Annotated in this window: 63 protein-coding genes and 1 riboswitch (2 of these 64 running past the window's edge); of the genes, 10 read left to right on the top strand and 53 right to left on the bottom strand. The window is 58.3% G+C overall.

All coding sequences use genetic code 11. The features are described from left to right. The 11 genes from fusA to ACZM22_RS02340 all read right to left on the bottom strand — a co-directional run. Positions 1–1,458: the 5' portion of an elongation factor G gene (gene fusA / locus ACZM22_RS02390; protein WP_483267778.1), read on the bottom strand. It extends 651 nt beyond the left edge of the window; the window shows 1,458 of its 2,109 coding nt (coding positions 1–1,458); the start codon lies at positions 1,456–1,458; its stop codon lies beyond the left edge, outside the window. A gap of 30 nt (positions 1,459–1,488) precedes the next feature. Further along, positions 1,489–1,959 (bottom strand): 30S ribosomal protein S7, encoded by a 471-nt coding sequence (gene rpsG, locus ACZM22_RS02385; RefSeq protein ID WP_483267779.1) that lies wholly within the window; start codon positions 1,957–1,959, stop codon positions 1,489–1,491. A gap of 134 nt (positions 1,960–2,093) precedes the next feature. Then, complete coding sequence (rpsL, locus tag ACZM22_RS02380) at positions 2,094–2,510, bottom strand: 30S ribosomal protein S12 (RefSeq protein ID WP_022135056.1); 417 nt, start codon at positions 2,508–2,510, stop codon at positions 2,094–2,096. Positions 2,511–2,593: 83 nt separating this feature from the next. Beyond that, the gene (locus ACZM22_RS02375; RefSeq protein ID WP_483267780.1) at positions 2,594–2,839 is read right to left on the bottom strand and encodes a L7Ae/L30e/S12e/Gadd45 family ribosomal protein; all 246 of its coding nucleotides are present in this window, start codon (positions 2,837–2,839) and stop codon (positions 2,594–2,596) included. Between the two features lie 207 nt (positions 2,840–3,046). Further along, complete coding sequence (rpoC, locus tag ACZM22_RS02370; RefSeq protein WP_484424801.1) at positions 3,047–6,811, bottom strand: DNA-directed RNA polymerase subunit beta'; 3,765 nt, start codon at positions 6,809–6,811, stop codon at positions 3,047–3,049. 20 nt (positions 6,812–6,831) lie between these two features. Then, a complete protein-coding gene (gene rpoB, locus ACZM22_RS02365; RefSeq protein WP_489542966.1) occupies positions 6,832–10,512 on the bottom strand; it encodes a DNA-directed RNA polymerase subunit beta in 3,681 nt (1,226 codons plus the stop codon). Between the two features lie 576 nt (positions 10,513–11,088). Beyond that, a riboswitch (cyclic di-GMP riboswitch) is annotated at positions 11,089–11,175 on the bottom strand. 290 nt (positions 11,176–11,465) lie between these two features. After that, complete coding sequence (locus ACZM22_RS02360; protein WP_489542965.1) at positions 11,466–13,151, bottom strand: recombinase family protein; 1,686 nt, start codon at positions 13,149–13,151, stop codon at positions 11,466–11,468. 286 nt (positions 13,152–13,437) lie between these two features. Continuing rightward, positions 13,438–14,418 (bottom strand): MobV family relaxase, encoded by a 981-nt coding sequence (mobV, locus tag ACZM22_RS02355; RefSeq protein ID WP_117470671.1) that lies wholly within the window; start codon positions 14,416–14,418, stop codon positions 13,438–13,440. Then, positions 14,418–14,639, bottom strand: a complete 222-nt coding sequence (locus ACZM22_RS02350) for an LLM class flavin-dependent oxidoreductase (RefSeq protein ID WP_487893144.1) — start codon at positions 14,637–14,639, stop codon at positions 14,418–14,420. The genes mobV and ACZM22_RS02350 overlap by 1 nt, the downstream gene beginning before the upstream one ends. 434 nt (positions 14,640–15,073) lie before the next feature. Next, entirely contained in the window at positions 15,074–16,378 is a 1,305-nt protein-coding gene (locus tag ACZM22_RS02345) for a DNA primase family protein (RefSeq protein ID WP_117470731.1), read from the bottom strand. Continuing rightward, on the bottom strand, positions 16,359–16,991 hold the full coding sequence (locus tag ACZM22_RS02340; RefSeq protein WP_117470673.1) for a CHC2 zinc finger domain-containing protein: 633 nt from the start codon (positions 16,989–16,991) through the stop codon (positions 16,359–16,361). The genes ACZM22_RS02345 and ACZM22_RS02340 overlap by 20 nt, the downstream gene beginning before the upstream one ends. 229 nt (positions 16,992–17,220) lie before the next feature. Between ACZM22_RS02340 and ACZM22_RS02335 the strand changes: the two genes are divergently transcribed. The 6 genes from ACZM22_RS02335 to ACZM22_RS02310 all read left to right on the top strand — a co-directional run bounded on the left by ACZM22_RS02335 (position 17,221) and on the right by ACZM22_RS02310 (position 21,640). Then, positions 17,221–17,418 (top strand): helix-turn-helix domain-containing protein, encoded by a 198-nt coding sequence (locus ACZM22_RS02335; protein WP_117470674.1) that lies wholly within the window; start codon positions 17,221–17,223, stop codon positions 17,416–17,418. A 26-nt stretch (positions 17,419–17,444) separates the two neighbouring features. After that, positions 17,445–18,284 carry a helix-turn-helix domain-containing protein gene (locus ACZM22_RS02330; protein ID WP_117470675.1) on the top strand — a complete coding sequence of 280 codons (840 nt, stop codon included), beginning with the start codon at positions 17,445–17,447 and terminating at the stop codon, positions 18,282–18,284. Further along, entirely contained in the window at positions 18,271–18,912 is a 642-nt protein-coding gene (locus tag ACZM22_RS02325; RefSeq protein WP_177610473.1) for a sigma-70 family RNA polymerase sigma factor, read from the top strand. The genes ACZM22_RS02330 and ACZM22_RS02325 overlap by 14 nt, the downstream gene beginning before the upstream one ends. Before the next feature lie 334 nt (positions 18,913–19,246). Further along, positions 19,247–19,465, top strand: coding sequence for a hypothetical protein (locus tag ACZM22_RS02320; protein ID WP_148455998.1), 219 nt, complete (start codon positions 19,247–19,249; stop codon positions 19,463–19,465). Positions 19,466–19,604: 139 nt separating this feature from the next. Next, positions 19,605–20,165 (top strand): RNA polymerase sigma factor, encoded by a 561-nt coding sequence (locus tag ACZM22_RS02315; RefSeq protein ID WP_117470678.1) that lies wholly within the window; start codon positions 19,605–19,607, stop codon positions 20,163–20,165. Beyond that, the gene (locus tag ACZM22_RS02310; protein ID WP_118622927.1) at positions 20,162–21,640 is read left to right on the top strand and encodes a hypothetical protein; all 1,479 of its coding nucleotides are present in this window, start codon (positions 20,162–20,164) and stop codon (positions 21,638–21,640) included. Before ACZM22_RS02315 ends, ACZM22_RS02310 begins: the two co-directional genes overlap by 4 nt. A 65-nt stretch (positions 21,641–21,705) precedes the next feature. On the opposite strand, the gene ACZM22_RS02305 is transcribed toward ACZM22_RS02310, so the two are convergent. The 3 genes from ACZM22_RS02305 to ACZM22_RS02295 are packed head-to-tail and all read right to left on the bottom strand — an operon-like array spanning position 21,706 to position 25,187. Continuing rightward, positions 21,706–21,954: a DUF6061 family protein gene (locus ACZM22_RS02305; protein WP_117470680.1), complete on the bottom strand. Its 249-nt coding sequence runs from the start codon at positions 21,952–21,954 to the stop codon at positions 21,706–21,708. A gap of 11 nt (positions 21,955–21,965) precedes the next feature. Continuing rightward, positions 21,966–23,579 (bottom strand): 23S rRNA (uracil(1939)-C(5))-methyltransferase RlmD, encoded by a 1,614-nt coding sequence (gene rlmD, locus ACZM22_RS02300; RefSeq protein ID WP_489542964.1) that lies wholly within the window; start codon positions 23,577–23,579, stop codon positions 21,966–21,968. A 3-nt stretch (positions 23,580–23,582) separates the two neighbouring features. After that, a complete protein-coding gene (locus tag ACZM22_RS02295) occupies positions 23,583–25,187 on the bottom strand; it encodes an MBL fold metallo-hydrolase RNA specificity domain-containing protein (RefSeq protein ID WP_483268612.1) in 1,605 nt (534 codons plus the stop codon). Between the two features lie 193 nt (positions 25,188–25,380). On the opposite strand from ACZM22_RS02295, the gene secA reads away from it, so the two are divergent. From secA to ACZM22_RS02280, 3 genes are all read left to right on the top strand, one after another. Continuing rightward, a complete protein-coding gene (gene secA / locus ACZM22_RS02290; protein WP_489542963.1) occupies positions 25,381–28,125 on the top strand; it encodes a preprotein translocase subunit SecA in 2,745 nt (914 codons plus the stop codon). Positions 28,126–28,375: 250 nt separating this feature from the next. After that, positions 28,376–29,188: a peptidoglycan editing factor PgeF gene (gene pgeF / locus ACZM22_RS02285; protein ID WP_489542962.1), complete on the top strand. Its 813-nt coding sequence runs from the start codon at positions 28,376–28,378 to the stop codon at positions 29,186–29,188. After that, entirely contained in the window at positions 29,185–30,789 is a 1,605-nt protein-coding gene (locus ACZM22_RS02280; RefSeq protein WP_489542961.1) for an ABC transporter substrate-binding protein, read from the top strand. The genes pgeF and ACZM22_RS02280 overlap by 4 nt, the downstream gene beginning before the upstream one ends. A gap of 254 nt (positions 30,790–31,043) precedes the next feature. On the opposite strand, the gene lexA is transcribed toward ACZM22_RS02280, so the two are convergent. Then, positions 31,044–31,694 (bottom strand): transcriptional repressor LexA, encoded by a 651-nt coding sequence (gene lexA / locus ACZM22_RS02275; protein ID WP_489542960.1) that lies wholly within the window; start codon positions 31,692–31,694, stop codon positions 31,044–31,046. Positions 31,695–31,904: 210 nt separating this feature from the next. Between lexA and secG the strand changes: the two genes are divergently transcribed. Continuing rightward, positions 31,905–32,147, top strand: a complete 243-nt coding sequence (gene secG, locus ACZM22_RS02270) for a preprotein translocase subunit SecG (RefSeq protein WP_483268617.1) — start codon at positions 31,905–31,907, stop codon at positions 32,145–32,147. A gap of 49 nt (positions 32,148–32,196) precedes the next feature. On the opposite strand, the gene ACZM22_RS02265 is transcribed toward secG, so the two are convergent. From ACZM22_RS02265 to recA, 38 genes are all read right to left on the bottom strand, one after another. After that, positions 32,197–32,949 carry a polysaccharide deacetylase family protein gene (locus tag ACZM22_RS02265; protein ID WP_489542959.1) on the bottom strand — a complete coding sequence of 251 codons (753 nt, stop codon included), beginning with the start codon at positions 32,947–32,949 and terminating at the stop codon, positions 32,197–32,199. A gap of 62 nt (positions 32,950–33,011) precedes the next feature. Continuing rightward, positions 33,012–33,845 carry a hypothetical protein gene (locus tag ACZM22_RS02260; RefSeq protein ID WP_489542958.1) on the bottom strand — a complete coding sequence of 278 codons (834 nt, stop codon included), beginning with the start codon at positions 33,843–33,845 and terminating at the stop codon, positions 33,012–33,014. A gap of 179 nt (positions 33,846–34,024) precedes the next feature. Then, on the bottom strand, positions 34,025–34,369 hold the full coding sequence (gene rplQ, locus ACZM22_RS02255) for a 50S ribosomal protein L17 (protein WP_483268628.1): 345 nt from the start codon (positions 34,367–34,369) through the stop codon (positions 34,025–34,027). A 45-nt stretch (positions 34,370–34,414) separates the two neighbouring features. Then, the gene (locus tag ACZM22_RS02250; RefSeq protein WP_484425115.1) at positions 34,415–35,368 is read right to left on the bottom strand and encodes a DNA-directed RNA polymerase subunit alpha; all 954 of its coding nucleotides are present in this window, start codon (positions 35,366–35,368) and stop codon (positions 34,415–34,417) included. 87 nt (positions 35,369–35,455) lie between these two features. Then, complete coding sequence (gene rpsD / locus ACZM22_RS02245; RefSeq protein WP_489542957.1) at positions 35,456–36,058, bottom strand: 30S ribosomal protein S4; 603 nt, start codon at positions 36,056–36,058, stop codon at positions 35,456–35,458. Between the two features lie 25 nt (positions 36,059–36,083). Next, on the bottom strand, positions 36,084–36,488 hold the full coding sequence (gene rpsK, locus ACZM22_RS02240; RefSeq protein WP_483268631.1) for a 30S ribosomal protein S11: 405 nt from the start codon (positions 36,486–36,488) through the stop codon (positions 36,084–36,086). Positions 36,489–36,506: 18 nt separating this feature from the next. After that, complete coding sequence (gene rpsM, locus ACZM22_RS02235; protein WP_482681573.1) at positions 36,507–36,875, bottom strand: 30S ribosomal protein S13; 369 nt, start codon at positions 36,873–36,875, stop codon at positions 36,507–36,509. A gap of 25 nt (positions 36,876–36,900) precedes the next feature. Beyond that, positions 36,901–37,014 carry a 50S ribosomal protein L36 gene (gene rpmJ, locus ACZM22_RS02230; protein WP_014116882.1) on the bottom strand — a complete coding sequence of 38 codons (114 nt, stop codon included), beginning with the start codon at positions 37,012–37,014 and terminating at the stop codon, positions 36,901–36,903. Between the two features lie 13 nt (positions 37,015–37,027). Further along, positions 37,028–37,246 carry a translation initiation factor IF-1 gene (gene infA, locus ACZM22_RS02225; protein WP_021858709.1) on the bottom strand — a complete coding sequence of 73 codons (219 nt, stop codon included), beginning with the start codon at positions 37,244–37,246 and terminating at the stop codon, positions 37,028–37,030. 286 nt (positions 37,247–37,532) lie between these two features. Continuing rightward, positions 37,533–38,294, bottom strand: coding sequence for a type I methionyl aminopeptidase (map, locus tag ACZM22_RS02220; protein ID WP_484424014.1), 762 nt, complete (start codon positions 38,292–38,294; stop codon positions 37,533–37,535). Then, positions 38,291–38,929, bottom strand: coding sequence for an adenylate kinase (locus ACZM22_RS02215; protein ID WP_483268634.1), 639 nt, complete (start codon positions 38,927–38,929; stop codon positions 38,291–38,293). Before ACZM22_RS02215 ends, map begins: the two co-directional genes overlap by 4 nt. Before the next feature lie 10 nt (positions 38,930–38,939). After that, positions 38,940–40,223, bottom strand: coding sequence for a preprotein translocase subunit SecY (secY, locus tag ACZM22_RS02210; protein WP_489542956.1), 1,284 nt, complete (start codon positions 40,221–40,223; stop codon positions 38,940–38,942). Further along, positions 40,224–40,664, bottom strand: a complete 441-nt coding sequence (rplO, locus tag ACZM22_RS02205; RefSeq protein ID WP_482681568.1) for a 50S ribosomal protein L15 — start codon at positions 40,662–40,664, stop codon at positions 40,224–40,226. A 14-nt stretch (positions 40,665–40,678) separates the two neighbouring features. After that, positions 40,679–40,861 carry a 50S ribosomal protein L30 gene (gene rpmD / locus ACZM22_RS02200; protein ID WP_482681567.1) on the bottom strand — a complete coding sequence of 61 codons (183 nt, stop codon included), beginning with the start codon at positions 40,859–40,861 and terminating at the stop codon, positions 40,679–40,681. A 12-nt stretch (positions 40,862–40,873) separates the two neighbouring features. Next, the gene (gene rpsE / locus ACZM22_RS02195) at positions 40,874–41,374 is read right to left on the bottom strand and encodes a 30S ribosomal protein S5 (RefSeq protein ID WP_482681566.1); all 501 of its coding nucleotides are present in this window, start codon (positions 41,372–41,374) and stop codon (positions 40,874–40,876) included. Positions 41,375–41,391: 17 nt separating this feature from the next. Next, positions 41,392–41,751, bottom strand: a complete 360-nt coding sequence (gene rplR, locus ACZM22_RS02190) for a 50S ribosomal protein L18 (protein WP_483268636.1) — start codon at positions 41,749–41,751, stop codon at positions 41,392–41,394. A 14-nt stretch (positions 41,752–41,765) separates the two neighbouring features. Further along, a complete protein-coding gene (rplF, locus tag ACZM22_RS02185) occupies positions 41,766–42,311 on the bottom strand; it encodes a 50S ribosomal protein L6 (protein ID WP_483268637.1) in 546 nt (181 codons plus the stop codon). A 15-nt stretch (positions 42,312–42,326) separates the two neighbouring features. Beyond that, on the bottom strand, positions 42,327–42,725 hold the full coding sequence (gene rpsH / locus ACZM22_RS02180; RefSeq protein ID WP_483268638.1) for a 30S ribosomal protein S8: 399 nt from the start codon (positions 42,723–42,725) through the stop codon (positions 42,327–42,329). A 288-nt stretch (positions 42,726–43,013) separates the two neighbouring features. Next, a complete protein-coding gene (locus ACZM22_RS02175; protein ID WP_021858720.1) occupies positions 43,014–43,199 on the bottom strand; it encodes a type Z 30S ribosomal protein S14 in 186 nt (61 codons plus the stop codon). Positions 43,200–43,215: 16 nt separating this feature from the next. After that, complete coding sequence (gene rplE, locus ACZM22_RS02170) at positions 43,216–43,755, bottom strand: 50S ribosomal protein L5 (RefSeq protein ID WP_483268639.1); 540 nt, start codon at positions 43,753–43,755, stop codon at positions 43,216–43,218. Between the two features lie 19 nt (positions 43,756–43,774). Then, a complete protein-coding gene (rplX, locus tag ACZM22_RS02165; protein WP_482681562.1) occupies positions 43,775–44,089 on the bottom strand; it encodes a 50S ribosomal protein L24 in 315 nt (104 codons plus the stop codon). A 14-nt stretch (positions 44,090–44,103) separates the two neighbouring features. After that, positions 44,104–44,472, bottom strand: a complete 369-nt coding sequence (gene rplN / locus ACZM22_RS02160) for a 50S ribosomal protein L14 (protein WP_022177239.1) — start codon at positions 44,470–44,472, stop codon at positions 44,104–44,106. A gap of 15 nt (positions 44,473–44,487) precedes the next feature. After that, positions 44,488–44,751: a 30S ribosomal protein S17 gene (rpsQ, locus tag ACZM22_RS02155; protein WP_337591777.1), complete on the bottom strand. Its 264-nt coding sequence runs from the start codon at positions 44,749–44,751 to the stop codon at positions 44,488–44,490. Between the two features lies 1 nt (position 44,752). Further along, a complete protein-coding gene (gene rpmC, locus ACZM22_RS02150) occupies positions 44,753–44,944 on the bottom strand; it encodes a 50S ribosomal protein L29 (RefSeq protein WP_337591776.1) in 192 nt (63 codons plus the stop codon). Position 44,945: 1 nt separating this feature from the next. Next, positions 44,946–45,380, bottom strand: coding sequence for a 50S ribosomal protein L16 (rplP, locus tag ACZM22_RS02145; protein WP_337591775.1), 435 nt, complete (start codon positions 45,378–45,380; stop codon positions 44,946–44,948). Next, positions 45,380–46,234 (bottom strand): 30S ribosomal protein S3, encoded by an 855-nt coding sequence (rpsC, locus tag ACZM22_RS02140; RefSeq protein WP_337591774.1) that lies wholly within the window; start codon positions 46,232–46,234, stop codon positions 45,380–45,382. The genes rplP and rpsC overlap by 1 nt, the downstream gene beginning before the upstream one ends. A 19-nt stretch (positions 46,235–46,253) precedes the next feature. Further along, a complete protein-coding gene (rplV, locus tag ACZM22_RS02135) occupies positions 46,254–46,589 on the bottom strand; it encodes a 50S ribosomal protein L22 (protein ID WP_321044713.1) in 336 nt (111 codons plus the stop codon). Positions 46,590–46,608: 19 nt separating this feature from the next. Then, on the bottom strand, positions 46,609–46,872 hold the full coding sequence (gene rpsS, locus ACZM22_RS02130) for a 30S ribosomal protein S19 (RefSeq protein WP_321044714.1): 264 nt from the start codon (positions 46,870–46,872) through the stop codon (positions 46,609–46,611). Between the two features lie 16 nt (positions 46,873–46,888). Beyond that, positions 46,889–47,725 carry a 50S ribosomal protein L2 gene (gene rplB / locus ACZM22_RS02125; RefSeq protein WP_483268640.1) on the bottom strand — a complete coding sequence of 279 codons (837 nt, stop codon included), beginning with the start codon at positions 47,723–47,725 and terminating at the stop codon, positions 46,889–46,891. Between the two features lie 18 nt (positions 47,726–47,743). Then, positions 47,744–48,040 carry a 50S ribosomal protein L23 gene (rplW, locus tag ACZM22_RS02120; RefSeq protein WP_483268641.1) on the bottom strand — a complete coding sequence of 99 codons (297 nt, stop codon included), beginning with the start codon at positions 48,038–48,040 and terminating at the stop codon, positions 47,744–47,746. After that, a complete protein-coding gene (gene rplD / locus ACZM22_RS02115) occupies positions 48,040–48,663 on the bottom strand; it encodes a 50S ribosomal protein L4 (RefSeq protein WP_484424013.1) in 624 nt (207 codons plus the stop codon). Before rplD ends, rplW begins: the two co-directional genes overlap by 1 nt. Positions 48,664–48,683: 20 nt before the next feature. Beyond that, the gene (rplC, locus tag ACZM22_RS02110; protein WP_483269094.1) at positions 48,684–49,403 is read right to left on the bottom strand and encodes a 50S ribosomal protein L3; all 720 of its coding nucleotides are present in this window, start codon (positions 49,401–49,403) and stop codon (positions 48,684–48,686) included. 156 nt (positions 49,404–49,559) lie between these two features. Then, positions 49,560–49,868, bottom strand: coding sequence for a 30S ribosomal protein S10 (gene rpsJ / locus ACZM22_RS02105; protein ID WP_213540701.1), 309 nt, complete (start codon positions 49,866–49,868; stop codon positions 49,560–49,562). A gap of 486 nt (positions 49,869–50,354) precedes the next feature. Next, complete coding sequence (gene cysS, locus ACZM22_RS02100; RefSeq protein ID WP_489542955.1) at positions 50,355–51,803, bottom strand: cysteine--tRNA ligase; 1,449 nt, start codon at positions 51,801–51,803, stop codon at positions 50,355–50,357. Positions 51,804–52,118: 315 nt separating this feature from the next. Next, positions 52,119–52,643, bottom strand: a complete 525-nt coding sequence (gene pgsA / locus ACZM22_RS02095; protein ID WP_483269092.1) for a CDP-diacylglycerol--glycerol-3-phosphate 3-phosphatidyltransferase — start codon at positions 52,641–52,643, stop codon at positions 52,119–52,121. Between the two features lie 71 nt (positions 52,644–52,714). Next, positions 52,715–54,034, bottom strand: coding sequence for a 30S ribosomal protein S12 methylthiotransferase RimO (rimO, locus tag ACZM22_RS02090; protein WP_489542954.1), 1,320 nt, complete (start codon positions 54,032–54,034; stop codon positions 52,715–52,717). A gap of 11 nt (positions 54,035–54,045) precedes the next feature. Beyond that, positions 54,046–54,666 (bottom strand): regulatory protein RecX, encoded by a 621-nt coding sequence (locus ACZM22_RS02085; protein WP_489542953.1) that lies wholly within the window; start codon positions 54,664–54,666, stop codon positions 54,046–54,048. Further along, positions 54,666–55,181 carry the 3' end of a recombinase RecA gene (gene recA, locus ACZM22_RS02080; protein ID WP_489542952.1) on the bottom strand. The gene runs 591 nt beyond the window's last position, so 516 of the gene's 1,107 nt are visible here — the last part of the coding sequence; its start codon lies off the right edge, out of view; it ends in the stop codon at positions 54,666–54,668. Before recA ends, ACZM22_RS02085 begins: the two co-directional genes overlap by 1 nt.

Genomic DNA, 55,181 nt, shown 5'->3' with positions numbered 1-55,181 from the left:
CACCTGAGGTGCGCCTACGTTGGCCTCCACCTTGAACTCGCGGAGCAGACGGTCCACGATGATCTCCAGATGCAGCTCGCCCATACCGGCGATGATGGTCTGACCCGTCTCCTCGTCCGTGTAGGTACGGAAGGTGGGGTCCTCCTCGGCCAGCTTGGCCAGGGCAACGCCCATCTTCTCCTGGCCGGCCTTGGTCTTGGGCTCGATGGCCACGCGGATCACAGGCTCGGGGAACTCCATGGACTCCAGGATAATGGGGTTCTTCTCATCGCACAGCGTGTCGCCGGTGGTGGTGTTCTTCAGACCCACCACGGCGGCGATGTCGCCGGAGTAGACGGACTCGATATCCTCGCGGTGATTGGCGTGCATCTGCAGGATGCGGCCCATACGCTCGCGCTTGCCCTTGGTGGCATTGAGGACAGAGGAGCCCGTGGTCAGCGTACCGGAGTACACGCGGAAAAAGCTCAGACGGCCCACATAGGGGTCGGTCATGATCTTAAAGGCCAGCGCGGCGAAGGGCTCGTCGTCGGAAGACTTGCGCTCCTCCTCCTCGTCGGTCCTGGGGTTGACGCCCTTGATGGCAGGAACGTCGGTGGGTGCGGGCATGTAGTCCACGATGGCGTCCAGCAGCTTCTGTACGCCCTTGTTGCGATAGCTGGAGCCGCAGACCACGGGCACCATCTTCACGGCGCAGGTGGCCTTGCGGATGGCGGCGCGGATCTTGGCGGTGGGGATCTCCTGACCCTCCAGATACATCTCCATGATCTCGTCATCGAACATGGAAACGGCATCCAGCAGCTTCTCGCGGTACTCGTTGGCCAGATCCATCATGTCCTCGGGGATGGGCTCCACGCGCATGTCCTTACCCAGCTGATCGTAGTAGATATCGGCATCCATCTCCACCAGATCGATGATACCCTTGAAGGTATCCTCCTTCCCGATGGGGAGCTGGATGGGGACGGCGTTGGCCTTCAGACGGTCATGCACCATGTCCAGCACGTGGTAGAAGTCCGCGCCGGTGATATCCATCTTGTTGACGTAGATCATACGGGGGACATGGTAGTGATCGGCCTGACGCCACACCGTCTCGGACTGCGGCTCAACACCGCCCTTGGCGCACATTACGGTGACGGAACCGTCCAGCACGCGCAGAGAACGTTCCACCTCCACAGTAAAGTCCACGTGGCCCGGGGTGTCGATGATGTTGATGCGGGTCTGGGGGAACTGATCCTTGGAGCCCTTCCAGTAGCAGGTGGTAGCGGCGGAGGTGATGGTGATACCACGCTCCTGCTCCTGCTCCATCCAGTCCATGGTCGCGGTGCCCTCGTGCGTTTCGCCCAACTTGTAATTCACGCCCGTGTAGTACAGAATACGCTCTGTGGTAGTGGTCTTTCCTGCATCAATGTGGGCCATGATGCCGATATTTCTCGTATTCTCCAGTGTTACCTTTCTCGGCATACCGTTCTCCTTCTCAAATCGTAATTTGGGTTACCAACGGAAGTGGGCGAATGCCTTATTGGATTCGGCCATCTTGTGGGTATCCTCGCGCTTCTTCACGGCGCTGCCGGTGTTGTTGGCAGCGTCCATGATCTCGCCTGCCAGGCGCTCGGCCATGGTGCGCTCGCCGCGGGCGCGGGAGTAGGCAGTCAGCCAGCGCAGACCCAGGGTCTGACGACGGGCGGGACGGACCTCCATGGGGACCTGATAGGTGGCGCCGCCGACACGGCGGGCCTTGACTTCCAGGCTGGGCATGATGTTTTCCATCGCCTGGGTGAACACTTCCAGAGGCTCTTTCTCGGTCTTTTCCTTGATAATATCAAAGGCGCCGTAGACGACCTTCTGGGCGACGCCCTTTTTACCGTCCAACATGATGCTGTTGACCAGCTTGGTCACCAGCACGGAGTTGTACATAGGATCGGGCAAGATCTCTCTCTTGGGAACATTACCTCTTCTGGGCACTATGCTTCCCTCCTTCATAAAAATATGATTTCATAGGTACTCAACAGCCGCGGTCCGGCTGTTGTACGGCCTGCCAAAGAGGTACATTATAAATATAATGAGAAACCTTTTGGCAAAGCTCAGAGATGCAAGGCTTACTTGCTCTTGGGGCGCTTTGCGCCGTACTTGGAGCGGGCCTGCATACGGCCGGAGACGCCCTGGGTATCCAGAGTACCGCGGATGATGTGGTAACGGACGCCGGGGAGGTCCTTGACACGGCCACCGCGGATCATGACGACGGAGTGCTCCTGCAGGGAGTGGCCCACGCCGGGGATGTAAGCGGTGACTTCGTAGCCGTTGGTCAGACGCACACGGGCGATCTTACGCAGAGCGGAGTTGGGCTTCTTGGGGGTCGCAGTTCTGACGGCAGTGCAGACGCCGCGCTTCTGAGGGGAGCTGAGGTCAGTCTCCTTGTTCTTCAGCGTGTTCAGGCCCTTCTGCATGGCGGGAGAATTGGACTTGTAGGTGCTCTTCTTGCGGCCCTGCTTGACCAGCTGGTTAAAAGTAGGCATTTGGTTTCTCCTTTCTCAAAAATTTCTTGGGATGCTTCCCTATATTTTCCACGGAACAAACGGAGTTTATTCCGGCTGGAAACTCATTGCGCCACAATGGCCACCGCGGCGGCGGCCACGGCGATGCCGCAGGCCCTGCCCAGCTGCTGCATGGTCAGGGAGCAGTCGGCGCTGACGCCTTTCTCGCGGCACAGCGCCAGCAGCGGCTCCGTCAGGGCGGGGTCCGCGTCGCAGGCCAGATAGACCTGTCGGGCCGTGCCCTGTGTGACGGCTCTCCGTGTCTGCTTGAGGCCTACTACCTTTTCCTTTGCAGTCAGCTCTCCGGCCACGGATGACGCCCTCCTGTCATGGCATAACAAATCCCGCGGACGATCCCGCGCAATTTGAAATTATAGCATAGGGCGGGGCAAGCGTCAAGTAGGATCGGCACAAAAATTTGTGTAGTTCACTGAAATTTTCCCGTGAAAATACGGCGTTTTCACGAAAGCACCCCTCCGCCGGCCGGCGGAGGGGCGCTTGGATGTGGTCAGGGGTGCTTACTCCTCGTCACTGCGGGGATCGCTGTCGGCGGGCTCTGCCGTCTGTGCAGGAGTCTCATCCTCCACGGGACCGGCGGACGCGGCGTAGACGTTCTCCACCGCCTCCTCCTCGGCCTCCACGTCGGGGACCAGCTCCTCCGCCAGCTTGCGGTAGGCCGTCAGGCCGGCACCGGCGGGGATGAGTTTACCGATGATGACGTTCTCCTTCAGACCCACCAGATGGTCCACCTTGCCCTTGATGGCGGCCTCGGTCAGGACCTTGGTGGTCTCCTGGAAGGACGCGGCGGACAGGAAGGAATCGGTGGCCAGAGACGCCTTGGTGATACCCATCAGCAGCTGGGTGCAGGTGGCCTCCTGCAGGGGCTCGCCGTCCTCGCGGACCTCGCCGTTGGCGATGCGCTGACGCACGGCGGCATTGGCATCCTCCACCTCCAGCACGTCGGCCATGGCGCCGGACAGCAGGGTGGTGTCCCCTGCCTCCTCCACGCGGACCTTGCGCATCATCTGGCGGACGATGACCTCGATATGCTTGTCGTTGATGTCCACGCCCTGCTGACGGTAGACCTTCAGGACCTCCTGGATCAGGTAGTTGTGGACCGCGGAAGCGCCGCGGATACGCAGCACATCGTGGGGGTTCAGGGCGCCCTCCTGGATCTGGCGGCCCTTCTCGATGACCTCGCCGTCCTTCACCAGCAGGCCGGTATGGGGCGTGGAGTAGGTGCGGGTATCACCGTCATCGGCGGTGACGATGATGTTCAGCAGGCTGCCCTTGGCAGCCTCCTCGAAGCGGACCTTACCGCTGATCTCGGACAGGGTGGCCATCTTCTTGGGCTTGCGGGCCTCGAACAGCTCCTCCACTCGGGGAAGACCCTGGGTGATGTCGCCGCCGGCCACGCCGCCGGTATGGAAGGTACGCATGGTCAGCTGGGTACCGGGCTCGCCGATGGACTGCGCCGCGATGATGCCGACGGCCTCGCCGGGGCCCACAGGCTTGCTGGTGGCCAGGTTCATGCCGTAGCATTTGGCGCAGATACCGCTGTGAGCGCGGCAGGTCAGCACGGTGCGGATCTCGGCGGAGTGGATGTCGAAGGATTCCAGCAGCGCCGCGTCGCTCTCGGTCATCATGTGATCCTTGGAGATCAGCACCTCGTCGGTGCCGGGCTTCAGGATGTCGTTGACCGGGAAGCGGCCCTTGATGCGCTCGGAGAACTTCTCGATGACCTGACCGCCCTCGCTGATCTCGGACACCAGGATGCCCTTGGCAGCGCCGCAGTCGGCCTCACGGATGATGACGTCCTGGCAGACGTCCACCATGCGGCGGGTCAGATAACCGGAGTCGGCGGTACGCAGAGCCGTATCGGCCAGACCCTTGCGGGCGCCTCGGCTGGAGGTAAAGTATTCCAGCACGCTCAGGCCCTCACGGAAGTTGGCCTTGATGGGGATCTCGATGGTCTTACCGGCGGTGTTGGCCATCAGGCCGCGCATACCGGTAAGCTGACGGATCTGCTTCATGGAGCCGCGGGCGCCGGAATCCGCCATCATGAAGATGGGGTTGTACTTGTTCATGTTGGCCGTCAGGGCATCGGTGACATCGGCGGTGGTCTTTTCCCACTCGCGGACCACCAGCTTGTAGCGCTCCTCATCGGTGATGAAGCCCATGTTGTACTGGTCCTCGATGTCCACCACGCGCTGCTCCGTCTCGGCGATCAGCTCATACTTGGCCTTGGGCACCGTCATGTCCGCGATGGAGATGGTGATGGAGCCGCGGGTAGAGTACTTGTAGCCGGTGGCCTTGATGTTGTCCAGCACCTCGGCGGCGATGGTGAAGCCGTACTGGTTGATGGTGCGGTCCACGATCTTGCCCAGCAGCTTCTTGCCGCAGGTCTCAGTGATCTCGTAGTCGAAGAACTTGTCGGTAGGCTTGCCGTCCTCGTCGAGGCGCTTCACAAAGCCCAGATCCTGAGGGATGTTGCGGTTGAAGATGATGCGGCCCGCAGTGGCACGCACCACATGGGTCACTTTTTCGCCGCCCAGCTCCTTGGTGACGCGGACCCAGACGGGCTGGTGGATGCCGATGATGTGCTCGTTATGAGCCATCAGCACCTCGTCCTCATCGCGGTAGATGTTCAGATGGACATTGGCCCTCTCCTCGTCGGTGAGCTCGTCGTAGGTCCTGCCGGCCAGAGCGAAGTCGATACCCTCCGGCCAGTACTCGTCGTTGTCCATCTGGGACACGCCGTTTTCGAAGCGCTCAAAGGTCAGGTAGTAGGAGCCCAGCACCATATCCTGGGTAGGCACGGTGACGGGGCCGCCGTCCTGGGGACGCAGCAGGTTGTTGGCCGACAGCATCAGCAGACGGGCCTCGGCCTGGGCCTCGGCGGACAGGGGAACATGGATAGCCATCTGGTCGCCATCGAAGTCGGCGTTGAAGGCCGTGCAGTTCAGGGGGTGCAGCTTCAGGGCGCGGCCCTCCACCAGCACCGGCTCAAAGGCCTGAATGCCCAGACGGTGCAGCGTAGGCGCACGGTTCAGCATGACGGGATGGTCCTTGATGATCTCGTCCAGCGCGTCCCACACCTCGGTACGGCCCTTGTCCACCATCTTCTTGGCGGACTTGATGTTGTTGGCAGAGCCGTCCTCCACCAGCTTCTTCATGATGAAGGGCCGGAACAGCTCCAGTGCCATCTCCTTGGGCACACCGCACTGGTAGATCTTCAGCTCGGGGCCGACACAGATAACGGAACGGCCGGAGTAGTCCACGCGCTTGCCCAGCAGGTTCTGGCGGAAGCGTCCCTGCTTGCCCTTCAGCATATCGCTGAGGGACTTGAGGGCGCGGTTGTTGGCGCCGGTGACGGGGCGGCCGCGGCGGCCGTTGTCGATGAGGGCGTCCACCGCCTCCTGCAGCATGCGTTTCTCGTTGCGGACGATGATGTCGGGGGCATTCAGCTCCATCAGGCGCTTGAGGCGGTTGTTGCGGTTGATGACGCGGCGGTACAGGTCGTTCAGGTCGGATGTGGCGAAACGGCCGCCGTCCAGCTGGACCATGGGCCGGATCTCCGGCGGGATGACCGGCAGGACGTCAATGATCATCCACTCCGGCTTGTTGCCGCTGAGGCGGAAGGCGTCCACCACCTCCAGGCGCTTGACGATACGCGCCTTCTTCTGACCGGAGGTGGTCTTCAGCTCCGCATGGAGCTGCTCGCTCAGCTGCTCCAGATCAATTTGCTGCAGCAGCTTCTTCACGGCCTCGGCGCCCATGCCGGCGTCGAAATCGTCCTCGTACTTTTCCCGCATGTCGCGGTATTCCTTCTCAGACAGGATCTGGTTCTTGATGAGGGGCGTCTCGCCGGGATCGGTAACGATATAGGCGGCGAAGTACAGCACCTTCTCCAGAATGCGGGGGCTGATGTCCAGCAGCAGGCCCATGCGGGAGGGAATGCCCTTGAAATACCAGATATGGCTGACGGGGGTGGCCAGCTCGATATGGCCCATGCGCTCACGGCGCACCTTGGCCCGGGTGACCTCCACGCCGCAGCGGTCACAGATCTTGCCCTTGTAGCGGATCTTCTTATACTTACCGCAGTGGCACTCCCAGTCCTTCGTCGGCCCGAAAATGCGCTCGCAGAACAGGCCGTCCCGTTCCGGCTTCAGCGTGCGGTAGTTGATGGTCTCCGGCTTCTTGACCTCACCGTAGGACCACTCACGGATCATCTCCGGAGAAGCGATGCCGATCTTAATGGCGTCAAATGTTGCGTAACTCATAATGCAGCTCCTCCTTTTCCTTAAAACTCATCGTCCCCGTCGTCATCGAAGGAAGCGTCCACTTCCTCGTCGGCGACGTAGTCAAAACCGGCATCGGCCAGCTCGTCCTCGTCGGCGAACCGCTTCTGCCGCTCATCCTCGGCGTCCATACGGGCCAGATTGAAGGTATCCAGCGCGTCCTCGTCCTCCTTCAGCTCGATCTGGTTGCCGTCGGCATCCAGCACCTGAATATCCAGGCACAGGGACTGCAGCTCCTTGACCAGCACCTTGAAGGATTCCGGTACGCCCGGGGTAGGCACGTTGTGGCCCTTGACGATGGACTCATAGGTGCGGACACGGCCCGTCACGTCATCGGACTTGACGGTCAGGATCTCCTGCAGGGTGTACGCCGCGCCGTAGGCCTCCAGCGCCCACACTTCCATCTCGCCGAAGCGCTGGCCGCCGAACTGGGCCTTGCCGCCCAGAGGCTGCTGAGTCACCAGAGAGTAGGGGCCGGTGGAACGGGCATGGATCTTATCATCCACCAGATGGTGGAGCTTCAGGAAGTACACATAGCCCACCGTGACCTTATTGTCGAAGCGCTCGCCGGTGCGGCCGTCATACAGCCAGCTCTTGCCCTCGGGATCGAGGCCGGCCAGCTGCAGCGCCTCGGAAATATCCTTGTCGGTGGCGCCGTCGAAGATGGGGGTGGCCACCTTCCAGCCAAGGGTCTTGGCGGCGTAGCCCAGATGGACCTCCAGAACCTGACCGATGTTCATACGGCTGGGCACGCCCAGGGGGTTCAGCACGATGTCCAGCGGGGTGCCGTCGGGCAGGAAGGGCATATCCTCCTGGGGCAGCACACGGGACACAACGCCCTTGTTGCCGTGACGGCCGGCCATCTTGTCGCCGGGCTGGATCTTACGGCGCTGGGCGATATAGACGCGGACCACCTCATTCACGCCCGGCCCCAGCTCGTCGCCGTTCTCGCGGGTGAATACCTTGGTATCAATGACGATGCCGCTCTCTCCGTGGGGCACCTTCAGTGAGGTGTCGCGGACCTCGCGGGCCTTCTCGCCGAAGATGGCGCGCAGCAGGCGCTCCTCGGCGGTGAGGTCGGTCTCGCCCTTGGGCGTGACCTTGCCCACCAGAATGTCGCCGGCGTGGACCTCGGCGCCCACGCGGATGATGCCGCGCTCGTCCAGATCCTTCAGAGCGTCCTCGCCCACGTTGGAGATGTCGCGGGTGATCTCCTCGGGTCCCAGCTTGGTATCGCGGGCGTCGATCTCGTACTCCTCGATATGGATGGACGTATACACGTCCTCCTTCACCAGCCGCTCGTTCAGCAGCACGGCGTCCTCGTAGTTGTAGCCTTCCCACGTCATAAAGCCCACCAGGATGTTGCGGCCCAGAGCGATCTCGCCCTGCTCGGTGGCGGGGCCATCGGCCAGCACGGTGGGATCATCGCCGCCGTGGACCCGCTCGCCCACGGAGACAATAGGCTTCTGGTTGACGCAGGTGCCGTGGTTGGAGCGCAGGAACTTGATGAGCTTGTAGTCCTTGGTCTCACCGCTGTCGTAGCGGACGGAGACGTTGGTGGCGTCCACCTTGGTCACCACACCGTCTCCCTCGGCCAGCACGGCTACCTCGGAGTCCAGGCAGATCTTGTGCTCCATACCGGTACCCACGATGGGAGCCTCCGGCTTCAGCAGGGGCACGGCCTGACGCTGCATGTTGGCGCCCATCAGGGCACGGTTGGCATCGTCGTTGGGCAGGAAGGGGATCATGGCCGTGGCGATGGACACCATCATGCGGGGAGACACATCGATGAAGTCCACGCTGTTGCGGGGGACCTCCACGATCTCGTCGCGGTGGCGGCAGGTGATACGCTCGCGGGTGAGGCACCCATTCTCGTCCACCGGCTCCGCCGCCTGACCCACCACGTACTGATCCTCCACGTCGGCGGTCATATAGGTGATGTCGTTGGAGACCTTGCACGTCTCGTGATCCACGGCGCGGAACGGCGCCTCGATAAAACCGTACTCATTGATGCGCGCATAGGTGGCCAGATAGGAGATCAGGCCGATGTTGGGGCCTTCAGGCGTCTCGATGGGGCACATACGGCCGTAGTGGCTGTAGTGTACGTCTCGGACCTCCATGTTGGCGCGCTCGCGGCTCAGACCGCCGGGGCCCAGAGCGGACAGACGGCGCTTGTGGGTCAGCTCGGCCAGAGGGTTGGTCTGGTCCATGAACTGGCTCAGGGGACTGGAGCCGAAGAACTCCTTGATGGCCGCGGTGACAGGCCGGATGTTGATAAGGCTCTGGGGCGTCACCACGTCCAGATCCTGAATGGTCATACGCTCGCGGATGACGCGCTCCATGCGGGAAAAGCCGATGCGGAACTGGTTCTGCAGCAGCTCGCCCACGCAGCGCAGGCGGCGATTGCCCAGATGGTCGATATCGTCCTTGGTCACAAGACCGTGGGCCAGTGCGTTCATATAGTTGATGGACGCGAAGATATCCTCCACGATGATGTGCTTGGGCACCAGATCGTCGGCGTGCAGACGGCACTGGGTGATGAGCTCGTCGCCGCTGTACTGGCTCAGCAGATCCTGCAGCACGTCGAAGCGGACGCGCTCCTTGATGCCGCACTTCTCACGGGGATCGAAGTCCACGTAGCGGGACATATCGCACATCTTATTGGTAAAGATCTTCAGTGTCTCGCCGGACTCCAGCGCCACGGTGATCTCGTACACGCCGATGGCGTCCAGCTCGGCGCAGTCGGCGGCGGTCAGCACGTGGCCGTCCTCAAAGACGATCTCACCGGTGGTGGGATCTGCCACCGGCATGGCCAGCTTCTGGCCCTTGGCGCGGGACCAGATGGTCAGCTTCTTATTGAACTTGTACCGGCCCACCATGGACAGGTCATACCGGCGGGGATCGAAGAACAGGCCCTGCAGCAGGGTCTCGGCGGAATCCACCGTGGGGGGCTCGCCGGGGCGCAGCTTGCGGTAGATCTCCAGCAGCGCTTCCTCATAGGTCTTGCAGGTGTCCTTCTCCAGCGTGGCCACGATGCGGCGGTCATCGCCGAAGCGCTCCAGGATCTCGCCGTCGGTCTTGAGACCCAGCGCGCGGATCAGGCAGGTGATGGGCAGCTTGCGGTTCTTGTCGATACGGACCCAGAACACCTCGCTGGTGTCGGTCTCGTACTCCAGCCACGCGCCGCGGTAGGGGATGACGGTGCTGGTCAGCAGGGGCAGGTCGGTCTTGAGATCGATCTCCTTGCCGTAGTACACGCCGGGGGAGCGGACGATCTGGCTGACCACCACGCGCTCAGCGCCGTTGATGACGAAGGTGCCGCCATGGGTCATCAGCGGGAAATCACCCATGAAGATCTCCTGCTCCTTGATCTCGCCGGTCTCCTTGTTGTGCAGGCGCACCCGCACCTTCACGGGAGCGGCATACGTGGCGTCCCGCGCTTTGCACTCCTCCACATCGTACTTGGGCTTCTCATCCATGCTGTAATCAATGAAGCTCAGCTCCAGATTGCCGGCATAGTCCGTGATGGAAGCCACGTCGGCGAACACCTCACGCAGGCCGGTCTCCAGGAACCACTTGTAGGACTTCTTCTGGATCTCCAGCAGGTTGGGCATCGCCATGACTTCTTCGTGTCGGGCAAAATTCTTGCGCAGGGTCTTGCCGTAGTATTTGTCCTTGGCCATTCAACGATCACGCCTTTCTATTGTTTCTTCATTTCCGACCCCGTCCGGCCTCGCCAAAGCCGTTCAGGGCCTCTGAGGGGCGGCTCCGCGGCGACACGCACGGGCTTGTTGGCGATTTTTACATCGCTGCCCTTGTATTCCGCCGCCAGAGATGGTATACTATGGTCAGATGAAAGTGGGGGTGTTTGCGCCCATCTTCCCAATATAAGCGCCTTATTATATCAAAATTTGGATGGACTGTCAAGCCTGTATCGCGCCCCGGGGCGCTTTTTTTCTGCTCAAAGCCGGTGTCCCATCGGTAAAACGCGTGAAAAACAGGGTACACCGCTCAGGTGTACCCTGTTTTTTGTCAGACCATGTCCGTGCCATCCCCTCCGGGACTGCTCCGGCGCATACGCAGGACCTCCGCCTCGCCGGAGGGTCTGCGTACACGCCGGAGGGTCGCCAGCATACGCAGGCGTCCCTCCGGAGAGGGGTGTGTACGTCTCTATTAAAAGGGGGGGGATAGAGTCAGACGGCCAAAAAACGTCGTGATGGGTGCAAAAAAACCAGCTGCAAAGCAACACACATCGTGTCGATTGCAGCCGGTCGATCATGCGGATAACTCCGTTTGGACACCTGGCTTTGCGTCCCGATCTTTCGATCGGTTTGCCCAACGTTCTTCGGTTGTCCTCACTTTACCACGCGGCTAAGCATTTGTCAAGAACATTCTATCTCTGTTGTGAATAATTTCTTTACGCCTTCTTAACGCTCTCTGTCGCATAAAGCCTCCCGCGAGAGTCCCCGTCTGCTTATCACACTGCAGCGTGCGCCGCTGATACAGATACCCGTCAAAGATGCGTCTCTCAGCGCAAGAAAAACCCCGCCCCCCGTCAACGATGGGGAGCAGGGCCTTCGCCATGTATCTCTGCCGCTCCGCTGCGTCCGGCTTCTGCGCCCGTCCGGCTCCGCCGTCAGCATGTCTGTCCCGGCTCCAGCAAGGCCACCGTCTCAACTTGTGTATCGTTATCCAAACTTATTTCCATATCTTCCTCTATGATCGGGAGCTTGAATTTGATGGATTTCAGCCATTGTCCGTTCGGCTTCCGTTCCTCAAAGATATGGATTTCGGAGATCAGCGACTCCATAAGCTGTCGGCGTTCCTGTTCATCCATCACGGCGTACAGCTTATCAAAGTAAATCAAAACTTTGTAGATATTATCGGCAGTCAGCTTTTCAGCTTCGATTGCCATTTTCTTTGCTCTGGCTTCAATCAGCAGAGACTCCGTATCCTCGATTTTATCATACATCTTGTAAAGACGATCATCAAGGTCTGCCTTGCGTTTGATGTAATGTTTATCATCGGGGTCAAGTGTATCAATTTCCTCTATCAATCGGGACTTGATGGAATAGCTCTGGCGAAGCTGTTTTTCGTAGTTTGCAATCTCCTGTTCGATAGCGGAAGTATCCACTTTCATGCTGATTTTCTGCTGCATCAAAGCGGCAAACTTCGGATTGCTGACCAACTTGGTAATCACCTCTGCGACAGCGGTTTCCAAGAGTTCTTCGTGGATTTGCTTCTTATAGTCGCACTTGTGACCACGGGTCATGGTGCGGTGTTTGCAGCCGTAGTAGTAGAAATCCTTGTACTTCGTGCCGTCTGCCTTGTGCTTGACACTCTTATTGCCGTACATACCGGCTCCGCAGATCGGGCATTTGAGCAAGCCTGTCAGCAGATGCACCTTGTTATCCTTACCATGGTTGACCTTCTCGTATTTCTTTGCCTGGGCAACCAATTTCACCTGTGCATCATGCCAGAGTTCTTCGGAAACAAGTGCTTCGTGCAGACCATCGACCAACAGATAGTTGTCCTGTTCAATAAGACGGTAATCGTTTCTTGTGCCATGCACCTTTTCCGTCCTGCGTCTGCCATAGGCGATCTTGCCGCAGTAAACAGGATTTTTCAGTATCCTGCGGATAAGCGCCGCATCAAACAGAGGATTCTTGCCGTTCTGTCTTTGGATTTTTCCAATGCCATGATTGGCGAGGTATCGGGCAAGACCGTTTGCGCCCATGTCGGTATGCACGTACTTGTCAAAGATGATGCGGATTGCTTCTGCTTCTTCCTCATTCACATACAGCTTGCCTTTTTCAAGCGTATATCCATAAGGAGCAAAGCCGCCGTTCCATTTGCCCTCACGGGCTTTCTGGATTCTGCCCTCCATCGTCTGAACACGGATATTCTCACGCTCGATCTCGGCAACCGCTGACAGAACGGAGATCATCAGTTTTCCTGCATCCTTGGAGGAATCAATACCATCCTCAACACAGATCAGATTGACACCGAAATCCTGCATAACCTGCAAGGTGGACAGCACATCTGCCGCATTTCTGCCGAAACGGGAGAGCTTGAACACCAGCACATAGGAAACACCGTCCTTGCCGGATTTGATGTCCTCCATCATGCGGTTAAACTCTAATCTGCCCTCGATGGACTTACCGGATTTACCGGCATCCTCATACTCACCGACAATCTTATAGTCATTGTACTCGGCAAATGCTTTCATTCTGGCTTTCTGAGCATCCAGAGAGTATCCATCCACCTGTATCGTGGTGGATACTCTCGTGTAAATATATACTTTTATCTTGTCTTTTTTCATATCGTTATCCTCATTCGTGCCGCCGTATGCAGCACCGTTATGTAACCCCTACTCCGAAATCACTCTCAGAGTAGGTTTGGACACTTATCACACGTATATTATATCATGCAATGTCCGTTTTTTCAATAGATTCCTCAAAAAGTTTGGAATTGTTTACAATTTCTTTTTCTCGCTGTCCAAACAAATCGGCGGCTCCGGAAGATTTTCAATATCCAGAACCGCCGCATATTTCTCTATTAAGTTGGCAAGTAAATCGGCAAAGCCGCTCCATTCATCCTTTTTTCTGTTATCTATAATGGCGTACCTCCTGCGTTTTGCTGTCACGATGTGTATATGCTCGAATGATCTCCGGCGGGATGCGGTCAAGAATGCCCTTGATGCGCTCATAATCGCTATGCAGCCGCATTTCCTGCAACTTCTTGACGGTGCTTTCTTTCTCGCTCTTTTCCAGAGCGGCGGTCAGCTCGTCATTTTTCTTTTCCAACGCTTTCTGTTTGCCGTCCGCTGTTTTGAAGAACTTTTTGTATTTCTTCATCTGCGTTTCCATAGCGGCAACATCGGGGATATACTTTTCAAGAAACGCCGCAATCTGTGCCGAACGCTCCTTGTAGTTCGTGAACTTCATATCGGAGAGCAGTTCTGCCAGCTTGTCATGCTGCTTGTTCAGACGTGCCATCTGTTTGAATACCCTTGTGGGGATGTGGTCACGCCCGGTCTCGCTGGCACTTTCGCCACGTTCCAGATCGGGATATTTCTTTACCATGTGTTCCCAATACTTGTCCTGCCACTGTGTCAGCTTCTTTTTGTTCCCTAAAATCTCCTTGGCACACAACCTTTTATCCTCCGTCAGAGGTACAAAGCAAAGGTGCATATGGGGCGATTTCTCGTCCAGATGCACCACAGCGGATATGATCGTTTCGGGAGCTTGATTCTGCTTGATGAACTCCAACGCTTCATTGAAGAACTCACGGATTTCAGCTCGTTTCTTTCCCTTGAAAAACTCCGGCGTAGCGGTTATGAGAGCTTCCACCACACGAACGCTGTCCGAGCGTGTGCGGCATCCGGCTTCTGCAATCTGACACTCGGATTCAGCTCTGTACTTCCTTTCGGGCTTGATAAGATGGAAATTCAAGTGTGTACGGGACGGGTCAATGTCTGGATTGCTTGCGTATTTCTCCTTGGTGCGCTCGTTATGAGCTTCAATGCCGCTGATCTCCGGTCCCTTGTATTTCGCAAATCTTAAAATAGCGTACTGTGCATTTGCCATTATTTGCCCCTCCTTTTCTGCCATACGATGTCGTAGCCCAGCACATCGGCAAGCTCCACGACTTCCTTGTATCGGATACTTTCTCTCTGTAGTTTTGCGGACAGATTGGAAACGCTGTCGCTCCATCCGTACTCGTCCGAGAGCAGGTCAACAACTTCCTGCATAGTCATTCCGGTACGGATGATCTGTGCCTTTATTTCGTTGCGTACATTCATATTGATAAAATCCTCCATAAATTTTGTTTGTAATGCGGCGAAAACGGTACGCCCTACGGCATACCCACTTCACCGATTAGTGAAAATCTGCAATCTCTGAAATCCGTTCAGAATTTTGCTTGTGATGTCCTGCCCATATATGACCATATCCCACTTTACTGTTCCGTGTGATTTGCTCTGGAACAGAGAAAATACCTATTGTTCCGTAAGCGGGATACATTGTTCAGAGAAGCACGATTTCGTGAAATGGTTTTGTTCTGCGGTCAAAATCTTTCCTGTTTTCATTACCATTGATTTTCAATGCCCAAAAACAGGGCATCCGCCAACAGCATTGAAAAATAATAGTGAAACGGACTGAAAAGTACGTGTACCAAGTGTACTTGCTGTACCGTGGTACACTTGGTACGGATGGTACACGTATTTTCGGGTCAATATCATTTTTACAGAAATGGTCTTTGCAGAAGCTCGATGCCGACAAATCCTCTGGCATACCTCCCGCCGCCGATATTGACCTTATTGGTGTACTCGATGTTGTACCGACTCTCATTCTGTTTGAGAAACGAGCAGAAACTCTTTTGGGAAAGGCTGCTCAAAGCGTTATCATCACACCACAGCTTGTAAACGGCGTACAGGTCTTTGGAGCTGACCTCATAATCTGCCTTGAAGCGGATATACCCCTCGGAGCTTAAAAACTCGATGATGTTGTTTCCGTCCGATACGGCAGCGTCCATGTTGTCCTGTGCCGACTGGCTGACCGTAAACTTGTAATCGTTGTCGATCAAACGGTGCAAGCCCTCCAACGCCCACAGGAAGATGCCCTCCGCTTCGGCGCACATCTTTTCAGCGATATAGGGATCGTCCTTTCTGTTCGGGTCTTTCTCCTTGGTGGAGAGGATGATCTGTCTGCGGAAAAAACCAACGCTGCGGTCATAGAGAGATTGCAGGACACCGTTACCCAAGCCGATGAAGCGTACATACAAATCACCTTGATAGCTCTGCTGTCCCTTTTTCTCCAAATCCATCGGCAGCTCCGCTGTGATAATCGCCTTGATGTTGTTGGTCTGGGGGAGAGCTTCCAGTTTCATATCATCGTCCAGCATCACAAGTTCATGTTCCAAATCTGCACGAGCAAAGGGACTTGTCTCCACCTTTGCGATACTGCCTGTGTTCATGTTGCTGCCAAGCAGCGCACGAAGGACGATACCGATGCGGCTTTTCCCCTCGCCGCCCTTACCGATCAGCAGGAGCATCTTCTGTCCCTTGGTGGAGGGGATAAAGCAATATCCCATAAACTCCTGCAAGGTCAGAATGTCCTCCGGCTCTAAAAGTTGGGATAAAAAATGCAGCCATGTCACAGGCTGCGGAGCATCGGGATTATAGGCAACGGGCAGACGGTTGCGGCAGAAATCCTTTTCGGGACTGAATGTGCCGTTCAGATAGTACGTGCCGTTCGCCACATGGATACGGTCTTGGTACAGAGATAGCTTTGCGGTGCAGCACTCCATACGCATGACATCCAGCAGATTGGTGACTTTCTTTGCAACGCCGCTGGTCACATAATACTTGATGCGGTCATAGATGACCTTTTTCAAGCGGTTTTCATCGTGTACTCTGCCATTGACCGTGAAAAAAGCATCGTTCACCGTGACCATCGGATAATCACGGAGAAATTCTTCACAGAATACAGTTTCATTGATTTTCTTTCCGTCAAACCACGCCGGACACTCAAAGGGCGAGGTCTGCATCATTTCTTCGCTCATGGCGCATATCCTCCTTTTTCTTTCTTGTGGTGTAGTCCTGTAGGAACGTGATCTTGCCATTTTTCATCAGCTCGTCCACCACGGCAACACGTTCTTCCAGATCACCTACGGTCAAAATATCTGCCAGATATTCGATATAATCAATCATCTGGCAGGCTTCCACAAAGCGATCATCCAGAGCATCATCCGGCGTTTTCGGTGCATACCACACTTTCCAATCTTCCAGCAGATGCAAATAATCCGTCAGCACTCGGAAGCACAGCATTTCGTCCTCCCGGAACTGACGGATATAGGGATGCTTTAACTTGTGGGGAACTGCCACAGGCTGTCCCGGCTCGGTGCTGATACCGAAGTCCGCAGCCAGTCTTTGCGCCGCTTCGTAGCTGCTCAGATCAAAGAGCCTTGCCACGAAGTCGATCACATCCCCCTTGGCTCCGCAGCCGAAGCAGAAGAAGTATTCCTCGTTCAGCTTCAAGCTCGGATGCCTGTCATTGTGGAACGGGCAGCAAGCCATGCCGTTGCGGCTCACTTTCAGCCCGTAGTGTTCGGCGGATTGCTTTACGCTGATTGCCGCCTTGATGCTTTCATAAATGTTCATCGCATTCCTCCATAAATTTTTCTCGACGATTTTGTTCGTCTGCTTGAATATACGGAGAAAATGTCTATAGACCGAAAAATCACGCACAAATGCAGGAAAACAAAAAAGCCGCCCTGCAATTTTGCAAAAATGCAAAACGCAGGACGGCGATTGTTCACAGTTATGATATTGATTTTATTCCACTTGTGGTATATAATATAAAGTAGTACAGGAATGGAGGGTAATACCGATGAAATATCTTTCTACCTTTGAGGTTGCAGAAAAATGGGGCATTTCCCACCGCCGTGTCGGTATCCTCTGCAATGAAAACCGCATCCCCGGCGCACAGAGGGCGGGTGGACGATGGATTATCCCCGAAAATGCAGAGAAGCCCGCCGATGCAAGAGTCAAGAGCGGAAAATATATCAAGTCAAAAACAAAAGATTGATGCCAATAGGAAAGGGGGCGCAGAGCATGGAGCGCAAATACTTATCCGGCAACATCAGAGAGCGTTTGCAGGATTTGATGAAAGAACGTAAGATCACGCAGAGTGAGCTTGCCGCAAAAATTGGAATGGATGTCAGCACACTCAGCAGATTTATCAGCAATGCAACAGGCAAACTCGGTGACGAGAATATCAAAAAGATCGCAAAGGAATTTGAGGTATCCACCGACTTCCTGCTCGGCGTTACCGATATTCCCGACCGCATGAATTACGATATAGCCGAACTCGGCTTGTCGGTACAGGCGGCAAAAAATCTCTACACAGGAAAGGTCAATGCTGAGGTTGTCAATCGCTTACTGGAAAACAAAAACTTCGCCGCAATGACCAATATGATCGCACATTATTTTGATGATACCCTTGCTGCCGGATATGCCGCACAGAATCAGATGTATGCCACATTGAGTGCGCTGTTGATGGGAGAAGCAAAGCAGCATCCCGAAGATAGAGAAGCCATTACAGAAGCCGCAAAGACTGTCAGCGTTTCAAGGATGCCGATGTATCAAGCTGATCTTACTGCTATTCAGAACACCTTTATGAATGTGTTGAAAGAAATCAAGAAGGAGATCGGCTCCAATGTCTCAGACGCACAAGCCATGAGCAAAGAAGCGGCACAGCATATGTACGCAGAGCTGACAAAGGGGCAGGATGTGACAAAGCCGAATATCACGCCCGAAATGGTTGCCGAAGCGATCACGGGCAGCGTCAGCGGCATGGAGGGTGTTGACCCCGAAGCATTAAAACAATTCAATCAGGCATTGATCGGACTGCTCACGGTCAAGCCAACAGAAGATGAACATGACGGCAGTTGATAACGAAAAACTGTGTGCGCTGGCGCAGAACGGGAACATGGATGCGCTGAACAGTCTTGTGGAAAACAATCTGCGTTTTATCAAAATGACGGCGCATGAAATATGGAGCGCACAGATAGAAGTCAATCGGGCACTCGGTGTTACCTTTGACGATCTTGTGCAGGAAGGCTGTCTGGGACTGATGGGATGCGTGGAGAAATTCAATCCCGATGGCGGCAACAAATTTCTGACTTACGCAGCTCCGGCAATTCGCAATTCCATGATCGACTACATCCGAAGTCAGAGTACATCCTTTGAAGCAAAGCACATGGGCGAGATCGTCAGTCTGGATGAGGTGACGAAATTTGAAAATCGGGATCGTCATGCCTTTGTCCCCGATTCCAATATGACCAATCCCGCACAGATTTATATTGCAAAGGAAACGCACGAAGAACTTCACGCCGCCCTTGATGCAATCAGCAATCGAGAGCGTGAATATCTGTTGTACCGTTTCGGATTTGAGGACAATATAGAGCATCCTTTGACGGAGACAGCGGAGCATTTCTTCCTGTCAGAGAGCAGAGCGAAATCCACGGAGAGGCTGGCGTTGGATAACGTATGGTTGGAACTGCCGTGGTGGTTTCACTAACGAGGGGAACAGACGCTGCGGCGGGTTTTATATACCTCTTGCGCCCCCGTTGTCACAGAAAATCTTTCCGCACAGCTTCAAGATTTCCTATGCCAACTACACACGAACAGGCGGATTTTGCTCATGCTAAATCCTTCGTTTTGTGTTCCTTTCAGCCCACAAAATCCGCCTGTTCTGCTTCCGCCGAAAAGTGTCTGTCTGGCGTGGGACAGCCCCTTTCCAGCGTCAGCGGTCGCCAAAGGTATAACACACTAGACTTTGCAAGCAAAATCGTGTGCCAATAGGGATGCTGCTCACCCCTATTGGAAACCCAGAGCCAAGGGATTTCACCCCTTTGGATACCCCCATCATTTTCTCACAAATGGTACCCACATTGAAAAAACTGCGTTTTACCATGTCGGACCTTTTCTCGAAAATGCCACAGCACACGACATTCATTTTTGCAGAGGCTTTGCAAAAATCTCAACCTGTGCCGTGGGGTGCCGAGCAAAAATTCCGTGTTTGCCAACACAGAAAATTTCCTCGTCACGCTGCTGCGGCAGAAAAACAATAGCGGACTTTTTGTTGATAGTACCTGGTCTGCTATCTCAAAAATATTTTTCAAAAAATTCCAATAAAAGTGTAGTGAACAGCGTGTAACCCCGGTGTATTAGGGTGAAAGGCCTTGATACAAACGAAAGGAGTGTGATGATATGGATGATAGCAAAATCATAGAGCTTTACATGGAACGTTCCGAACAAGCCATATCTGAAACTTCCAAGAAATACGGAAGATACTGCCACTACATTGCCTACAGCATTCTGCATAACGATGAAGATTCGGAGGAATGTGTCAACGATACATATCTCCGAGCATGGAACTCCATTCCACCTAAACGCCCGAGCAAATTGCAGACGTTTCTTGGAAAAATCACTCGCAATTTATCTTTGAATAAATGGGAAAAGCTCTCTGCTGAAAAGCGTGGTGCGGGACAAACCTCACTAATTCTCGACGAACTATCAGAGTGCATCCCTGCTGAACAAGATGCAGTAAATACTGTTGAGAATATGGTCATCAGAGATGTACTCGACCGTTTCCTTGATGAACTCCCAGCAGAAACAAGAAAAATATTTGTTCGTCGTTATTTTTATATGAGTCCCGTAAAAGAAATTGCAGATGAATATGGCCTTTCTGAAAGCAAAGTGACAGTTACCCTTTTCCGTACAAGAGGTAAACTTAAATCTGTATTGGAGAAAGAAGGTATAACGTTATGAAAAACAAACGTCTTTTAGACATTTTTGGAGAAATTGATGATCGACACATTGCCGAAGCAGCTCCCGTTGCAAAGAAATCTCGAAATAAGCCAATTTGGTTTAGATGGGGTACAATCGCTGCCTGCATGGTCTTAGTCCTGTCCGTTTGCTTCGGTTCCTTTGCGGTTGTTGCTGAAGCAAAGGAATATAAAGCTGCTGTTCAATTCTTTAATGACTATGGTATGTCTACGGAAGGACTTACTCGTGGTGAGATTAAGGAAGTGTATCGTGATATTACAACGAAGTCGTTCACTTATTCTAAGACCGCCGAAGTGATTCGAAACAGTATTTCTTCCGATAATATCGGTGGTTACGAGATTGTTCAAGACAATCCAACACCAGAGGATATTGAAAATCTTTGGAATTATAAAAATTATACCGGTGGTTTTATTGGTGCCACACAAACAGGCGTACACTATAAATACCATTCGGAATACAAAGAAGATGAATCTCTTGGCTTAGAGGTGCACGATAAGAGCTATCTCGAGAAATACGATGGAGATAACTTGCTTTGGAGTGTTTCTATTTCCGATTTTTGGATTGAAGATTATAGCATCGTATCGGATGGTGTAATTGCCTACGGTAGAACCGACACTTGGTCCAGTACTCAAATTTCCCATGCATGGATGGCTAAAATCGACTTAGATGGTAATCTCGTTTGGAAACACATGCTCAATAACGGATTTGACGATGAATACATCGCTTCCGTTTTGGAAAATGCTGATGGCAGCTATGCCGTAATCAGCCGTGGTGATCTGAAATATTTCTGTCTTAGCCAGTATACGGTGGATGGAAAAGAAACCTACTTCCATAAAACCGAAGTAGGTAACTACGGGATTTGGAATGCAGCGCGGTTTGAAGATGGTTACATGGTTCAGCTCGGTAGCTATATGACGAATGAGCACGCAAAAATCGTTAAGGTTGACCGCGAAGGTAATATTACAGAGTCCTTCTCCTATGGCGATGAAGATTCTTACTATTACATTACCGATATGATTGAATATAACGGAAATATCTATTTGTCTGCGTACGCTGTTCCGAGACTTGCTAATGAAGATCAGAGTGCAGGCGGTAGATATGAAATTGCCGGAGTATTGAATTATCTGTTTGATAATAACATCTGGGAAATTTCCAGTGATGAACTGACGCCTATGGTACGGGACAACTACACCGCAATGTTGTTGGTATGTGAGCCTAATGCAGGGAAACCCCAAGAATACTACTCTGTCAACGGGTCTCTTGGTGGAAAGCTTTCTGTGAGTGATACGGGAAATCTACTTTGGGATGTAGAAAGCATTACCTCCACATTCTTCTCTCCCGCAACAAGTTCCTTCACAATTGGCGGCACAAGCTATGTATTCAGATACACTTTTGATACTTCTGGAATGCTGATTAGCCAGGAGAAAACAGGTGAGGTTGTGAATTACAGAAGATAATACAGTTAAAATATGGCTGAAAACACAGCCCGTAGGATTTTGACGTCCTACGGGCTGTTTCCATGTCAGCTATCCAACGGCTTATACTGCGTGACCGCTTTCAGATACTTCTCCGGATCGCCGTTCAGTATCAGATCGGCGTACTCCAACGGCGCATTGTAGATCAGCCAGTCCAACTCTGACCGCTGATACATATTGTCGGCAACCTCGTTCTCCACGGCAATGGTGTCAATGGCAATCATACTGCCGTCGTTGAATTTCAGTTCCACACAAGCGGTATCCATGTTGAACTCACAAGAAATCAAATACGTCATATCCGCCCTCCTTAAATCATGCCGAAGTGCGTCAATGCCTCCTTGATTGCTTTTTCTTTATCTGGCGGGCATTGCGGCTGTTTAGCGTCCTCAGACTTCGGCTTATTGTAGTTCTCACGCTCAATGATACCGCACTTCTGTTTTACCTGTGCGATATACAAGCTGCTAACTTTCAAGCCGCTGTGCTCCAACACATAATCTTTGATTTCTTGGTAGGTGGCTTTCTTTTCCGCATCGGTCAAATCCAGCTCGTCCATATCCAAGTTAATCTCGATATGTTGCTTCGCATTAAGTTTGGACAATAAACATATAGTCTCGACGTTGGCGGTCCCCGGGAACATGTCCACCGCCGCGGCGCGGATGGCCCGGTAGCCCTCCTGGGCCAGCAGCTTCACGTCCCGGGCCAGCGTGGCGGGATCGCAGGAGACGTATACGATGCGCTTGGGCGCCATCTGGGCTGCGGCGTGTATCACCTCCGGCGCCAGCCCCTTGCGGGGAGGGTCCACGCAGATGACATCGGGCCGCAGTCCGCGCCGGGCGAAATCCGCCGCCGCTGCCGCCGCATCGCCGCAGAAGAACTCCACATTCTCCACGCCGTTGCGCTGCGCGTTGGCCCTGGCGTCCTCGATGGCCTCCGGCACGATCTCCGCGCCGATGACGCGGCCCGCGTGGCGGGCCATCACCTGGGTGATGGTGCCTGCGCCGCAGTACAGGTCCAGCACCGTCTCCGTGCCGGTGAGTCCCGCGAATTCCACAGCGCGCCGGTACAACACCTCCGCCATTTCGCGGTTCACCTGATAGAACGACGGCACGCTGAGCCGAAACGTCAGGCCGCACAGGGTATCGGTCAGCACGTCCGCGCCCCACAGCGTCCGGTATTCCTGTCCCAGCACCGCGCCGGTGGGCCGGGTGTTCACCCCCAGCACCACACCCACGGTCTCCGGCACCGCCTGCCGCAGCAGGTCCACCAGCTCCCGTTCATGGGGCAGCTTCTTCCCGTTCACCAGCACGCACAGCAGCGACTGCCCCGCGCCGTTGGTGCGGACGTACAGGTACCGCACCAGCCCCCGCCGCGTTTTCTCATCGTAGCAGCTGACGCCGTAGAGCCGGAGGTACGTCCGCAGGGCCTGGGCCGCCGCGTCGGCCTGGGGCTTCTGGATGCGGCACCGCTCCACGGGGATGACCTGATGACTCCGCGCCTTGTAGAACCCCACGCTGCCATCCGCCGCCACGGGGTACTGGCTCTTGTTGCGGTAGTGCAGGGGTTCTCCGCCGTCGATGCCCTCCACCGTCACGGCGCTGCCGCCGATGCGGGCCAGCGCATCCTGCACCCGCTGCCGCTTGGCGGCCAGCTCCTCGGCGCGGTCCATATGGCGGAAGTCGCAGCCGCCGCACCGTCCGTAGTACGGGCAGTCCGGCTCCACGCGGTGGGGCGATGGCTCGTATACCCGCACCGCCTTGCCGAAGGCGGCGTTTTTCAGCACCTTCAGAACGAGAATGTCGCACTCCTCGCCCCGCAGTGCCTGATGCACAAACACCGCCTGCCCGTCGATACGGGCTACGCCCAGCCCCTCGGAGGTGTACCCCTGAATGCGGGCGCGGTATACCTTGTTCTTCTCCAGCACGGCTCAGAACTCGAACTTGCTGATGATCTTGCTGATGGCCTCGGCAAAGGCCGCCAGCGTCTTGTTGTCCCGCCCCCTGCTGCGGCGGATAAGGCCGATGAGCATATCGCCCATCTGCACCAGCTTCTGATAGGCGGGCGTGGCCTTGGGCGCGCCCTCGTAGGCACGGGTCTTGCGCTCCGGCAGATAGCCCACCGCCAGCTTCTTGTCGGCGATGAGGTCGTACTCCTCGGTATACTGGGGCGCGTGAGCCGCGAAGCCCAGCTTGGACACGGTCTCGGCGAACACCGGCGCCACCTCGCGGTCGCCGTGTACGATGAACACATGGGTGGTCTTTGCCGGATCAAAGTGCTTGATCCAGTCTACCAGATGATCGTGGTCGGCGTGGGAGCTGAGGCCCTGGAAGTTCACGATCTTGGCCCGCACGGCGATGTCCTCGCCAAACAGCTTCACGCTGGGCGCGCCGTCCAGCAGGTGCCGGCCCAGCGTACCCGGGGACTGGAAGCCCACGAACACCACGGCGCTGTCGCCCCGCCAGAGGTTGTACTTCAGGTGGTGGCGGATACGTCCGGCATCGCACATGCCGCTGGCGGAGATGATGACCTTGGGGGTCTTGTCCATGTTCAGCAGCTTGGACTCCTCCACCGTCTCCGTCAGGTGCAGGCCCGGGAAGTTGAACATATGCGTGCCGTCCTGCACCAGGGCCAGTGCCTCCTTGTCCAGATAACCCCGCAGGTCGCCGCAGAAGATGGTGGTGGCCTTCTTGGCCAGCGGGCTGTCCACGTACACGGGAAAATCCTTCACGGAGGTCACCAGCCCGCGGTCCTTGATCTCGCGGATGAAGTACAGCAGCTCCTGGGTGCGGCCCACGGCAAAGGCGGGGATGACCACGTTGCCGCCCTTGGCCAGCGTCTCGTCGATGATCTGAGCCAGCTGGTCGGTGTAGCTCCACACCTCGGTGTGGTTGCGGTCGCCGTAAGTGGACTCCATCAGCACATAGTCGGCATCGGCGTAGAACTGGGGATCGCGGATGATGGGCTGATCCACGTTGCCGATATCGCCGGAGAACACCACGGTGCGGGTCTCGCCGCCCTCATGGCACGTCAGCTTGATGCTGGCGGAGCCCAGCAGGTGTCCCGCATCGATGAACTCCGCCGTCACGTCGTCTGTGACCTGCACCTTCTGGCCGTACTCGCAGGGCTGGATATACTCCCGCACCTGCATGGCGTCGGCCACGGTGTAGATGGGCTGCACCTCCGGACGGCCGGCCCGCTTGTTCTTGCGGTTCTGGTACTCCGCGTCCTGCTCCTGGATGTGGGCGGAGTCCTGCAGCATGATGTCCAGCAGGTCCGCTGTCAGCCGTGTGGTGATGATGCGGCCCTGAAACCCGTTTTTGATGAGCATGGGGATGCGGCCGGAGTGGTCGATGTGGGCGTGGGTCACCAGCACCACGTCGATGCTGCCCGGGTGGAAGGGCAGAGCGGCGTTGTCGATCTCATCGCGGCCCTGCTGCAGGCCGCAGTCCACCAGGATCTTCTTTCCGTTGACCTCCAGACAATGGCAGCTGCCGGTGACGCACTGGTCAGCGCCGTAAAAGCTCAGCTTCATGGCAGAAACTCCTTTTCATAATTATATATGGACAAGTATACCACATCTTTACAGTTTCATCAACCGCAAACCGCGCATTCTGTCCATCGCAGATTGTTCACAGAAATTCTTTTGCATTAGACAATATCCTGTGCTATACTATATTATTGCTATTGTATGCGCATATTCTTTTATACGGAAAGGATACGAATATATGGGACTTATCACCAAACTTTTTGGCACATACAGCCAGCGTGAGCTGAAGAGCATCTATCCCATCGTGGATAAGATCACCGCACTGGAGCCGGAGTACAAGGCCCTGACCGATGCCCAGCTGCAGGCCAAGACGCCGGAGTTCAAGGAGCGCCTTGCCAACGGCGAGACGCTGGACGACATCCTGCCGGAGGCGTTTGCCGCTGTCCGTGAGGCCGCGGACCGCGTGCTGGGCATGCGCCCCTACCCCGTTCAGCTGGTGGGCGGCATCGTCCTGCATCAGGGCCGCATCGCCGAGATGAAGACCGGTGAAGGCAAGACGCTGGTGGCCACGCTGCCCGCCTACCTGAACGCGCTGACCGGCGAGGGCGTCCACATCGTCACCGTCAACGACTATCTGGCCAAGCGCGACTCCGAGTGGATGGGCAAGGTCCACCGCTTCATGGGTCTCACCGTGGGCCTCATCATCCACGACATGACCAAGGAGCAGCGTCAGAAAGCCTATCAGGCTGACATCACCTACGGCACCAACAACGAGATGGGGTTCGACTACCTCCGCGACAATATGGCCATCTACGCCAACGAGCAGGTCCAGCGGGGCCACGCCTTCGCCATCGTGGACGAGGTGGACTCCATCCTCATCGACGAGGCCCGCACCCCCCTGATCATCTCCGGCATGGGCGAGAAGTCCACCCAGATGTACGATATGGCCGAGTCCTTCGCCGCCCGCCTGAAGAAGTACGTGGTGGCGGAGACGGACGACAAGGAGGAAGAGGACGTCAACATCGACGCCGACTACATCGTGGACGAGAAGGCCCGCACCTGCTCCCTCACGGCCCGCGGCATCAAGAAGGCGGAGGAGTTCTTCCATCTGGACAACCTCAGTGACCCCGAGAACAGCACCACTGCCCACCACATCAACCAGGCTATCAAGGCCCACGGCATCATGAAGCGGGATGTGGACTACGTGGTGAAGGACGGCGAAGTGGTGATCGTGGACGAGTTCACCGGCCGTCTCATGTTCGGCCGCCGCTACTCCGAGGGTCTGCATCAGGCCATTGAGGCCAAGGAGCACCTGTCCGTCCAGCGCGAGAGCAAGACGCTGGCCACCATCACGTTCCAGAACTACTTCCGCCTGTACCGCAAGCTGTCCGGCATGACCGGTACGGCTCTGACGGAGGAGGAGGAATTCGCCACCATCTACGCTCTGGACATCATCGAGATCCCCACCAACCGCCCCATCGCCCGTATCGACAATGAGGACTCCGTCTACAAGACCGAGAACGGCAAGTACCACGCCGTCATCCGGCAGGTGAAGGAGTGCCACGCCAAGGGCCAGCCGGTGCTGGTGGGTACCGTCTCCATTGAGAAGAACGAGCTGCTGGGCAAGATGCTGACCCGCGAGGGCATCAAGCACAATCTGCTGAACGCCAAGAACCACGAGCGCGAGGCCGAGATCGTGGCCCAGGCCGGCCAGTTCGGCGCCGTCACCGTGGCCACCAATATGGCCGGCCGTGGTACGGATATCATGCTGGGCGGCAACGCCGAGTACATGGCCAAGAACGACCTGCGCAAGGCTGGACTCACCGATGAGCTGATCGCCGAGGCCACCGGCTACGCCGAGACGGACAACGAGGAGATCCTCAACGCCCGCAAGCTGTTTGCCGAAAAGCTGGCGCAGCACAAGGCGGAGATCGCCGGCGAGGCCGAGAAGGTCCGTGCCGCCGGCGGCCTGTTCATCATCGGCACGGAGCGTCACGACTCCCGCCGTATCGACAACCAGCTCCGAGGCCGTGCCGGCCGTCAGGGCGACCCCGGCGAGACCCGCTTCTATATCTCTCTGGAGGACGATCTGATGCGCCTGTTCGGCGGTGACCGCGTCACCTCTCTGATGGAGCGCATGGACATTGATGAGGACACTCCCATTGAGAGCAAGATGCTCTCCCGCGCCATTGAGCAGGCACAGACCACCGTGGAGAGCCGCAACTTCCAGACCCGTAAGTCCGTGCTGGAGTACGACGATGTCATGAACAAGCAGCGCGAGATCATCTACGGCCAGCGCAAGCAGGTGCTGGACGGCATGGATGTCAAGAACATCATCATGAACATGATGAACGGCGCCATCTCCGATCTGGTCCACACCGCCTTCCTGGGCAGCGAGCATCTGGACATGGCCGCCTGCCGCGACCTGCTGCACAGCGTGGAAGGCGTCTACTTCCCCAAGTATACCGTGAAGATCGACGAGGATCAGCTCAAGACCATGACCCAGCAGGACTTCACCGACCTGTTCACCGCAGCCGCCGCCGACTACTATGACAAGAAGGAGGCGGAGATCACGCCCCCTGTCATGCGCGAGCTGGAGCGTGTCATCCTGCTGCGTGTGGTGGACGAGTACTGGATGGAGCACATCGACGCCATGCAGGATCTGCGCCAGGGCATCCGCCTGCGGGCCTACGCCCAGACCAATCCGGTGGATGCCTACAAGAAAGAGTCTCTGGAGATGTTCGAGGAGATGGTCAATGCCATGAAGGAGGAGACGGTGCGCCGTCTGTACTCCGTGCGCCTGCGCCAGAACCAGGAGGTCAAGCGCGAGCGCGTGGCCTCCGGCATCACCGAGAATGTGGGCGGCGATGGCACCGTGAAGAAGCGCCCCACCCGCGTGGTAAAGGTGGGCCGCAACGACCTCTGCCCCTGCGGCAGCGGTCTGAAGTGGAAGAAGTGTACCTGCAAGGAGTACCATTCCTGAGTTCGGCCCGCATTTCTCCCCTGCGCGCTGCCTACGGTCGCATGACGCCAGCCAAATCAAAGATTTGGGGCGCCAAAGTGCCTGCGGCAGCGGTCTGAAGTGGAAGAAGTGTACCTGCAAGGAGTACCACTCTTAAATGATTTCACACGATACCCGCTTCGCTGGGCTGTCGTGTGAGACACCCTATCCCAACTGACCGGCGGGCGGCGGCTGATGCCGCCGCCCGCCTTGCTTTCCGAAAGGAGCCGCCATGTTCCACACCCAAATGAAAAACGGCGTCACGTTCCTCACCGCCGGCGCACTGGCATCGGACGGCATCCGCCACGGCTTCTCCACCCGTCTGGGCGGCGTGTCCCCCGCCCCGTGGGACAGCCTGAATCTGGACGACCGGCGGGGCGACGACATCGCCAACGTGCAGGAGAACTTCCGCCGCCTGTGCGCCGCGCTGGACATGGATGTCCGCCGCGCCGTGCTGAGCCGTCAGATCCACCGCGACGATGTGCGTCTGGTGACGGCGGCAGACTGCGGCAAGGGCCTCTGGGTCCCCCAGGACTACGACAGTGCCGATGCCCTTATCACCGACGTGCCCGGTATCCCGCTGGTGGTGTTCTCCGCCGACTGCAATGTGATCCTGCTCCACGATCCGGTGCGCCGCGCCGTAGGGGCCGCCCACGCCGGCTGGCGGGGCACCGCCGCCGGCATCGTTGGCAAGACCGTCCGCGCCATGCAGGACGCCTTCGGCTGCGATCCCGCCCATATCCGCGCCGCCATCGGCCCCGCCATCGGGCCGTGTTGCTTTGAAACGGACAACGACGTGCCCGCCGCCCTCCGTGAGGTGCTGGGGGTGGAGGCCGAGCCCTTCATGACGTGGAACGGCCAAAAGTGGCACATCGACCTGAAGGCCGTCAACGCCCTGTGGCTGCAAAAGGCCGGCGTGCGGCATATCGACCTCTGCGGTGACTGCACCTATTGCCGCCCCGATCTGTACTGGAGCCACCGGAAAACCGGCCTGCGGCGGGGCGAGCAGGCAGCGCTGATCTCCCTGCGGGAGGTGACGCCATGAGACGGCGGCTCTTGTGTCTGCTGCTGGCGGCGCTGCTGCTCACCGCCACCGGCTGCGCCAACTGGGAGGAGCCATCCGACCCGCTGGGCGAGCTGTCGGAGTTTTACGGCGCGGAGAATGAGACGCCGGAGCCGGAGCCTCTGACCACCTTCACCCTGCCCTATTTTGCCGGAGAGAGTCTGGACCCTGTTACCACCACGGAGACGGTGCAGTCGTCGGTGGGGGCCCTGCTGTATGAAAAGCTGTTTGAGCTGGACGAGCACTACGTCCTCCGTCCTCTGCTTGCGGACAGCTGCACCTACGATGCGGAGCAGCGGGTCTATACGCTGACACTGCGCAGCGGTGTCACCTTTTCCGACGGCTCTGCCCTGACGGCACGGGACGTGGCGGCCACGCTGGAACGGGCACGGCAGTCCCAGCGGTACGCTGCGCGGCTGGCGGAGGTGTCCTCCGTCCGCGCACAGGGCGACACCGTCCGCATCACCATGAGCACCGATCTGGCCACGCTGGCGTGGCGGCTGGACATTCCCATTGTCAAGGCCGGCACCGAGTCGGATACCGTGCCGGTGGGTACCGGCCCCTACGTGTTCACCGCATCGGATAGCGGCGCGTACCTGGAACAAAATCCCAGCTGGTGGCAGCAGAAGGCCCTGCCGCTGCGGCGCATTGAGCTGCTGCACTGCAAGGACCGCGACACCATGCTCTACGCCTTTTCCTCCCGCGAGGTCCAGCTGCTGCCGCTGGACCTCACCGGCACCGGTGCGTCCGGCGTGTCCGCCAGCGGCGACTATACCGACGCCCCCACGTCTGTGATGCAGTTTTTGGGCTTCAACACCCGCCGTGCGCCCTTCAGCGATGCTGCACTGCGGCAGGCGGTCAGCGCAGCCGCGGACCGTCAGGCTCTGGTGGATTCCTGCCTGCTGGGCCACGGCAGCGCCGCCCAGTTCCCTCTCTCCCCCGCCAGTGAGGAGTACCCCACGGAGCTGGAGGCGCCGTACAGCATCGCCGCGCTCCAGCAGCTGACGCAGGAAGAAGCCGGAAGCTCAGGCGATGCCGCAAATGCCGGAAACACCAGTTCTGACAACGCTTCCGCAGGCATGTATGCCGGGGTATCCGTGACGTTGCTGGTCAACGAGGAAAACTCCTTCAAGGTCAGCGCCGCTCAGGAGATCGCCGCCGCGCTGAGCCGCTGCGGCCTGACGGTGACGGTGGACAGTGTGCCCTGGGAGACGTACCTCCAGCGGCTGCAGGACGGCAGCTTCGACCTGTATTACGGCGAGTGCCGCCTGACGGCGGACTGGGATATTCTGGAGCTTGTCGGCACGGAGGGTTCTCTGAATTACGGCGGCTTTTCCGATGAGGACACCGACATTCTGTTGGCCGCCTGCCGCACGGCATCGGAGGGTCAGCGGTCGAAAGCGCTGACGGCGCTGTGGCAGGACCTGCTGGAAAAAATGCCCATCGCCCCCCTGTGCTTCAAGTCCGATTCGGTGCTGACCACCACCGGATTGGTGGAGGGCCTGACTGCCACGGAAACGGACCCCTTCTTCTCGCTGGAGCAGTGGACCGTCCACCTGGACACCCCCCAGGCGGCCAAATAATTTCCGGTTAATTTCCGGTTTTTCTTCCGGATCGGCTTCATGATGAAGACATTGAGCGAACCAGATAAAACACGCTGTGTAAAAGGCACGCCGGCCCTAAAACCGGCGTGCCTTTTCTATTCAATCAGACATATGCGCGGCGGCGCAAAGCTGCGCCGCGCTGCGAAAGGGCGCTGCCGACGGGTGATAGATACGCACAGCGGCGCGGAAGGACGCCGCGCTGTGTGGAATGACGATGGCACCCGTGCAGCGGATCAGTACTGGCGGACCACGGCGGTCACTTTACCCAGAATGACGGCATCATGGCCGTCGATGGGGCTGTATGCGTCGTTCTCCGGCAGGAGCCAGACCTGTCCGTTACGGCGGCTGAGCCGCTTCACTGTGGCCTCCTCCCCCAGCAGGGCCACCACGATCTCGCCGTTATGGGCCTCCGGCTGCTGATGCACCACCACCAGATCACCGGGCAGGATGCCGGCATTCAGCATGGACTCACCCCGCACCCGCAGGGCAAAATACTCCCCCTCCCGTCCGTTGGTGTCGAAGGTCAGGTAGTCCTCGATGCACTCCTGAGCCAGGATGGGTGCGCCGGCGGCCACCGTGCCCACGATGGGGACGCGGCCCACGGGCATCTCCGGCTCCGCAGGGGCAGAGTGGGACGCAGGCGCAGTCGGTGCGGCGGGCGCTGCGCCCTCCAGCGGCGTCAGCGTCAGGGCGCGGCCCTTGCCGGCCCCCTTGGTCAGGACGCCCATCTCCTCCATATGCTTCAAATGAAAGTGTACCGTGGACGGTGAGCGCAGGCCCACCGCCTCCCCGATCTCGCGGACGGAGGGCGGATAGCCCTGCTGCCGCGTGGTCTCGGCGATATAGTCGTAGATCTTCTGCTGCATTTTAGTCAGCTTCGCCATGTGGATACCCCTTTCTCTGCGACGGCTGATAGTTGTAAATATAGTGTACCACAGGTTTTTGCGGATTGCAACATTTGTTCTATCATTTTTTCGGTAAAATGGAGAAAAAATCTGCCGTCACCCCTTGCATTGGCGGTTGTATTATGGTAAAATCGTTTGTACTGTGAATTATGTGCCCTGCGGCACGGAATAGATGTGGAGGTTCCCGTTATGCTGATTTTCGTTACCATTCTGCAGCTGCTGGCTGCTTTGATCCTGATCGCCATCGTGCTGTTCCAGTCCGGTAAGAGCCAGGGCCTGTCCGGCGCTATCGGCGGCATCGCCGACAGCTACATGGCCAAGTCCAAGGCCAAGAGCATCGACGCCAAGCTGGCTAAGGCCACCAAGTGGGTGGGCGCCATCTTCGTCGTGCTGACGCTGGTCATCAACTGTATGCTGGCCGCCGCTGCGTAAGGCTAAAGTGAATCAGACCCTCCCGAGGCTGTCGCTTCGGGAGGGTTTTTTATTTTACACTGTGGTAGGTGACACCGGACTCCGGCGTGACCCCCTTCAGGGTCAGCAGCTCCGACACGGTGACGAACACGTAACCCTGCTCCTGCAGGTGGGGCACGGCGCGGAGCACCGCATCCACCGTGTTCTGGTAGCGGTCGTGGAGAAGCACAATGTCGCCGTCGGACACCTGACGGTAGATGATATCCAGGATCTTATCGGCATCCTTGCTCTTCCAGTCCTCGGTGTCCACCGACCAGTTCACCAGCGGCACGGATAGGGCGGCCGCCTCCCGGTCGGTACACAGGCCGTAGGGCGGGCGCACCCAGTAGTCCCCCTTCCCCAGCAGCCGGCGCAGCAGGTCCTCGTTTTTTTGCAGGTCGGCCAGTGCCTGCGCGCAGGTCAGGCTGTCCATCTGTGGGTGGTCGTAGGAATGGTTTCCCACCTGATGCCCCTCGGCGGCGATACGCCGGACGATGTCCGGATCCTTCACCGTCTGGCAGCCCACCACAAAGAAGGTGGCACGGGCGCCGTATTCCGCCAGACCGTCCAGCAGGCGGGGCGTGCAGCGGGGCGAGGGGCCGTCGTCAAAGGTGAGGGCCACGTATTTTGGGGCGCTGGGGTCGGCATCCGTCGGGGTATCCGCAGAGACGGCAGGGTTCACCGCGTGAGGCACGGCGGGGTCGTAGGAGCTGGGGACGGTGCAGGCGGGCAGCAGGATCACTGCGGCCCATGCGGCCAGCGCGGTGCGGAGGAGCTTCTTCATCAAATCACCGGTGGCAGTATATGCGCGGGGTAGGGCTGGGTATGACGGGGTGGCTGCGGCGGTTACTGTATGTAGCCGGTCAGGTCCACGACTACCTCGTCGCCGGTGAACACCATACTGCCGTCCTGCTCCTCCAGCACGTCGAACTCCAGCGTCCATTGGGCCGCGTCCTCGAGGCCGGTCATGTCGTCGCGGTCGTAGGTATAGGTGGTGCCGGAATCCCAATCCGTGATCTCGTCGGGAGATGCAAGATCCACGAAATAGCCGTCGCTGTCGTAGGCCACCAGATAGGGTGGGTAATAGGTGTCGGGCTCCAGACCCTCCACGGTGATCATAATGCGCTGGCCGCTGGTCCCCACCTCAGTGACTGTGCCGGTCTGGCCCATCAGCTCAAAGGCACAGCCAAACCGGTAGGTATCGGTGGGGTCGGTGATCTCTGTGGCGGGTTCGACAGGCCAGTCGGGCTCTGGCTCGGAGGTGTAGCTGAGGTGGGTCTGGCAGGAGCCTATCAGCGAAATGAGGACGCTGACGGCCGCGACGATCAGGACCGCTGTCTTCCCGCGGCTCTGCGTATTCATACCGCTCACATGGTTTACGGCGCGGTTGACGCTGTTCTTGGCGTTCTCCCACTCCTGTGTGCGGGCGCTGCCGGACCCGGTGTGGGCGGCTTTCTCACGGGAGCCGCGGCGGGTCTGATCCTCATAGCAGGTCTTTTCCTCGTAGCAGACCTTGCCGCGGCGGGGCGGGATGGACTGGTCCTCCACGAAGTGGACGGTGCCATCGGGGTCCACCCGCTCGCGGTGGGGCGGACGGTTATAGGCGCCGCACTTGGGGCACATGTCCTGTTTGTTGTAATCGTATATGCGGCCGCAGGACCGGCAGCGGATGGTTGCCATGGCAAGCCCTCCCTTTCTCCGTTTTCAGCCCTATTATACAGGCAGATGGGGGTGTTTGTCCATCAACTTCAGGTTGCGCGGGCAAATTTTCCGGCGCAACCTGAAGTGGCGGCGCGAAAAAACGCCCTTTCCCATAGCCGAGGCCATGGGAAAGGGCGTTTTTGCAGTTTAGACTTCGCTTATTTCACCAGCTCGATGACAGCGGTCTCCGCAGCGTCACCGCGGCGGATGCCGGTGCGAATGATGCGGGTGTAGCCGCCGTTGCGTTCTGCGTAGCTGGGAGCCAGCTCCTTGAACAGCTTGTTGGCCACGTCTTCGCGGGTGATGAAGCTCAGCGCCTGACGGTAAGCAGCCAGATCGCCCTTCTTGCCGAGGGTGATCATCTTCTCGGCCATGGGCTTGATCTCCTTGGCACGGGTGATGGTAGTCTCCATACGGCCCTTGTCCAGGAAATCGGTGACCTGCTGACGGAGCATCGCCATACGCTGATCGGTAGTCTTACCGAGCTTACGAGTTCCGGGCATTTCTGTTTCCTCCTTGTCAGGATATGCGCGAGAAGCGCAGATCAGTTAGTTGTTGTCCTCGCTGGCCAGGGACAGACCCATCATGGCCAGCTTGTTGATAACTTCCTCCAGGGACTTGCGTCCCAGATTGCGGACCTTCATCATCTCGTCCTCGGTCTTGGAGATCAAGTCCTCGACGGTGTTGATGTTGGCGCGCTTGAGGCAGTTGAAGCTGCGGACGGACAGATCCAGCTCCTCGATGGTCAGTTCCAGCATCTTGTCCTTAGAATCAGCGGCCTTTTCCACCACGGTGGACTTGTCGCCCAGCGTGTCGGACAGGTCAGTGAACAGGGCAAAGTGGTCACACAGGATCTTGGCGCCCAGAGACACCGCATCACGGGCCGTGATGGTGGTGTCCGTCCAGACCTCCAGCGTCAGCTTATCGTAGTCGCTGGAGGCGCCGACACGGGTGCTCTCCACAGTGTAGTTGACCTTGTAGACGGGGGTGTAGATGCTGTCGATGGGGATCACACCGATCACATTGGGACGGAGCGCCTTGTTGCGGTCCGCGGACACGTAGCCGCGGCCGTGGCTCAGCGTGATCTCCATGCTCAGCGTGGCACCCACGTCCAGAGTAGCCAGATGAAGCTCGGGGTTCAGGACCTCCACTTCACCGTCGCTCTTGATGTCGCCGGCTGTCACTTCGCAGGGACCGGTGGCCTCGATAAAAACCGTTTTGCCTCCCTCGCAGTGCAGCTTGGTCAACAGATTCTTCACGTTCAGAACGATCTCCGTCACATCCTCCTTCACACCGGGGATGGTGGAAAACTCGTGCTGCACACCGGCAATTTTGATGCTGGTGGCCGCCGTGCCGGGGAGAGACGAGAGCATAATACGCCGCAGCGCATTACCCAGGGTCGTTCCGTAACCGCGCTCCAGGGGTTCGATCACATATTTTCCATAGGAAGCGTCGCCGGGTGTTTCGATACACTCGATCTGGGGCTTCTCAATTTCGATCATGCAGTACCCTCCTTCATTCTTTTGGCGGAGCGGCCTGGAGGGCCGCATCCTATTTGGTTCCAGTGCTTCGTGAGGGTTTGAACCCTATTACTTGGAGTACAACTCGACGATCAGATGCTCCTCGATGGGCATGTCGATGTCCTCGCGGGCGGGCATGGTGACAACAGTGCCCTTCAGGGCGTTCTTGTCACGCTCCAGCCACTTGGGGACGTTGACCATGGGCGCATCCTCAGCAGTCAGACGCTTGAAAGCCACGGAAGAGCGGCTGCTCTCCTTGACCTCGATCACATCGCCCACGCGCACCAGGTAGGAGGGGATGTTGACCTTGTGGCCATTGACAGTGAAATGGGCGTGGTTCACCAGCTGACGGGCCTCACGGCGGGTCATGGCGAAGCCCAGACGGTACACCACGTTGTCCAGACGGCGCTCTACCAGGCTCAGCAGGTTCTCGCCGGTCTTGCCGGGCATGACGGAAGCCTTCTCATAGTAAGCATGGAACTGCTTCTCCAGAATGCCGTAGACGAACTTGACCTTCTGCTTCTCGTTAAGCTGGATGGCGTACTCGCTCTTCTTCTTTCTCATCTGGCCGCCGGGGTTGCGCTTCGTCTCCTTCTTGGAGTAACCCATGACGGTAGGAGAAATACCCAGCGCCTTGCAACGCTTGGCGATAGGCTGCATATTCTTAGCCATGATTTATTAATCCTCCTTCTTCCGATTACACGCGACGACGCTTGGGGGGGCGGCATCCGTTGTGGGGGATGGGGGTGACGTCCTTGATCATCGTCACTTCCAGGCCCACCGCCTGCAGGGCGCGGATGGCGGCCTCACGGCCCTGACCAGGGCCCTTCACGAAGACCTCCACGGTCTTCAGACCGTGCTCCATCGCTGCCTTGGCCGCAGTCTCAGCTGCGCTCTGGGCGGCGAAGGGAGTGGACTTCTTGCTGCCGCGGAAACCCAGACCACCGGAGGAGGCCCAGGACAGAGCGTTGCCCTGAGCATCGGTGACGGTCACCATGGTGTTGTTGAAGGAAGAACGGATATGGACCTGACCCTTCTCGACGTTCTTCTTTTCACGACGACGGCGAATGACCTTCTTGCCTTTTACATTGTTAGCTGCCATGATCTATTCCTCCTTCCTTTACTTCTTCTTGTTAGCGATAGTCTTCTTGGGGCCTTTGCGAGTGCGTGCGTTGGTCTTGCTGCGCTGACCGCGAACGGGCAGGCCACGACGGTGGCGCATGCCGCGATAGCAGCCGATTTCAGTCAGACGCTTGATGTCAAGCGCCACTTGACGACGCAGATCACCCTCGACCACATAGGACTGGTCAATGGCCTCACGCAGCTTCGCTTCGTCGGCCTCGGTCAGATCCTTTACGCGAGTGTCGGGGTTGATGCCTGTCTGCGCAAGGATGTCCTGCGCACTTTTTCTTCCAATACCATAGATATAAGTCAAACCGATCTCGATTCGCTTATCCTTGGGCAGGTCAATACCGGCAATACGTGCCATAACTTAGAGCACCTCCACTTTCTACTTAGCCCTGTCTCTGCTTATGCTTGGGATTCTCGCAAATCACCATTACGCGGCCTTTGCGGCGGATCACTTTGCACTTCTCGCACATGGGCTTCACGGACGGTCTTACTTTCATTTTGATAAACCTCCTACTTACTGCGCCAGGTAATCCGGCCACGGGTCAGATCGTAAGGAGACATTTCCACTGTCACCTTGTCGCCGGGCAGAATCCTGATGAAATTCATTCTGAGCTTTCCGGAAATATGCGCTAATATCGTGTGTCCATTTCCAATGTCAACTTGGAATGTGGTGTTGGGCAGGGACTCGACGACCACGCCCTCGACTTCGATCATATCGGATTTTGCCAAGTGCTATCCCTCCTGGTCTTGATTACCGCCGCTTAGCGCGGCTATGGCTTTACGAAGCTCACTATTTGTGATTTTTTCGCTGCTTCTGATCTTTTCAGCCACCAGACTGTGACTCTCCCCCACCAGCGCCACATGCTTGCGGCGCTTGCGCTTGGGATTCTCCAGCCGGCGCTGTTTCCCGTCAGCCAGCAGGAGGAAGTCCCCTTCTGTCGCAAGGACGAAGAAGAGGCTTCCTGTGTCTCTGCCGGCGACTGATCTGACAATGTTTGATTTGGCTATGTCCATCTCACACCAACGATTTCTCCGGGTCCGTCAGAAGCTCCGGCTCTCCGGCGGTGATCAGGAGTGAGTTTTCATAGTGGGCGGCATTCTTGCCGTCCGCCGTCTTCACGGTCCAGCCGTCCGGCATCTGCTTGATGGCGGCGCTGCCCGCGTTGACCATAGGCTCCACGGCGATGGTCATGCCCCGCAGAAGACGGGGACCATGGCCGGGATTGCCGAAGTTGGGTACCTCCGGCGGCTCGTGCATCCTTCGGCCGATGCCGTGACCGACATACTCCCGAACAACGCTGAAGCCGTTGGCTTCCACGTAAGCCTGCACCGCGGCGGAAATATCCGACAGACGGCAGCCCTCTCTGGCATACTTGATGCCCTCGAAGAAGCTCTGCTGCGTGACTCGGATCAGCCGCATGGCCTCGTCGGACACCTGCCCGCAGGGGTAGGTGCCGGCGCAGTCGCCATGGAAGCCGCCGATAAACGCGCCCACGTCCACGCTGACGATGTCGCCCTCCTTCAGCACCCGCTTACCGGGGATGCCGTGGATGATCTCATCGTTGACGGAGACGCACACGCTGGCCGGATAACCGTTGTAGTGCAGGAACGAGGGCGTGGCGCCCTGCTCCGTGATGAACTGGAACACAGCCTTATCGATTTGCTGCGTTGTGACGCCGGGTCTTACCATATCCCGTGCCAAGGCACGGGCAGCCGCGGTAATTTTGCCAGCCCGGCGCATCAACTCGATCTCGTGCGCAGATTTTAATGTGATCATGCTTCTGCCCCTAACGCACGGAGGATCAACTGGGTGGTGCCGGCCACGGTGGGCTGGTCCTCCACAGTTTTCAGGATCCCGCGGGATTCATAGAAGTCCTTGAGGGGTTCCGTCTCTTTATGATAGACCGCGAGACGGTCTTTGACCGTTTCGGGATCATCATCCTTGCGCTGCTTGAGCGCGCCGCCGCAGACATCGCACACGCCTTCCTTTTTGGGAGGGATGTTGACGATGTGGTAGCTGGCGCCGCAGCTCTCGCAGACACGGCGGCCGCCCATCCGCTTGATGATCTTCTCATCAGGGATCTCGATGGCCACCACGGCGTCGAATCTGATACCTGCCTGCTCCAGCGCCTCGGCCTGGGCGATGGTGCGGGGCACACCGTCCAGAATGTAGCCATTGGCGCAGTCAGGCTCCTGCAGACGCTCGCTGATGATGCCGATGATGACCTCATCGGGCACCAGCTTGCCTGCGTCCATGTACTCCTTGGCCTTCAGGCCGGTGGGAGTTCCGTTCTTCACAGCTGCACGCAGGATATTACCGGTCGAGATGGTGGGAATACCCAGCGTCTTCTTGATAATGTCCGCCTGTGTGCCCTTGCCGGCACCAGGAGCGCCTAAAAGGATCAGTTTCATGATACACCTCTTATTCCAGGAAGCCCTTGTACTGACGCATCAGCATCTGGGATTCCAGTGCCTGCACCGTCTCCAGCGCAACACCCACCACGATGATGACGGAGGTACCGCCGATGGACAGGGACGATACGTTCACGACTCTGCCGATCAGCAGGGGCAGGATCGCCACAACGCCCAGGTAGATGGCGCCGAACAGCGTGACCTTGTTGAGGACCTTCTTGATGAAGTCCGCGGTAGGCTTGCCCGGGCGGAAGCCGGGGATGAAGCCGCCGTTCTTCTTCAGGTTGTTGGAGATCTCAACAGGGTTGAACTGGATGGTGGCATAGAAGTAGCTGAAAGCGATGATCATCAGGAAGTAGACGATCATGTACAGCACGCTCTTGCTGTCCACTGCGTTGACCAGCGCGTAGCCGAAGGTTCCCTTCTCGGGAGCGGGCAGGAATGCCGCCACCGTGGGGATGATCATGGCGATGGACTGCGCGAAGATGATGGGCAGAACACCGGACATATTCACCTTCATCGGCAGCGTAGAACTCTGGCCGCCATACATCTTGCGGCCCACCTGACGCTTGGCGTACTGCACGGGGATGCGGCGCTCCGCACCGTTGACCCACGTGATCAGGACGATCAGGGCCAGGATACCCAGCACCACCAGGACGGCCATCCACCAGGTCATGGTACCGCTGCGCAGGGAGCTGCCCATGCTGCCGACCATGCTGGGCACACGGGACAGGATGCCGGCGAACAGGATGATGGAGATACCGTTGCCGATACCGAACTCGGTGATCTGCTCACCCATCCACATGACAAAGGAAGAGCCGGCGATGAAAGAGACAATGATGACCAGAGCGACCCAAACGCCGGAGCCGGTCAGGATACCGTAGTTCTTCATCAGCACGTAGTAGCCCCAGCCCTGCAGGATGGCGATAGCCACCGTGGCATAACGGGTGATGGACTGGATCTTCTTCTTTCCTTCCTCGCCGCCGTCGCGGGCCATGCGCTCCAGCGCAGGGATGGCGATGGTCAGCAGCTGGATGATGATGGAGCTGTTGATATAGGGCTGGACGCCCAGTGCGAACACCGTGGCATTCGCAAACGCGCCGCCGGACATGACGTTGTACAGACCCAGCACCGTGGTGCTCAGCTGGTTCAGGTACTCGCCCAGCAGCTCCGTGTTCACGTAGGGAACAGGGATGGCGTTGCCGATGCGGAAGATCAGCAGCATCAGAGCGGTGAACACGATCTTCTTCCGAAGCTCAGGGATCGCCCATGCCTTTTTGATCGTCTGGATCACTTAGATCACCTCTGCCTTTCCACCAGCTGCTTCGATCGCTTCCTTAGCAGCCTGGGAGAAAGCAGCGGCCTGCACGGTCACCTTCTTGGTAACTTTGCCGTTACCGAGGACCTTGTAGCCGTACTCGCACTTGCTCAGGATACCCTTTGCAAGCAGGGCTTCAGCGGTGACGATCTCGCCGTCCTCAAACTTGTTGAGGGCGCTCAGGTTGATGATTTCCAGGGGCTTGGCAAAAATGTTGTTGAAACCGCGCTTGGGGATGCGGCGTGCCAGAGGCATCTGGCCGCCTTCAAAGCCGATGCGGGTGCCGCCGCCGGAGCGGGCTTTCTGACCCTTGTGGCCGCGGCCTGCGGTCTTGCCGTTGCCGGAGCCGTGTCCACGGCCCTTGCGGTAGGCTTCCTTGGTGGAGCCGGCGGCGGGAGACAGTTCATTCAGTTTCATGCTCTCGCACCTCCTTATTCTACTTCGGTCACCTGAAGCAGGTAACCGATCTTTGCGACCTTGCCGCGGGTCTGAGCGTTGTCAGGCTGCACGGTGGTGTCGCCGATCTTACGCAGGCCCAGAGAGTTGGCAGTGGCGATGTGCTTTTCCAGTCTGCCGTTGAGGCTCTTTACGAGCTGGATCTTCAGATTAGCCATGTTCTCTCCTCCTTAACCCACGATCTCGTCCACGCTCTTGCCGCGGGTGCGGGCGACCTCTTCCGGGGTACGCAGAGCCTTCAGGCCCTCAAAGGTGGCGGCTACCACGTTCACGGCGGTGTTGGAACGCAGGCACTTGGTACGGATATCCTTGATACCGGCAGCTTCCATGATGATACGCACGGGGCCGCCGGCGATCACGCCGGTACCGGGAGCGGCGGGCTTCATCAGCACGCGGCCTGCACCGGCCTCGCCGATGATCTCGTGGGGAATGGTGCTGCCGGACAGGGAAATGGTGATCATGTTCTTCTTGGCGTCCTCGATGCCCTTGCGGATGGCCTCGGGCACCTCGGCGGCCTTACCCAGGCCAAAGCCGACCTTGCCCTTGCCATCGCCCACCACCATCAGGGCGGAGAACTTCATGACACGACCACCCTTAACGGTCTTGGATACGCGGTTGGTAGCGACTACTTTCTCAATGTACTCGCTCTGCTCTCTTTCAAATCTTGCCATTGATAAGTCCTCCTTCCTTAGAATTCCAGGCCGCCCTCGCGGGCGCCTTCAGCCAGCTCGGCCACGCGGCCGTGGTACACGTAACCACCGCGGTCGAACACGACCTGGTCGATGCCCTTGGCCTTGCAGCGCTCGGCCACCAGCTTGCCCACGGCGCGGGCAGCAGCCTTGTTGCCGCCATTGCCCTCGATCTCCTTATCCAGAGAGGAAGCGGACACCAGGGTGTTGCCGGCCACATCGTCGATGACCTGGGCATAGATGTTCTTCTCGCTGCGGAACACGTTCAGACGGGGACGCTCGGGAGTGCCGGACAGCTTGGCACGGACTCTCTTATGGCGCTTCAGACGCTGCGCGTTGGTATCGGGTCTCTTAATCATATCGGCACACCTCCTTACTTCTTGGCACCGGTCTTACCGACCTTGCGGCGGATGACTTCGTCAACATACTTGATGCCCTTGCCCTTATAAGGCTCGGGAGGACGCTTCTCGCGGACTTCCGCCGCGAACTGGCCCACCTTCTGCTTGTCGGGACCGGAAATCACAACCTTGTTGGGAGCGGGAACATCAATGGTGATACCGTCGATCTCGGGCACCTTCACGGGGTGAGAGTAGCCCAGGTTCATGACCAGCTCCTTGCCTTCCTTGGCAGCACGGTAGCCGACACCGTTGATCTCCAGCTCCTTCTTGAAGCCTTCGCTGACACCAACGACCATGTTGTGCAGCAGAGCGCGGGTCATGCCGTGCAGTGCGCAGTGCAGCTTGTCGTCGGAGGGGCGCTTGACGTGGATGACGTTACCGTCCTGCTCCAGGATCATCTCGGGGCGCAGAGCCTGCACCAGAGTGCCCTTGGGGCCCTTGACGGTGACGACGTTGTTCTCCGCGATGGTGACTTCCACACCGGCGGGAACGGTAATGGGCATTCTACCAATTCTCGACATTGTTCAAATACCTCCTTACCATACGAATGCAAGGACTTCGCCGCCGACGTGAGCCGCGCGAGCAGCCTTGTCGGTCATGACGCCCTTGGAAGTGGATACGATCGCAATACCAAGACCACGCAGCACGCGGGGCAGCTCGTCGGCGCCCACATAGACGCGCAGGCCGGGCTTGGACACGCGGCGCAGGCCGGAGATAACCTTCTCCTTGCCGGCGTTGTACTTCAGGGTGATGCGGATGGTGCCCTGAGTACCGTCGTCAACGACCTGGAAGGACTTGATGTAGCCCTCGTCCAGCAGGATCTGAGCGATGCTCTTCTTCATGTTGGAAGCGGGAACATCCACGGTCTCGTGCTTGGCATTGTTGGCGTTGCGGATACGGGTGAGCATATCGGCAACAGGATCAGTGATGTGCATACTTGTAGTTCCTCCTATTTTAGAGTTACAGGCAGATGCCTGTTGAGGCAGCGAGGTATCACTGATAATTTAGTCCGCCGGCCCTCACGACGCCGATGTTTAATTACCAGTGACCTTTCGCCATCCTATAATATTACCGGGAGCCTTGCGGCTCTTAGGTACGTTGGGTCGGCGGAGCGCAATTCCTCCGCCTGCTCCTGGTGAAGATTTTTTCGTCAGACGAGGCGAAGCGACGCCGCTGTACTCTTGTACAGCAAGGAGCTTCAACGAAGTATGACGGAAAAAGATTTACCAGGAAGCCTTGCGGACACCGGGGATCTCGCCCTTGTACGCCAGCGTGCGGAAGCAGATACGGCACACGCCGTAGTCACGCAGATAGGCGTGGGGACGGCCGCACAGCTTGCAGCGGTTGTACTTACGGGTGGAGAATTTTGCAGGCGCCTGCTGCTTCAGGATCATAGACTTTTTAGCCATTTCGTTCTCCTCCTAATCAGCGTTCAAAGGGAGCGCCGACCAGAGTCAGCAGCTCGCGGGCTTCTTCATCGGTCTGGGCGGTGGTGCAGATGACCACATCCATGCCGCGGATCTTGTCGATCTTATCGTACTCGATCTCGGGGAAGATCAGCTGCTCCTTGATGCCCAGGGCATAGTTGCCGCGGCCATCGAAGGCGTTGGCGCTGATGCCGCGGAAGTCACGGACACGGGGCAGAGCCACGTTGAACAGACGATCCAGGAACTCCCACATCTTGTCGCCGCGCAGCGTGACCTTGGCGCCCACGGGCATGCCCTCACGCAGCTTGAAGTTTGCAACGGACTTCTTGGCGATGGTGATGATGGCCTTCTGGCCGGTGATGGTGGCCAGATCGCTGCACACAGCGTCCAGAACCTTGGCGTTCTCACGAGCCTCACCGCAGCCCACGTTCACGACGACCTTGTCGATCTTGGGGATCTGCATGGTGGACTTGTAGCCGAACTTCTTGAAGAGAGCGGGAGCCACTTCTTCGGTATACTTAACTTTCAGACGTGCCATTTACAACCTCTCTCCTTTCTCACAGGGCGGCGCCGCAGTGCTTGCACACGCGGACTTTCTTGCCGTCCTTGATCTCATAGGCCACGCGGGTGGGCTTGTCGCACTTGGGGCAGACCACCTGGACCTTGCTGGCGTAGATGGCTGCCTCGCGCTTGACGATACCGCCCTCTTCACCCTGCTTGCGGGGCTTGATGTGGCAGGTCACCATGTTGATGCCCTCCACCACGACCTTGCGCTCGCTGGGGACAGTGCCCAGCACCTTGCCGGACTTGCCCTTGTCCTTGCCGGACAGAACAACGACCTTGTCGTTCTTCTTGATCTTCAGACTATTCATGTGACCGGCCCTCCTTAAATAACTTCGGGAGCGAGGGACAGGATCTTCATGTAATCCTTGTCGCGCAGCTCACGAGCAACCGGCCCAAAGATACGGGTACCTCTGGGGTTCTTATCGTCCTTGATGAGGACGGCGGCGTTGTCGTCGAAACGGACGTAAGTGCCGTCGGCGCGGCGGACGCCCTTGGCGGAGCGAACGATAACGGCCTTGACGACCTCGCCCTTCTTCACCTGGCCGCCGGGGGTGCTCTTGCGGACGGAAGCAACGATCACATCGCCGATGTTGCCGTACTTACGCTTGGAGCCGCCCAGAACGCGGATGCACTTGATCTCCTTGGCGCCGGTATTATCGGCAACCTTCAGATAGGACTCTTGCTGAATCATACTTGCGGCACCTCCTTACTTAGCCTTCTCGACGATCTCGACCACGCGCCAACGCTTGTCCTTGGACAGGGGGCGGGTCTCCATCACCTTCACGATGTCGCCAACACCGCAAGTGTTCTGCTCGTCATGAGCTTTCAGCTTGTAGGTGCGGCCGACGATCTTCTTATACAGAGGATGGGCGACGCGGTCTTCAATAGCGACGACCACGGTCTTGTCCATCTTATCGGAAACGACCTTGCCGACTCTGGTCTTGCGGGAGGAAATTCTCTTCTCTTCCATTTTACTTCTCCTCCTTTTCACGGATAACGGTCTTCACGCGGGCGATATCGCGCTTCGTCTCGGCGATCTTGAGAGGATTGTCCAGCTGATTGGTTGCGTGCTGCATACGCAGGAAGAACAGATCCTTCTTCAGGGAGTCCAGCTTCTCGTTGAGCTGCTCCACGGTCATTGCACGTACTTCAGTTGCCTTCATCTCATTCACCTACTTCCTGGGCTTCGAGATCCTCGCGCTTGACGATCTTCGTCTTGATGGGCAGCTTGTGGCTGGCCAGACGCAGGGCCTCGCGGGCGACCTCTTCGGAAACACCGGCGATCTCAAACATGACACGGCCGGGCTTGACTACTGCGACCCAATACTCGGGGGAACCCTTACCGGAACCCATGCGGGTCTCGGCCGGCTTCTCGGTGATGGGCTTGTCGGGGAAGATCTTGATCCAGACCTGACCGCCACGCTTGGTATAACGGGTCATGGCGATACGGGCGGCTTCGATCTGATTGCTGGTGATCCAGCTGGGCTCCAGGGCAACCAGACCGTACTCGCCGTAGGTCACCTTATTGCCGCGCATGGCCTTGCCGGTGAGGCGGCCACGGTGTACTCTGCGGTACTTAACTCTCTTGGGCAGAAGCATTACTGAGCGCCTCCTTCTTTCTTTTCTGCGGGCTTGCGGAAGCCGCCCTCAGGACGGGGACCGCGGTTGAAGCCGCCGTTCTGGCGGTCACGGTTGAAGCCGCCGTTCTGGCCATCGCGGCGGAAGCCGCCGCGGCGGTCGCCGTCACGACGGTTGCCGCGACGCTCACGACGCTCCTGATAGGGCTTGCTGGTGTCCAGGGTACGCGGGGTGGTGCGCAGCGCCTGGGACAGGATCTCGCCCTTGTAGATCCACACCTTCACGCCGATGCGGCCGAAGGTGGTGGCAGCCTCAGCAAAGCCGTAGTCGATGTCGGCGCGCAGGGTCTGCAGGGGGATGGTGCCCTCGTGATAATGCTCGGAGCCGGCGATCTCACGGCCGCCCAGACGGCCGCCGCAGTTGCACTTGATGCCCTTGGCACCGGCGCGCATGGCGCGGCCCATGGCGTTCTTCATGGCGCGGCGGTGGGAAATACGCTTCTCCAGCTGGGCGGCGATATTCTCGGCCACCAGCTGAGCGTCCATATCGGGGTTGCGGACCTCGACGATGTTCAGCTTCACGGTCTTGCCGATCAGCTTCTCCACGTCCTTGCGGTACTGCTCGATCTGCTCACCGCCCTTGCCGATGACCACGCCGGGACGGGCCACGTGCAGGTAGATGGTGACGACCTCGTTGCTGCGCTCGATCTCGATCTTGGAGACGCCGGCAGCGAACAGCAGCTTCTTCAGGTACACACGGATCTTGTGGTCCTCGACCAGCAGGTCGCCGACCTTCTCGTTACTGGCATACCAGCGGGAATCCCAGTCTTTGATGACGCCCACGCGCATGCCATGGGGATTGACTTTCTGACCCATTTAACTGTTCCTCCCTTTCTTAGTCTCTCTCAGCGACGGCCAGCGTCACGTGAGAGGTTCTCTTGTTGATGCGGTAGGCGCGGCCCTGTGCCCGAGGCATCATGCGCTTGAGGATGGGGCCGGGGGTGGCGAACACCTGAGTGACCACCAGCTTGTCCGGGTCCATGCTGAAGTTGTTCTCAGCATTGGCGCAGGCGCTCTTAAGCAGCTTCACCAGCGGCTCGGAGGCGGACTTGGGGGTGTTCATCAGGATGGCCATAGCAGTCTTGGCATCCTTGCCGCGGATCAGATCGCAGACGATCTGGACCTTGCGGGGAGAGATGCGGACGTATCTCAGATATGCTTTCGCTTCCATATTACTCTGCATCCTCCTTTTACGCTTTCTTGGTGTGGCCGCGGAAGGTACGAGTGGGCGCGAACTCGCCCAGCTTGTGACCCACCATGTCCTCCTGCACGTAGACAGGCACATGACGGCGGCCGTCGTGGACAGCGATGGTATGGCCGACGAAGGCGGGGAAGATGGTGGAGCTGCGGCTCCAGGTCTTCAGCACATTCTTCTCGCCCTTGGCGTTCATTTCTTCGACCCGCTTCAGCAGCTCAGGGGCAACATACGGGCCTTTTTTGATAGATCTGCTCATATTTCTTTTGCCTCCTTTACTTCACGTTGCGACGCTTGACAATGAACTTGTCGGTGGGATTCTTCTTCTTGCGGGTCTTGTAACCCAGAGCCGGCTTGCCCCAAGGAGTGACAGGGCCGGGACGGCCCACGGGGGACTTGCCTTCACCACCGCCGTGGGGGTGGTCGCAGGGGTTCATGACGGAACCGCGGACGGTGGGACGCCAACCCATGTGACGCTTGCGGCCGGCCTTACCGATCTGGATGTTCTCATGCTCCAGATTGCCGACCTGGCCAATGCAGGCGGTGCAGTTGGTGCGGATGATGCGGACCTCGCCGGAGGGCATACGGATCTGGGCGTTGGCGCCCTCCTTAGCCATCAGCTGCGCATAGGCGCCGGCGGAACGAACCAGCTGGGCGCCCTTGCCGGGGTGCATCTCGATGTTGTGGATCACAGTACCAACGGGGATGTTGGCGATGGGCAGGCAGTTGCCGGGCTTGATGTCGGCAGCGGCGCTGGACAGCACCTTGTCACCGGCGGTCAGGCCGACGGGAGCGATGATGTAGCGCTTCTCGCCATCCTCATACTGCACCAGCGCGATGTTGGCGCTGCGGTTGGGATCGTACTCCAGACGCAGGACAGTGGCTTCCATATCCACCTTGTCGCGCTTGAAGTCGATGACGCGGTACTTGCGCTTCTCGCCGCCGCCGCGATGGCGGACGGTGATGCGGCCGTAGCTGTTGCGACCAGCGTTCTTCTTCAGCACCTCGGTCAGGCTGGACTCGGGCTTGGCGTGCTTATCGATGCCGTCGAAGCCGGAGACAGTCATGTGCCGGCGGGAAGGGGTGGTCGGCTTAAAAGTTTTGATAGACATTCTCTACACTCCCTTCTCTTACACCATACCCTCGAAGAACTCGATGGTCTTGGAATCGTCAGTCAGCTGGACATAAGCCTTTTTCCAGCTCTTGCGCTGGCCGGGACGGCCGGCGCCCATGCGCTTGGTCTTGCCATCGTAGTTGATGGTGTTGACCTTGGCGACCTTCACGCCGAAGATCTTCTCCACAGCGTTCTTGATCTCGATCTTGCCGGCGGTGGGAGCCACTTCAAAGACGTACTTCTTTTCGGAAGTAGCGGCCATGGAGCGCTCGGTAATGACCGGACGGATGATGATGTCGTATACGTTAGCCATTATGCGAACACCTCCTCGATTACTGCGAGGGCTTCCTTATCCAGCACCAGATACTTGGCGTTCAGAATGTCATAGACATTGATCAGGTTTGCCATGGAAGTAACGACGCCGGGGATGTTGCGGGCGCTCTTGACGATGACCTCGTCCTTGGCGGGGGTGACCACCAGAGACTTGCCGTCAGCCTTGACGGCGGTCAGGAAAGCGCGGAAGTCCTTGGTCTTGATGCTGTCCATCTTGATGCTGTCGATGACGATGATCTCGCCGGCAGCAGCCTTGGCGGACAGAGCGGATTTCATAGCCAGTCTCTTGACCTTCTTGTTCAGAACGTAAGAGTAGCTGCGGGGCTTGGGGGCAAACACGATGCCGCCGTGGGTCCACTGGGGAGCACGGGTGCTGCCCTGACGGGCGTGACCGGTGCCCTTCTGACGCCAGGGCTTCTTGCCGCCGCCGGAAACCTCGGCGCGGGTCAGAGCGCTCTGGGTGCCCTGACGGCAGTTGGCCAGATGGTTCTTCACCACTTCATGGACAACAGCGGTGTTCGGCTCGATGCCGAAAATGCCGTCGTTCAGTTCAACAGTACCGACCTCAGCGCCGGCCATGTTCAAAACTTTGATGGTAGACATATCCTTAAGCACTCCTTTCCTTACTTAGTACGGGCGGAAGCCTTCTGCGGGTTACGACCGGAAGCCTTCTGCGGGTTGTTGCTGATGCCGCTGTCAGCGTGCTTGATGCGGTGGGTCTTGACGGTGCTCTTGATGAGGACCAGACCGCCCTTGGGGCCGGGAACGGCGCCGCGCACAGCGATGAGATTCAGCTCGGGATCGACCTTGACGATGTCCAGGTTCTGGATGGTGACCTGGTCGCAGCCCATCTGGCCAGCGCCGATCTTGCCCTTGAAAATGCGGCTGGGATCGGTGGTGGAGCCCATGGAGCCGGCGTGACGGTGCACGGGGCCGCCGCCGTGGCTCATGGGAGTACGGCCGGCGTTCCAGCGCTTCACGACGCCCTGGTAGCCGTGGCCCTTGCTGGTGCCGGTGACATCCACGAAGTCGCCTTCCTTAAAGGTGTCGGCCTTCACGATGTCGCCCACGTTCAGCTCGGCGGCATTCTCCAGATCGAACTCGCGCAGGTACTTCTTGGGGGCGACGCCGGCCTTGTTCAGGTGGCCCATCTCGGGCTTGGTCAGCTTGCGCTCGGGGATATCCTCGTAGCCCAGCTGGACGGCGGCGTAGCCTTCCTTCTCGGCAGTCTTTTTCTGGACGACAGTGCAGGGGCCCGCCTCGATCACGGTGACGGGGATCACCTTGCCGTTTTCGTCGAAGATCTGAGACATACCGACTTTCTTGCCAATGATTGCCTTCATGTATGATCCTCCTTAAAGGTTATTGGTCGGCATAGATTCAATCTGCATTGGGATCAGATCGCTTGCTCTGCCGACGTAACCCCCGCCCGCCTCACGCAAGTCGGCGGACAGTCGGGTAGCAAGCAAATTGTTTGCGGGGGAATTATATAAGGTGGGTTACAGCTTGATCTCGATCTCCACACCGGCGGGCAGATCCAGGGCCATCAGCGCCTCCACGGTCTTAGGGGTGGAGTTGGTGATGTCGATCAGTCTCTTGTGGGTGCGGCGCTCGAACTGCTCACGGCTGTCCTTATACTTGTGGGTAGCGCGCAGGATGGTGACGATCTCTTTCTTGGTGGGCAGAGGGATGGGGCCGGAGACAGCAGCGCCGGTGCGCTTGGCGGTCTCGACGATCTTCTCTGCGGACTGGTCGATGACCTGATGGTCATAGGCCTTCAGACGAATGCGAATCATTTCTTTTGCCATTTGGTCTTTTCCTCCATGTTTTCGTACGGTTTTTTCTGCGTGACCTACTGCCGTACGGCGGGAAATTTCTTGTTCACCGTTCCGTGCGTATCATTCCGGCTCATAAGAAACACCGGCTTTGGGCCGGTGTCCTTCTGGCGCGGCGATCTACGCCGACGAACAGAAATCTCTCAGCCGCCCGATTATCGGACATACTCCCCGGAAGTTACCTCCTTGCAGAGCAATCTCCCGGTTCATCGCATTTGTAAACGCCTCCGGGCGTGTTGTGCCCATTGCGCGCGTACCGGTATATTGTATAGGAAAACACAGCTGGTGTCAAGGGTATTTTTCTATTTTGTTTACAAAATTTCCAGGGCGTTTTCGGCAGTTCTGACAAAGTTTTGATATGGGGTGCGGCGGGCCGTGCCGCTCCCTCCCCTGCTGGGGTCAAGGCAGGAAAAGAGCCGCCGTAAGGCGGCTCTTTTGGCGGTTTTGGGGAGCGCGGTCTTACACCCGCTTCCATTTGGCGCCGTTGGGGATGTCAGCAAGCTCGATGCCCTGGGCCTTCAGCTCATCGCGGATGCGGTCGGCCTCGGCAAAATTCTTGGCCTTCTTGGCGTCGGCCCGGGCGCGGATCAGCGCCTCCACGGCGCCATCGGCCTCGCCGGACTCGCTGATGACGGTGAACTCACCGGCGGCAGGAGCAGCCGCGGCCTGCTTGCTGCGCAGCTGCGCCGCCTTCTCCAGCAGCTTCAGGCCCAGTACGGTGTCGAAGCTGTCCAGCAGGGCCAGCTTGGTCTTATCGTTGGTTTTGGCCTTCAGTACATCGTACAGCACGGTGACGGCCATGGAGGTGTTCAGGTCGTTGTCCATGGCGGCGGTGAACTTGGCCCTGTACTCATCGAAGGCGGCCTGATCCACCTCACCCTCGTCCTTCAGGGCGGCGATGCGGGTCAGCAGCTTGTTGTAGGCCACGGTGGCGTTGTCCAAATTCTCCCAGGTGAACACCAGGCTCTTACGGTAGTGGCTCTGGAGGCAGAAGAAACGGTAGGCCAGGGGGTCGTAGCCCTTCTCCTCCAGCAGAGAGACGGTGAGGAACTCGCCCTTGGACTTGGACATCTTGCCGTGGTCGGTGTTCAGATGGGCCACATGGCACCAGTGAGGGCACCAAGGATGGCCCAGATAGCTCTCGGACTGGGCGATCTCGTTGGTGTGGTGGGGAAAGGCGTTGTCCACACCGCCGCAGTGAAGATCCAGATACTCTCCGTTGTACTTCATGGAGATGCCGGAGCACTCAATGTGCCAGCCGGGATAGCCCACGCCCCACGGGGAGTCCCATTTCAGGGCCTGATCCTCGAACTTGGACTTGGTGAACCACAGGACAAAGTCGTTCCTGTTGCGCTTGTTGGTGTCCTCCTCCACGCCCTCGCGGACGCCCACCGCCAGATCCTCCTCGTTGTGGTCGTTGAAGATGTAGTACCGCTCCAGCTTGGAGGTGTCGAAGTACACGTTGCCGCCGGCCACATAGGCATAGCCCTTCTCCAGCAGGCGGGAGATGATCTTGATATAGTCATCGATGAGGCCGGTAGCGGGCTGCACCACGTCGGGGCGCTTGATGTTCAGCTTCCGGCAGTCGGAGAAAAACGCATCGGTGTAGTACTGGGCGATCTCCATAACGGTCTTATGCTCGCGCCGAGCGCCCTTGAGCATCTTATCCTCGCCCTCGTCGGCGTCGGAGGTCAGGTGTCCCACGTCGGTGATGTTCATGACGCGGTTCACGTCATAGCCCACGTAGCGCAGGTACTTCTCCAGCACGTCCTCCATGATGTAGGAGCGCAGGTTGCCGATGTGGGCAAAGTGGTACACCGTGGGGCCGCAGGTGTACATCTCCACATGGCCGGGGGTGTGGGTCTTGAATTCCTCTTTCTTATGGGTGGCGGAATTATACAGATACATGACGATCCTCCTATGATCTACATTATAATAGTATGCGCAGAAAGCAGAACGCCTCCCATGCCCGCAGGCATGAGAGGCGAATAAAGGCTTCGCGGTTCCACTCTCGTTTATCACTCAGGTGCGGCCCATGACGCAGGCCATGCGGAGGGCATCCACAGCCCCCGCGCTCCCAGACGCACTTTCTGTCCGCAGCGGGTGAGTGGGCTTACAGCCGGCGGCCCTCTCTCTCTTGCCCCGTGGGGTGGACATACTCTTTCCGATCATCGCGCTATTCGATTGCATCCTATGGTAGCAGGATTTTCGTCCGGTGTCAAGTTATTTGATGACCTTGAACACATCGGCGTTCTTGGCGAAATACTCTATGCCGGAGTAGACGGTGGTGACCAGGATCACGCCCTGGCACACATAGTTCAGCCACTGGGGGATGCCGAACAGGATCAGGCAGATGCACACCATGGTGCTGGCGGTCTTGATCTTGCCGGACCAACCGGCGGCGATGACGCGCCCCTTCTCCACAGCCACAAGGCGCATGCCGGATACGGCAAACTCCCGCAGCAGCACGATAGCCAGTACCCACGCGGCAAAGGTACCTTCCTCCACGAACCAGCACAGCGCCGCCATCACCAGGCACTTGTCCGCCAGCGGGTCCATGAACTTGCCGAAATCGGAGATCTGGTTGTAGTGACGGGCAATGTAGCCGTCCAGCAGGTCGGTGAGACAGGCGACGATATAGATGCCCAGCGCCACATAGCGGCAGCCGGGGAAGCCCCAGTACAGCACCACCAGGAAAACGGGGATCATCAGCACCCGCAGGATCGTCAGTTTGTTCGCGGTCGTCATGGTATGTATCAGCCTTTCGTTGTATTCTTTCCGTATTGTAGCACGGGCGGCAGGAAATGAAAAGTGTTTTTTTACTCCGCGACCTCGCCGGTGAGCTCGCCGTCCATGGCTCCGGTGATGCGCACCGGCACGAACTCGCCCGCCTCCACCTCGTGGTCGGCGGTGAAGTAGATCCGGCCGTCGATGTCAGGGCTCTCGGCATAGCTGCGGCCCACGAACATCATGGACTGGCTGTCAAACCCGTCGCACAGCACCTCCGTCACCGTCCCCATGCGGCTGTCGTTGAAGTCGTCCATAATGCGGGACTGGACATCCACGATCAGGTCGGCGCGGCGCTCGGCCTCATCGGTGTCCACGCGGTTGAGCATCCTGGCGGCGGGGGTGCCCTCCTCGGGGGAGTAGGGGAACACGCCGGCCCGCTCGATCCGGACCTCCTGTAAAAATTCGCACAGCTCCTCGAAGGCGGCCTCGTCCTCGTAGGGCAGGCCGGTGATGAGACTGGTGCGCAGCACCAGACCGGGAATGCGGCCGCGCAGCTTCCGGAACAGAGCCAGCAGCTCCGCCTTGTCGCCGCGGCGGTTCATGGCTTTCAGCACCTTGTCGTTGCAGTGCTGGATGGGGATGTCCAGATAGGGAAGCACCTTGTCCTCGGCGGCGATGGTATCGATCAGCTCATCGGTGAACTCGTCGGGGTACAGATAGTGCAGGCGGATCCAGCGGAAATCCATCTTGCACAGCTCCCGCAGCAGCGCCGCCAGCTTCCGCTCTCCGTACAGGTCGATGCCGTAACGGGTGATGTCCTGAGCGATGACGATGCACTCCCTGACGCCGGCGTCCGACAGCTTCCGGGCCTCGGCCAGCACGTCCTCCATGCGGCGGCTGCGGTAGCGGCCCCGGAGGGACGGAATGACGCAGTAGGCGCAGCGGTTGTCGCAGCCCTCGGCAATACGCAGGTAGGCATAGTGCCCCGGGGTGGTGAGGACGCGATCGAACTCGTCGATCATGCCATGGATGTCGGCAAAGCGGCAGGGGCGGCCGCCGGCCATCAGCTCCGCCAGCGCCGGTACGATCTCGCCGTAGCTGCCGGTGCCCATGATACCGTCCACCTCCGGCAGCTCCGTCAGGATCTCCTGCTGGTAGCGCTGGGTGAGACAGCCGGTGACCAGAATTTTCTGCACCTGACCCTCCGCCTTCAGCGCCGCCACGGAGAGGATCGTGTCAATGGCCTCCTCCTTGGCGCTGTCGATGAAGCCGCAGGTGTTGATGACCACCACATCGGCGCCGGCAGGCTCCTCCTGCAGGGTGTGGCCCGCGTCGCGGCACAGGGCCATCATCTGCTCGGTATTCACCAGATTCTTGGCACAGCCAAGGGAAATAAAGGAAACTTTCACGTCTTGCTACCTCATGTTTCATCGATCTCTTGCCCCATCCCGTTGAGGATGGGGCGGATGTCCTGCCACGAAAAGCCGCGGCGCTGGAGGGCGGCGGCCAGGCGGCGGCTGTCCTCGGGTGTCAGCGGGCGACCCCGCAGCTTGGCGCAGAGGAATTTTTCAATGGCTTCCTGCGGCGGGGGCAGCTGCTTCAGCGCCTCGTCCCATAGCTCCTTGGGAACGCCGCGGCGGTGCAGCTCCTGCCGGACGCGGGCAGCGCCGCAGCCCATGGCGCCGTAGTGCCGGACGATGACCCCTGCGTAGGCGGTGTCATCCACCGCCCCCAGATCCTCCAGCCAGTCCGCCGTCTCGGCGGCGTCATCCGGTGAAGCGCCCTTTTTCGTCAGGCGCTCCGTCAGTTCCTTTTTGGACAGCATGCGGCCGGAGGCCATGCTGGCGCCGCGGCGTCTGGTGTCGGAGCGGCGGGCCGCGGCCCGCAATTCCTCCAGCGTCTCCGGCGGCAGGTCAAGGCCCTGATATAAGCCAAATTGCAGAAGCTCCGCGCCGGTGATCCGGAGGAGCGTTCCATCCTCCAGATACACCAGCACGCGCTCCTGCTTGTGTTTGGAATTTTCCAGTCGCTCGATGCGCATCAGTCGGCGTCGTCGAAGTCGTCGGCGGACACGTCCACCGCACGGCCCGCAGCTTTGGCGGCGGTGCGGGACTGGGCGCCCATCAGCTTGTGGAAGTTCTCCCGGACAGCAGTCTCCAGCTTGTCCGCCTCCTCCGGATGGTCGCGGAAGTACTGCTTGGCGGCGTCGCGGCCCTGTCCCAGACGGACCTCGCCCATGTTGAACCACGAGCCGCTCTTCTGCACCAGATCCAGCTTCACCGCCAGATCCAGCAGGTCGCCCAGCTTGCTGATGCCCTCGCCGTACATGATGTCAAACTCCGCCTCGCGGAACGGGGGAGCCACCTTGTTCTTCACCACCTTGGCGCGGGTGCGGTTGCCGATGACCTCGCCGCCGGACTTCAGCGTCTCGATGCGGCGCACGTCGATGCGGACGGAGGCGTAGAACTTCAGGGCGCGGCCGCCGGTGGTGACCTCGGGGTTGCCGTACATGACGCCCACCTTCTCACGGAGCTGGTTGATGAAGATAACGATGGA

It is taken from the genome of Vescimonas sp., from assembly GCF_057856985.1.
The sequence above is the reverse complement of the archived record's forward strand: the minus strand, read 5'-3'. Positions and strand labels throughout refer to the sequence as shown.

What these genes read in the sequence shown, in the direction of transcription:
- rpsL (WP_022135056.1), bottom strand. Translation starts at nt 2,510, where the DNA reads ATGCCTACTTTTAACCAGCTGGTCAAGCAGGGCCGCAAGAAGAGCACC.
- rpoC (WP_484424801.1), bottom strand. Translation starts at nt 6,811, where the DNA reads ATGAGTTACGCAACATTTGACGCCATTAAGATCGGCATCGCTTCTCCG.
- rpoB (WP_489542966.1), bottom strand. Translation starts at nt 10,512, where the DNA reads ATGGCCAAGGACAAATACTACGGCAAGACCCTGCGCAAGAATTTTGCC.
- ACZM22_RS02360 (WP_489542965.1), bottom strand. Translation starts at nt 13,151, where the DNA reads ATGAAAAAAGACAAGATAAAAGTATATATTTACACGAGAGTATCCACC.
- mobV (WP_117470671.1), bottom strand. Translation starts at nt 14,418, where the DNA reads ATGGCAAATGCACAGTACGCTATTTTAAGATTTGCGAAATACAAGGGA.
- ACZM22_RS02345 (WP_117470731.1), bottom strand. Translation starts at nt 16,378, where the DNA reads ATGCAGACCTCGCCCTTTGAGTGTCCGGCGTGGTTTGACGGAAAGAAA.
- ACZM22_RS02340 (WP_117470673.1), bottom strand. Translation starts at nt 16,991, where the DNA reads ATGAACATTTATGAAAGCATCAAGGCGGCAATCAGCGTAAAGCAATCC.
- ACZM22_RS02335 (WP_117470674.1), top strand. Translation starts at nt 17,221, where the DNA reads ATGAAATATCTTTCTACCTTTGAGGTTGCAGAAAAATGGGGCATTTCC.
- ACZM22_RS02330 (WP_117470675.1), top strand. Translation starts at nt 17,445, where the DNA reads ATGGAGCGCAAATACTTATCCGGCAACATCAGAGAGCGTTTGCAGGAT.
- ACZM22_RS02325 (WP_177610473.1), top strand. Translation starts at nt 18,271, where the DNA reads ATGACGGCAGTTGATAACGAAAAACTGTGTGCGCTGGCGCAGAACGGG.
- ACZM22_RS02315 (WP_117470678.1), top strand. Translation starts at nt 19,605, where the DNA reads ATGGATGATAGCAAAATCATAGAGCTTTACATGGAACGTTCCGAACAA.
- ACZM22_RS02310 (WP_118622927.1), top strand. Translation starts at nt 20,162, where the DNA reads ATGAAAAACAAACGTCTTTTAGACATTTTTGGAGAAATTGATGATCGA.
- ACZM22_RS02305 (WP_117470680.1), bottom strand. Translation starts at nt 21,954, where the DNA reads ATGACGTATTTGATTTCTTGTGAGTTCAACATGGATACCGCTTGTGTG.
- ACZM22_RS02295 (WP_483268612.1), bottom strand. Translation starts at nt 25,187, where the DNA reads ATGAAGCTGAGCTTTTACGGCGCTGACCAGTGCGTCACCGGCAGCTGC.
- secA (WP_489542963.1), top strand. Translation starts at nt 25,381, where the DNA reads ATGGGACTTATCACCAAACTTTTTGGCACATACAGCCAGCGTGAGCTG.
- pgeF (WP_489542962.1), top strand. Translation starts at nt 28,376, where the DNA reads ATGTTCCACACCCAAATGAAAAACGGCGTCACGTTCCTCACCGCCGGC.
- ACZM22_RS02280 (WP_489542961.1), top strand. Translation starts at nt 29,185, where the DNA reads ATGAGACGGCGGCTCTTGTGTCTGCTGCTGGCGGCGCTGCTGCTCACC.
- lexA (WP_489542960.1), bottom strand. Translation starts at nt 31,694, where the DNA reads ATGGCGAAGCTGACTAAAATGCAGCAGAAGATCTACGACTATATCGCC.
- secG (WP_483268617.1), top strand. Translation starts at nt 31,905, where the DNA reads ATGCTGATTTTCGTTACCATTCTGCAGCTGCTGGCTGCTTTGATCCTG.
- ACZM22_RS02265 (WP_489542959.1), bottom strand. Translation starts at nt 32,949, where the DNA reads ATGAAGAAGCTCCTCCGCACCGCGCTGGCCGCATGGGCCGCAGTGATC.
- ACZM22_RS02260 (WP_489542958.1), bottom strand. Translation starts at nt 33,845, where the DNA reads ATGGCAACCATCCGCTGCCGGTCCTGCGGCCGCATATACGATTACAAC.
- rplQ (WP_483268628.1), bottom strand. Translation starts at nt 34,369, where the DNA reads ATGCCCGGAACTCGTAAGCTCGGTAAGACTACCGATCAGCGTATGGCG.
- ACZM22_RS02250 (WP_484425115.1), bottom strand. Translation starts at nt 35,368, where the DNA reads ATGATCGAAATTGAGAAGCCCCAGATCGAGTGTATCGAAACACCCGGC.
- rpsD (WP_489542957.1), bottom strand. Translation starts at nt 36,058, where the DNA reads ATGGCTAAGAATATGCAGCCTATCGCCAAGCGTTGCAAGGCGCTGGGT.
- rpsK (WP_483268631.1), bottom strand. Translation starts at nt 36,488, where the DNA reads ATGGCAGCTAACAATGTAAAAGGCAAGAAGGTCATTCGCCGTCGTCGT.
- rpsM (WP_482681573.1), bottom strand. Translation starts at nt 36,875, where the DNA reads ATGGCACGTATTGCCGGTATTGACCTGCCCAAGGATAAGCGAATCGAG.
- rpmJ (WP_014116882.1), bottom strand. Translation starts at nt 37,014, where the DNA reads ATGAAAGTAAGACCGTCCGTGAAGCCCATGTGCGAGAAGTGCAAAGTG.
- map (WP_484424014.1), bottom strand. Translation starts at nt 38,294, where the DNA reads ATGATCACATTAAAATCTGCGCACGAGATCGAGTTGATGCGCCGGGCT.
- ACZM22_RS02215 (WP_483268634.1), bottom strand. Translation starts at nt 38,929, where the DNA reads ATGAAACTGATCCTTTTAGGCGCTCCTGGTGCCGGCAAGGGCACACAG.
- rplO (WP_482681568.1), bottom strand. Translation starts at nt 40,664, where the DNA reads ATGAAACTGAATGAACTGTCTCCCGCCGCCGGCTCCACCAAGGAAGCC.
- rpmD (WP_482681567.1), bottom strand. Translation starts at nt 40,861, where the DNA reads ATGGCTAATCTGAAGATCCAGCTCGTAAAGAGCCTCAACGGCAGACTG.
- rpsE (WP_482681566.1), bottom strand. Translation starts at nt 41,374, where the DNA reads ATGGCAAGATTTGAAAGAGAGCAGAGCGAGTACATTGAGAAAGTAGTC.
- rplR (WP_483268636.1), bottom strand. Translation starts at nt 41,751, where the DNA reads ATGATTAAGAGACCCGATACCAACGCGCAGCGTCTGAAGCGCCATAAG.
- rplF (WP_483268637.1), bottom strand. Translation starts at nt 42,311, where the DNA reads ATGTCGAGAATTGGTAGAATGCCCATTACCGTTCCCGCCGGTGTGGAA.
- rpsH (WP_483268638.1), bottom strand. Translation starts at nt 42,725, where the DNA reads ATGCACATCACTGATCCTGTTGCCGATATGCTCACCCGTATCCGCAAC.
- ACZM22_RS02175 (WP_021858720.1), bottom strand. Translation starts at nt 43,199, where the DNA reads ATGGCTAAAAAGTCTATGATCCTGAAGCAGCAGGCGCCTGCAAAATTC.
- rplE (WP_483268639.1), bottom strand. Translation starts at nt 43,755, where the DNA reads ATGGCACGTCTGAAAGTTAAGTATACCGAAGAAGTGGCTCCCGCTCTC.
- rplX (WP_482681562.1), bottom strand. Translation starts at nt 44,089, where the DNA reads ATGAATAGTCTGAAGATCAAGAAGAACGACAAGGTCGTTGTTCTGTCC.
- rplN (WP_022177239.1), bottom strand. Translation starts at nt 44,472, where the DNA reads ATGATTCAGCAAGAGTCCTATCTGAAGGTTGCCGATAATACCGGCGCC.
- rpsQ (WP_337591777.1), bottom strand. Translation starts at nt 44,751, where the DNA reads ATGGAAGAGAAGAGAATTTCCTCCCGCAAGACCAGAGTCGGCAAGGTC.
- rpmC (WP_337591776.1), bottom strand. Translation starts at nt 44,944, where the DNA reads ATGAAGGCAACTGAAGTACGTGCAATGACCGTGGAGCAGCTCAACGAG.
- rplP (WP_337591775.1), bottom strand. Translation starts at nt 45,380, where the DNA reads ATGCTTCTGCCCAAGAGAGTTAAGTACCGCAGAGTACACCGTGGCCGC.
- rpsC (WP_337591774.1), bottom strand. Translation starts at nt 46,234, where the DNA reads ATGGGTCAGAAAGTCAATCCCCATGGCATGCGCGTGGGCGTCATCAAA.
- rplV (WP_321044713.1), bottom strand. Translation starts at nt 46,589, where the DNA reads ATGGAAGCGAAAGCATATCTGAGATACGTCCGCATCTCTCCCCGCAAG.
- rpsS (WP_321044714.1), bottom strand. Translation starts at nt 46,872, where the DNA reads ATGAGCAGATCTATCAAAAAAGGCCCGTATGTTGCCCCTGAGCTGCTG.
- rplB (WP_483268640.1), bottom strand. Translation starts at nt 47,725, where the DNA reads ATGTCTATCAAAACTTTTAAGCCGACCACCCCTTCCCGCCGGCACATG.
- rplW (WP_483268641.1), bottom strand. Translation starts at nt 48,040, where the DNA reads ATGGCTAACGTATACGACATCATCATCCGTCCGGTCATTACCGAGCGC.
- rplD (WP_484424013.1), bottom strand. Translation starts at nt 48,663, where the DNA reads ATGTCTACCATCAAAGTTTTGAACATGGCCGGCGCTGAGGTCGGTACT.
- rplC (WP_483269094.1), bottom strand. Translation starts at nt 49,403, where the DNA reads ATGAAGGCAATCATTGGCAAGAAAGTCGGTATGTCTCAGATCTTCGAC.
- rpsJ (WP_213540701.1), bottom strand. Translation starts at nt 49,868, where the DNA reads ATGGCAAAAGAAATGATTCGCATTCGTCTGAAGGCCTATGACCATCAG.
- cysS (WP_489542955.1), bottom strand. Translation starts at nt 51,803, where the DNA reads ATGTATCTGTATAATTCCGCCACCCATAAGAAAGAGGAATTCAAGACC.
- pgsA (WP_483269092.1), bottom strand. Translation starts at nt 52,643, where the DNA reads ATGACGACCGCGAACAAACTGACGATCCTGCGGGTGCTGATGATCCCC.
- ACZM22_RS02085 (WP_489542953.1), bottom strand. Translation starts at nt 54,666, where the DNA reads ATGCGCATCGAGCGACTGGAAAATTCCAAACACAAGCAGGAGCGCGTG.